The 57,303-nt window shown below is 42.9% G+C and carries 50 protein-coding genes (1 of these 50 cut by a window edge); 44 read left to right on the top strand and 6 right to left on the bottom strand.

Features of this window, described 5'->3' with window-relative positions; all coding sequences use genetic code 11:
• Window positions 1-338 precede the first annotated feature (338 nt).
• The 4 genes from BUB11_RS10680 to BUB11_RS10665 all read left to right on the top strand — a co-directional run bounded on the left by BUB11_RS10680 (window position 339) and on the right by BUB11_RS10665 (window position 5,484).
• Window positions 339-1,529, top strand: a complete 1,191-nt coding sequence (locus tag BUB11_RS10680) for a thiolase family protein (RefSeq protein ID WP_073029733.1) — start codon at window positions 339-341, stop codon at window positions 1,527-1,529.
• A gap of 101 nt (window positions 1,530-1,630) precedes the next feature.
• Window positions 1,631-2,599: an MBL fold metallo-hydrolase gene (locus BUB11_RS10675; protein ID WP_073029732.1), complete on the top strand. Its 969-nt coding sequence runs from the start codon at window positions 1,631-1,633 to the stop codon at window positions 2,597-2,599.
• A 561-nt stretch (window positions 2,600-3,160) separates the two neighbouring features.
• Window positions 3,161-4,462: an acetyl-CoA hydrolase/transferase family protein gene (locus BUB11_RS10670; protein WP_073029731.1), complete on the top strand. Its 1,302-nt coding sequence runs from the start codon at window positions 3,161-3,163 to the stop codon at window positions 4,460-4,462.
• A gap of 167 nt (window positions 4,463-4,629) precedes the next feature.
• Window positions 4,630-5,484, top strand: coding sequence for an amidohydrolase family protein (locus BUB11_RS10665; protein WP_073029730.1), 855 nt, complete (start codon window positions 4,630-4,632; stop codon window positions 5,482-5,484).
• 152 nt (window positions 5,485-5,636) lie between these two features.
• Here BUB11_RS10665 and BUB11_RS10660 read toward each other — a convergent pair whose 3' ends face one another.
• Complete coding sequence (locus BUB11_RS10660; protein ID WP_073029729.1) at window positions 5,637-6,446, bottom strand: methyl-accepting chemotaxis protein; 810 nt, start codon at window positions 6,444-6,446, stop codon at window positions 5,637-5,639.
• Window positions 6,447-6,664: 218 nt separating this feature from the next.
• On the opposite strand from BUB11_RS10660, the gene BUB11_RS10655 reads away from it, so the two are divergent.
• The 12 genes from BUB11_RS10655 (at window position 6,665) to BUB11_RS10595 (ending at window position 19,936) form a co-directional block, all read left to right on the top strand.
• The gene (locus BUB11_RS10655) at window positions 6,665-8,743 is read left to right on the top strand and encodes a sigma 54-interacting transcriptional regulator (protein WP_073029728.1); all 2,079 of its coding nucleotides are present in this window, start codon (window positions 6,665-6,667) and stop codon (window positions 8,741-8,743) included.
• A gap of 319 nt (window positions 8,744-9,062) precedes the next feature.
• Window positions 9,063-9,845 carry an enoyl-CoA hydratase/isomerase family protein gene (locus BUB11_RS10650; protein WP_073029727.1) on the top strand — a complete coding sequence of 261 codons (783 nt, stop codon included), beginning with the start codon at window positions 9,063-9,065 and terminating at the stop codon, window positions 9,843-9,845.
• Window positions 9,846-9,993: 148 nt separating this feature from the next.
• The gene (locus tag BUB11_RS10645; protein WP_073029726.1) at window positions 9,994-10,773 is read left to right on the top strand and encodes an enoyl-CoA hydratase/isomerase family protein; all 780 of its coding nucleotides are present in this window, start codon (window positions 9,994-9,996) and stop codon (window positions 10,771-10,773) included.
• 136 nt (window positions 10,774-10,909) lie between these two features.
• On the top strand, window positions 10,910-11,668 hold the full coding sequence (locus BUB11_RS10640; RefSeq protein WP_073029725.1) for an SDR family NAD(P)-dependent oxidoreductase: 759 nt from the start codon (window positions 10,910-10,912) through the stop codon (window positions 11,666-11,668).
• Between the two features lie 76 nt (window positions 11,669-11,744).
• A complete protein-coding gene (locus tag BUB11_RS10635) occupies window positions 11,745-12,572 on the top strand; it encodes an enoyl-CoA hydratase-related protein (RefSeq protein WP_073029724.1) in 828 nt (275 codons plus the stop codon).
• Window positions 12,573-12,708: 136 nt separating this feature from the next.
• A complete protein-coding gene (locus tag BUB11_RS10630; protein ID WP_242947513.1) occupies window positions 12,709-13,572 on the top strand; it encodes a 3-hydroxyacyl-CoA dehydrogenase family protein in 864 nt (287 codons plus the stop codon).
• On the top strand, window positions 13,559-14,986 hold the full coding sequence (locus BUB11_RS10625) for a 4-hydroxyphenylacetate 3-hydroxylase family protein (RefSeq protein WP_073029723.1): 1,428 nt from the start codon (window positions 13,559-13,561) through the stop codon (window positions 14,984-14,986). Before BUB11_RS10630 ends, BUB11_RS10625 begins: the two co-directional genes overlap by 14 nt.
• A gap of 564 nt (window positions 14,987-15,550) precedes the next feature.
• Window positions 15,551-16,588 (top strand): 3-deoxy-7-phosphoheptulonate synthase, encoded by a 1,038-nt coding sequence (gene aroF / locus BUB11_RS10615; protein WP_073029721.1) that lies wholly within the window; start codon window positions 15,551-15,553, stop codon window positions 16,586-16,588.
• Window positions 16,578-17,498 (top strand): prephenate dehydrogenase, encoded by a 921-nt coding sequence (locus tag BUB11_RS10610; protein WP_084110243.1) that lies wholly within the window; start codon window positions 16,578-16,580, stop codon window positions 17,496-17,498. The genes aroF and BUB11_RS10610 overlap by 11 nt, the downstream gene beginning before the upstream one ends.
• Before the next feature lie 46 nt (window positions 17,499-17,544).
• Window positions 17,545-18,831: a 3-phosphoshikimate 1-carboxyvinyltransferase gene (gene aroA / locus BUB11_RS10605; protein WP_073029720.1), complete on the top strand. Its 1,287-nt coding sequence runs from the start codon at window positions 17,545-17,547 to the stop codon at window positions 18,829-18,831.
• 4 nt (window positions 18,832-18,835) lie between these two features.
• The gene (locus BUB11_RS10600; protein ID WP_073029719.1) at window positions 18,836-19,585 is read left to right on the top strand and encodes an AzlC family ABC transporter permease; all 750 of its coding nucleotides are present in this window, start codon (window positions 18,836-18,838) and stop codon (window positions 19,583-19,585) included.
• Between the two features lie 30 nt (window positions 19,586-19,615).
• Complete coding sequence (locus tag BUB11_RS10595; RefSeq protein ID WP_073029718.1) at window positions 19,616-19,936, top strand: AzlD domain-containing protein; 321 nt, start codon at window positions 19,616-19,618, stop codon at window positions 19,934-19,936.
• Window positions 19,937-20,024: 88 nt separating this feature from the next.
• Here the strand turns inward: BUB11_RS10595 and cls are convergent, their stop codons facing one another.
• On the bottom strand, window positions 20,025-21,560 hold the full coding sequence (gene cls, locus BUB11_RS10590) for a cardiolipin synthase (protein ID WP_073029717.1): 1,536 nt from the start codon (window positions 21,558-21,560) through the stop codon (window positions 20,025-20,027).
• Between the two features lie 236 nt (window positions 21,561-21,796).
• Here cls and BUB11_RS10585 point away from each other — a divergent pair, with 236 nt between their 5' ends.
• The 3 genes from BUB11_RS10585 (at window position 21,797) to BUB11_RS10575 (ending at window position 25,417) form a co-directional block, all read left to right on the top strand.
• On the top strand, window positions 21,797-22,261 hold the full coding sequence (locus tag BUB11_RS10585) for a MarR family winged helix-turn-helix transcriptional regulator (protein ID WP_073029716.1): 465 nt from the start codon (window positions 21,797-21,799) through the stop codon (window positions 22,259-22,261).
• 7 nt (window positions 22,262-22,268) lie between these two features.
• The gene (gene ftsH / locus BUB11_RS10580; RefSeq protein ID WP_073029715.1) at window positions 22,269-24,083 is read left to right on the top strand and encodes an ATP-dependent zinc metalloprotease FtsH; all 1,815 of its coding nucleotides are present in this window, start codon (window positions 22,269-22,271) and stop codon (window positions 24,081-24,083) included.
• A 338-nt stretch (window positions 24,084-24,421) separates the two neighbouring features.
• Window positions 24,422-25,417 (top strand): zinc dependent phospholipase C family protein, encoded by a 996-nt coding sequence (locus BUB11_RS10575; protein ID WP_073029714.1) that lies wholly within the window; start codon window positions 24,422-24,424, stop codon window positions 25,415-25,417.
• Window positions 25,418-25,626: 209 nt separating this feature from the next.
• Here BUB11_RS10575 and BUB11_RS10570 read toward each other — a convergent pair whose 3' ends face one another.
• On the bottom strand, window positions 25,627-25,824 hold the full coding sequence (locus tag BUB11_RS10570; RefSeq protein ID WP_073029713.1) for a hypothetical protein: 198 nt from the start codon (window positions 25,822-25,824) through the stop codon (window positions 25,627-25,629).
• Window positions 25,825-25,910: 86 nt separating this feature from the next.
• Between BUB11_RS10570 and BUB11_RS10565 the strand changes: the two genes are divergently transcribed.
• Entirely contained in the window at window positions 25,911-26,573 is a 663-nt protein-coding gene (locus BUB11_RS10565) for an HAD hydrolase-like protein (protein WP_073029712.1), read from the top strand.
• Window positions 26,574-26,583: 10 nt separating this feature from the next.
• Here BUB11_RS10565 and BUB11_RS10560 read toward each other — a convergent pair whose 3' ends face one another.
• Window positions 26,584-26,868, bottom strand: a complete 285-nt coding sequence (locus tag BUB11_RS10560) for a hypothetical protein (protein WP_073029711.1) — start codon at window positions 26,866-26,868, stop codon at window positions 26,584-26,586.
• A gap of 81 nt (window positions 26,869-26,949) precedes the next feature.
• On the opposite strand from BUB11_RS10560, the gene BUB11_RS10555 reads away from it, so the two are divergent.
• The 20 genes from BUB11_RS10555 to BUB11_RS10460 all read left to right on the top strand — a co-directional run bounded on the left by BUB11_RS10555 (window position 26,950) and on the right by BUB11_RS10460 (window position 49,708).
• Window positions 26,950-27,675, top strand: coding sequence for a CPBP family intramembrane glutamic endopeptidase (locus BUB11_RS10555; RefSeq protein ID WP_073029710.1), 726 nt, complete (start codon window positions 26,950-26,952; stop codon window positions 27,673-27,675).
• A gap of 15 nt (window positions 27,676-27,690) precedes the next feature.
• Window positions 27,691-28,368 (top strand): (d)CMP kinase, encoded by a 678-nt coding sequence (cmk, locus tag BUB11_RS10550; RefSeq protein ID WP_073029709.1) that lies wholly within the window; start codon window positions 27,691-27,693, stop codon window positions 28,366-28,368.
• Between the two features lie 3 nt (window positions 28,369-28,371).
• Window positions 28,372-28,968: a lysophospholipid acyltransferase family protein gene (locus tag BUB11_RS10545; RefSeq protein WP_073029708.1), complete on the top strand. Its 597-nt coding sequence runs from the start codon at window positions 28,372-28,374 to the stop codon at window positions 28,966-28,968.
• An 89-nt stretch (window positions 28,969-29,057) separates the two neighbouring features.
• Complete coding sequence (locus tag BUB11_RS10540) at window positions 29,058-31,049, top strand: bifunctional 4-hydroxy-3-methylbut-2-enyl diphosphate reductase/30S ribosomal protein S1 (RefSeq protein ID WP_073029707.1); 1,992 nt, start codon at window positions 29,058-29,060, stop codon at window positions 31,047-31,049.
• Between the two features lie 266 nt (window positions 31,050-31,315).
• Entirely contained in the window at window positions 31,316-32,470 is a 1,155-nt protein-coding gene (ftsW, locus tag BUB11_RS10535; RefSeq protein ID WP_073029706.1) for a putative lipid II flippase FtsW, read from the top strand.
• Window positions 32,471-32,520: 50 nt separating this feature from the next.
• The gene (locus tag BUB11_RS10530) at window positions 32,521-33,150 is read left to right on the top strand and encodes a hypothetical protein (RefSeq protein WP_073029705.1); all 630 of its coding nucleotides are present in this window, start codon (window positions 32,521-32,523) and stop codon (window positions 33,148-33,150) included.
• 114 nt (window positions 33,151-33,264) lie between these two features.
• Complete coding sequence (locus BUB11_RS10525; RefSeq protein WP_073029704.1) at window positions 33,265-34,596, top strand: DUF512 domain-containing protein; 1,332 nt, start codon at window positions 33,265-33,267, stop codon at window positions 34,594-34,596.
• A complete protein-coding gene (gene der / locus BUB11_RS10520; RefSeq protein ID WP_073029703.1) occupies window positions 34,589-35,920 on the top strand; it encodes a ribosome biogenesis GTPase Der in 1,332 nt (443 codons plus the stop codon). Before BUB11_RS10525 ends, der begins: the two co-directional genes overlap by 8 nt.
• 3 nt (window positions 35,921-35,923) lie before the next feature.
• Window positions 35,924-36,511, top strand: a complete 588-nt coding sequence (gene plsY, locus BUB11_RS10515; RefSeq protein ID WP_073029702.1) for a glycerol-3-phosphate 1-O-acyltransferase PlsY — start codon at window positions 35,924-35,926, stop codon at window positions 36,509-36,511.
• A gap of 125 nt (window positions 36,512-36,636) precedes the next feature.
• Window positions 36,637-37,650, top strand: coding sequence for an NAD(P)H-dependent glycerol-3-phosphate dehydrogenase (locus tag BUB11_RS10510; protein WP_073029701.1), 1,014 nt, complete (start codon window positions 36,637-36,639; stop codon window positions 37,648-37,650).
• Between the two features lie 351 nt (window positions 37,651-38,001).
• Window positions 38,002-39,486 carry a stage IV sporulation protein A gene (gene spoIVA, locus BUB11_RS10505; protein ID WP_073029700.1) on the top strand — a complete coding sequence of 495 codons (1,485 nt, stop codon included), beginning with the start codon at window positions 38,002-38,004 and terminating at the stop codon, window positions 39,484-39,486.
• 644 nt (window positions 39,487-40,130) lie between these two features.
• Window positions 40,131-41,405 carry an ArsB/NhaD family transporter gene (locus BUB11_RS10500; protein ID WP_073029699.1) on the top strand — a complete coding sequence of 425 codons (1,275 nt, stop codon included), beginning with the start codon at window positions 40,131-40,133 and terminating at the stop codon, window positions 41,403-41,405.
• Between the two features lie 445 nt (window positions 41,406-41,850).
• A complete protein-coding gene (locus tag BUB11_RS10495; protein ID WP_084110242.1) occupies window positions 41,851-42,726 on the top strand; it encodes an enoyl-CoA hydratase/isomerase family protein in 876 nt (291 codons plus the stop codon).
• A 161-nt stretch (window positions 42,727-42,887) separates the two neighbouring features.
• Entirely contained in the window at window positions 42,888-44,969 is a 2,082-nt protein-coding gene (locus BUB11_RS10490; protein ID WP_242947518.1) for a sigma-54-dependent Fis family transcriptional regulator, read from the top strand.
• A 20-nt stretch (window positions 44,970-44,989) separates the two neighbouring features.
• Window positions 44,990-45,808 carry an EFR1 family ferrodoxin gene (locus tag BUB11_RS10485; RefSeq protein ID WP_073029697.1) on the top strand — a complete coding sequence of 273 codons (819 nt, stop codon included), beginning with the start codon at window positions 44,990-44,992 and terminating at the stop codon, window positions 45,806-45,808.
• A 42-nt stretch (window positions 45,809-45,850) separates the two neighbouring features.
• Window positions 45,851-46,246 carry a PaaI family thioesterase gene (locus BUB11_RS10480; RefSeq protein WP_073029696.1) on the top strand — a complete coding sequence of 132 codons (396 nt, stop codon included), beginning with the start codon at window positions 45,851-45,853 and terminating at the stop codon, window positions 46,244-46,246.
• Window positions 46,247-46,303: 57 nt separating this feature from the next.
• The gene (locus BUB11_RS10475) at window positions 46,304-47,311 is read left to right on the top strand and encodes a biotin--[acetyl-CoA-carboxylase] ligase (RefSeq protein ID WP_073029695.1); all 1,008 of its coding nucleotides are present in this window, start codon (window positions 46,304-46,306) and stop codon (window positions 47,309-47,311) included.
• A gap of 286 nt (window positions 47,312-47,597) precedes the next feature.
• Window positions 47,598-48,044, top strand: a complete 447-nt coding sequence (locus tag BUB11_RS10470; protein WP_242947517.1) for a biotin transporter BioY — start codon at window positions 47,598-47,600, stop codon at window positions 48,042-48,044.
• A gap of 7 nt (window positions 48,045-48,051) precedes the next feature.
• The gene (locus tag BUB11_RS10465; RefSeq protein ID WP_073029693.1) at window positions 48,052-48,936 is read left to right on the top strand and encodes an energy-coupling factor transporter ATPase; all 885 of its coding nucleotides are present in this window, start codon (window positions 48,052-48,054) and stop codon (window positions 48,934-48,936) included.
• The gene (locus BUB11_RS10460) at window positions 48,923-49,708 is read left to right on the top strand and encodes an energy-coupling factor transporter transmembrane component T family protein (protein ID WP_345788575.1); all 786 of its coding nucleotides are present in this window, start codon (window positions 48,923-48,925) and stop codon (window positions 49,706-49,708) included. The genes BUB11_RS10465 and BUB11_RS10460 overlap by 14 nt, the downstream gene beginning before the upstream one ends.
• Before the next feature lie 241 nt (window positions 49,709-49,949).
• Here the strand turns inward: BUB11_RS10460 and BUB11_RS10455 are convergent, their stop codons facing one another.
• Both BUB11_RS10455 and BUB11_RS10450 read right to left on the bottom strand, forming a co-directional pair.
• Complete coding sequence (locus BUB11_RS10455; RefSeq protein ID WP_073029691.1) at window positions 49,950-52,052, bottom strand: sigma-54-dependent Fis family transcriptional regulator; 2,103 nt, start codon at window positions 52,050-52,052, stop codon at window positions 49,950-49,952.
• Window positions 52,053-52,201: 149 nt separating this feature from the next.
• Window positions 52,202-53,002 carry a biotin--[acetyl-CoA-carboxylase] ligase gene (locus BUB11_RS10450; RefSeq protein WP_073029690.1) on the bottom strand — a complete coding sequence of 267 codons (801 nt, stop codon included), beginning with the start codon at window positions 53,000-53,002 and terminating at the stop codon, window positions 52,202-52,204.
• A gap of 493 nt (window positions 53,003-53,495) precedes the next feature.
• On the opposite strand from BUB11_RS10450, the gene BUB11_RS10445 reads away from it, so the two are divergent.
• The 4 genes from BUB11_RS10445 to BUB11_RS10430 all read left to right on the top strand — a co-directional run.
• A complete protein-coding gene (locus tag BUB11_RS10445; protein ID WP_073029689.1) occupies window positions 53,496-54,653 on the top strand; it encodes an acyl-CoA dehydrogenase family protein in 1,158 nt (385 codons plus the stop codon).
• Between the two features lie 169 nt (window positions 54,654-54,822).
• On the top strand, window positions 54,823-55,668 hold the full coding sequence (locus tag BUB11_RS10440) for a 3-hydroxybutyryl-CoA dehydrogenase (RefSeq protein ID WP_073029688.1): 846 nt from the start codon (window positions 54,823-54,825) through the stop codon (window positions 55,666-55,668).
• A gap of 98 nt (window positions 55,669-55,766) precedes the next feature.
• Window positions 55,767-56,549, top strand: a complete 783-nt coding sequence (locus tag BUB11_RS10435; protein ID WP_073029687.1) for a short-chain-enoyl-CoA hydratase — start codon at window positions 55,767-55,769, stop codon at window positions 56,547-56,549.
• 65 nt (window positions 56,550-56,614) lie between these two features.
• Window positions 56,615-57,303, top strand: the 5' portion of a protein-coding gene (locus tag BUB11_RS10430) for an acetyl-CoA C-acetyltransferase (RefSeq protein ID WP_073029686.1). The gene runs 490 nt beyond the window's last position; 689 of the gene's 1,179 nt are visible here — the first part of the coding sequence; its start codon is at window positions 56,615-56,617; its stop codon lies off the right edge, out of view.

Raw genomic sequence — 57,303 nt, 5'->3', positions numbered from 1 at the left:
CTTTGCCCGACAGAGGCATTGCAAGCAGCGTTTGTTTTAGCTAGAGCATTCACGTTTCCCTCATCTTTTTTGGAGTCCGCGCCAGCGAAATAGGCTACAGATTCTATGTTATTGAACGTGAATTAAACGACGGAATCAAATTGGCACAATAATTGCATTATTTAGTAAGTTGTGATTATTTTTAAAATAAAGGAGGACTAAAATGAAAAAGGGTTAGAGTGGGACAAAGGAATAATGAAAACTATTGTCAGAGGGAGCAAAGAAAAATCCCTTACTTATGCAATGAAAAAGTTAGTGAGCAGTTGATAATTATTTTTAAAAGAAAGAGGAGGACCAAAATGAAAGAAGTTGTAATCGTCAGTGCTGTGAGAACTCCAGTTGGTACTATTGGCGGGACACTCAAAGGGATAACTCCACAAGAACTGGGAGGCATGGCCGTAAAAGAAGCAGTTGCCCGGGCAGGAGTGAGCCCTGATTTAGTGGAAACAGTTATCATGGGTTGGTCACGACAAACAACTGAAGCAGCAAATATTGCACGCAATTGCTCGCTTTTGGCAGGAATACCGGAAGAAGCCTCTGCCTATACAGTGCATTGCCAATGTGCTGCCAGTTTAAAAGCTATCAGCAATGGAACCCAAGAAATACAGACCGGAAGAGCGGACGTGGTAGTAGCCGGGGGTACAGAGAGTCTGAGTCGTGCGCCCTTTTATCTAAAAAATGCTCGCTATGGGTATGGTGCAGGTGATGGAGTTTTAGTTGATTCTCTAACAGAAGCTGGACCTGGCGGACAACCCGCTTCGATCTACGGTGTTGTTTCAATGGGTGATACAGCCGAAAATGTGGCCGAACAATTTAATGTTTCGAGAGAAGATCAAGATCAATTTGCTTTTCAGAGTCAGCAAAGATGCCAAAAAGCTTTGCAATCTGGAGTTTTCAAAGATGAGATTGTACCAGTTGAAATTAAATCCCGTAAAGGCACGGTTATTTTTGATACAGATGAAGGTCCAAAGGATACTTCGCTGGAAAAAATCGCATCACTAAAACCAGTGTTTAAGAAAGGGGGATCCGTTACTGCCGGTAATTCCTGTGGTCGAAATGATGCTGCTTCGGCAATAGTTTTAATGTCTGCTGACAAAGCCAAGGAACAGGGTATTAAACCATTGGCTAGAATTGTAACGGATGTAACGACTGGAGTCTCTCCGCTGATTATGGGGATTGGTCCGGTACCGGCTGTGCGTAAGGCTTTAAAACAAGCTGGACTAACTTTAGACGATATTGACTTGATCGAATTAAATGAGGCTTTTGCTTCGCAATCCTTAGCCGTTATTCGGGAGCTTGGTTTAGATATGGAGAAAACAAATGTCAATGGTGGAGCAATTGCTTTGGGTCATCCGATTGGAGCAACTGGAGCCCGCTTAATGACGACTCTTCTTCATGAGCTGCGCAGACGAAAGGGTCGCTATGGTATGGTTACCCTTTGTATCGGCGGCGGACAAGGGATGGCTACTATTATTGAGGCTCTGTACTAAACTAGAACTAAGGATATTACTGGCTGAGAGAAGCATTACCGCGTTGCTCGCGGCAATGCTTCTCTGGTTTTTAATCAAAAGTATGATTGGGGAGCAATGGGATGCAGATCTATGAGTATAAAATACCAATGCCAGATATCGGATACAACGCAAATGCCTACTTGATAAAACAAGAAAATAAAAAATCAATTCTAGTGGATGCAGGTCCAAATTCACCACAGGCACTGGATGCCCTCGAAGCTACTCTTAAGAAAGCTGAAGTCGGCTGGGATAATATCGAGCATATCTTGGTAACACATGGGCACTATGATCATTTTGGCTTTGTAGCGCAAATTGCGGAGCGTTCAGGTGCCTTAGTTTGGGTTCATCCTGCTGATCGCAATAAATTAACCAGTGCACTAAAGAACCCATTTTTTATAGACCCGGAAGCGGCAATTCCGTTTTTGGAGGAGCTTGGGATTCAGAGGACTAAGATAGCGGGTCTGATAAATGAGGTGGTAACCTTGGAGGGCGGGACTAAGCCTTTGCCGGAGTCTTCTATCCGCTCTTTGGCCCAAGGATCTGTCTTGAATTTATCTGGTCTGACCATTAAGGTGATTCACACACCGGGGCATACACCTGGTAGTTGTTGTTTTCAACTTGTAGAAAATGGCGCAGTGTTCACTGGTGATACATTGCTTCCGGAAATTACTCCAAACCCCATTTTTGATCTTGAAGGGGAGGAGAGAGACTTAAGCTTGGTAAGATTGCAGGAGTCTATGACTAAGATTCGCCTGCTTAGGGCTTCTAAAGCTTATCCAGGTCATGGTAAACCAATCTTATCAATTGACTCAGCCATTGATCGCCAGTTTACCCATATGGCTAAACGCAGTGAACAAGTCCTTGGAATTCTTGGCATTTATGGCTTGAGTACATTTTCTGTAACTAATAAATTGTTTCCCAGCGACGGCGGGCGGTATCATACTTGGTTGGCACTTTCTGTGACGCTGGGGCATTTGGGTTGGCTAAGAGTTCGAAATTGTGTCCGAACTAGGCGTAATGCAGGGATAGTATATTGGGAAGCTCAGTGAGCGGCATATAAACCGAGTCATATTCGCATTATCATGATGCAGGTATGATTCGGTAAAACTCTGATTTATGCGGACTTTTAAGAGGACAATGATAAACCCACTGCAAATTCGCAATGGCGTTCATCATTGTCCTCTTAGATGCTGTAGACATTGAACCGTTGACGGTGGCTATTCGACGATTAGACAGTTAAGATTAACAAATCATAACTTAAGTGATTTAAGAGTAGTAAAATGGCACCGGAATTGCAAATATATTAAAATATTATAAATATACTGATAATTTTGGTCAAAGATCTCGACTTACTGTAGGTTGAAAGAGGTGAAAGATAGCTTAACCACAGATATAGGGATAGGATCAAGGGTGTTTTACATTAGCATTGATACTATGATAAATGCGTCAAATGCGAGGATTGAGGGTGTTTGGAATACTTCGGCAAAATCATTGAGAATTAAGCCGATGATTGAGATGAAGAGATTACTATGTCTTCATTATTGACAGGCAGATGTATTTCTAAAAATCTGAATTTTCATAACATTTTTAGAGGAGGAAATTTAGAAATTATGAATCGAATTCAAGAACTCTACAACCGCAAAAAACGAGATGCTTACGAAGCGATTAAACTAATCAAGGATGGAGATTGGATATGTTTACCTTTGGGAATTGGCGAACCACCGACAGTTTTAACCGCCTTATCAGAACAACGCCGCAACTATCATGATGTTAAAGTAATGCAAATGTTTGCTCAAAGGAAATATGGTTACTATGATCCCGAAACAGCGGAGAACGTTCGTCACGTAGCTCTGTTTGTTGGCGGTGCGTCTCGAAAAGGTGCTGAAGAAGGCTGGGCAGACGTTATTCCTAATAACTTTTACAGTGTTCCAAAGTTAATTAGGGATGATCATATTAAAGTTGATGTAGCAGCTTCTATGGTTTCCCCTATGGATAGTTTCGGTTACTTTTCTTTAGGTGTAGGAGCGGATTATTCCATGGCAGCAATTTCCAAGGCGAGGGAAGTGATTGTAGAAGTAAGTCCTGAGGTGCCTTACGTATATGGAAACAATAAAGTTCACATTTCTCAGGTTTCTGCAGTGGTAGAAAGTCAATTTCCATTATTTGAAATTCCAATTGCTCGTACAATAACCCCAGTCGAGAAGGCTATTGGAGAGTACGTAGCTGAATTTATTAAAGATGGTGATACCCTGCAAATTGGACTTGGGAGCATTCCTGATGTTGTAATCACGCAACTGCAAAACAGACATGACCTTGGCATTCACACAGAAGTGATGACGGATTGCATTCTAAATTTATTTAATGCTGGTGCAATCACAGGCCGCAAAAAAAACTATCTACCAGGTAAGATGATTTGTACTTTAGGACAAGGCACCCGAAAACTATTTGGCATGATGGATCATAATCCTATGGTCGAGATGCACCCTGTAGACTTCACCAATGATCCTTATCTTGCCGGAAAAAATAATAATCTAGTTAGTATTAATGGCTCGATTCAGGTGGATTTTCTGGGACAATGCAATTCGGAAACCATGGGAGTTAATCCTTTTAGCGGAACTGGAGGTCAGGCTGATTTTGCGCAAGCTTGCGCCCGATCCGAGGGAGGAAGATCTTTTATTACTCTTCCATCAACAGCTAGTAAAAATACGATTTCACGTATCGTTCCGACTTTGTCCACCGGTTCTGCAGTAACTACAACAAAGAATGATGTTATGTATGTTGTAACTGAGTATGGTGTAGCCAAACTTCGCGGGAAGAGCAGAAAACAACGGGCGCAGGAATTAATTGCTATAGCCCACCCGGATTTTCGGGCAGAATTGACGATGGAAGCGCGAAAGATGAATTTATTATAATTTCCACTTTCTCAAACACAACCCATGTCCATTCAGGGGGGTACTCGGTACCCCATTTTGTGTGCTTAAATACAGCGGACCTGAGTAGTTATAGTTATCTTAATTTACTTTTTTCTGTTAAGTGTCCAACTTAGGTACACCGGTTGGGGTGAAAGGAGATGGAACAAATGACCTTAGAATTCACTGACAGAAAACCCCGCAAACCTCGCATTGATTTTCATGTTCATATGGGGTTATACACCTATTCCCATCCGTGGGTGACTGAATGGATCAAGCAAGCTCATCCTGAAGGGTACGAAGACTATATTAACCGGTATAACGATCCAGGAGCTTTTGAAGACTTGTTATCGTCAGAAGGGGTTGATTATGCCTGCGTGCTGGCAGAATTAAGTTATATTACCACGGGGATCTGTACTAATGAGCAAGTAAGAGACTTTTGCCGGGGGAGATCGAAGTTAATACCATTTTGTGACATTAATCCTTGTATTTTTACGAACTTGGGAGATGAACTGCGCCACAAGGTGGAAGATGAGGGTTTCCGGGGATTGAAATTATATCCCACCTACCAACATTATTACCTCAACGACCAGAGAATGTACCCGCTCTATCAGGCCGCTCAAGATTTAGGCATTCCCGTCCTGATTCATACCGGTTCCTCAGTCTTTAAGGGCTCTCGTATGAAGTATGGAGATCCCCTGCACTTGGATGATGTAGCAGGAGATTTCCCGAATTTAAACTTGGTAATGGCCCACTCGGGTCGCGGGTTCTGGTACGATAAGGCTTTCTTTCTCTCTAAACTTCACTCAAATCTCTATATGGAGCTTGCGGGTCTTCCTCCTGGAAAATTACTGACTTATTTTCCTGAACTTGCTCGCAACACTGATAAAGTCATTTTTGGCAGCGATTGGCCGGGTATGAGAGGGATTAAGAGCAACATGGAAGCTATTAGCAAGTTAGCATTGCCCGCGGAGGGGGTAGAAAACATTCTTGGTGGCAATGCTGCTAAGTTGTTGCGACTGTAAGTTGGACTAAGATAATAGTTCACTTGGCGACAAGCGATAAATATGTTTCCGAAAAAACCTGTATTTGCCTATAACATTTTAAGGACATGTTATAGGCAAATACAGGTTTTAAGCATGTCATGTAACCATCGAATACCGTGTTACACAGTCTGCTATTCAAGAGCACCTAACTTAACCAGCCGCTCAGCCAACTTCGTAATCGCTGCCATAGCTGCTGATAATTCGGTAGCCGCATTTGCTTGGGAATCAGTAACTTCACTCAATTGACTGATGGATTCAATCAAGGTATTGACTGATGCTTGTACAACCTTAAGGTCACTTTCTATCTCTTGAGTTGATACTTTGGTGGTTTCAGAAAGTTTTCGCACCTCCTCGGCCACTACCGAAAAGCCTTTTCCTAATTCACCGGCCCTAGCAGCTTCAATCGAAGCATTTAAGCCAAGGATATTGGTTCTCATTGAAAGGTGATTGATTTTGTCCTTTACTTTATTGGTATGTTCAACCTCTCTAAGAACAAGACTGGTTTCCATTTCCATATCTTTTACAGTCGCCGCAAGTTCCTCAGAAGAAGCTGACAAATTTTCGGCAGTTGTACAGGTTTCTTCTATAGCTGCCAAGATCTCCTTCCCTGTATTAATTAAAATCTCATACTTATCAACAGAAATTAAAATGATGACGCAACCAACTACCACGCCGTTTTCATAAATAGGATGGCCTATTCCTATGTAAGGAATTCCCAGAACTTCTCGCGGTACGCGTCTAAGAATACGCTTACCGGTACGCATGGCTTCGTCTGAGACTCCTCCGTTTATATTGGAGCTCCCAACTTTTACGTTTAGCTTTAGCTTCGGTGAAGGATAAAAGGCCAATACCTTTTCTCTGTCACAAACTGAAACCGCTACATCACCATCATAAAGTTGAGGAAGCTCACCTGCGACTTCTAAAAATGATTCAAACTTCACATATTCAACTCCTTTTTCAGATCTTACTCATAAAATAGCTTTAATATTGAATATTCGTTGTGATTTGATCTATTCCTGTCTAAATATTAAAAATATTTAGTTTAATGCAAATTCCTTTGTATAGACTAAATCTTCTGATTACACACCTATCCATGTGTGATAAAATAAAGGTGAGGAAAATTCTAACAGCGAAAAATATCAATAAGGGGAGATGTTCCATGAAGGTTCGTGACATTATGCTCCCTAATAGGGATCAATTACGGCCCCAAGACAGCATACGTAAAGTGATGGAACTGCTTAAAACTTCTAAACTTCTTGGAGTGCCTGTCGTTGATGAAGTTGGACAACTCATTGGCTATTTTTCATTGTCGACTCTATTCAGTTGTTTATTGAATGATTTAAGTATTGATACTCCAATAGAAGCGTACTACATCCGGGAGGTTGCATATTTTCGGGAAGATAAATCCTTTAATAACTTGAAAGAACTGACCCACTGGTTGCATACAGTTCGAGTTGGACAAACTCCTGTTGTTAATATGGCCAACGAACCGATTGGTGCGATTACCCAAGCAGGTGCGGTTAACGAACTCTTAGATCAAACGGAGTATTTATATAATGAATTGTCCAGTGTTATAGAGAATGTCCCTGCGGGAATTATTGCAACGGATGATAAGGGGTTTATCACCTTAGCGAATCAATACGCCAAGAATATCTTACAATGGATCGGAGGGGGTAAATATATCGGCGAATTTCTTAGCGAGTTGAAAGATGATTTTGAACCTGTTGTTGAAGGGGCTTGGATTACACCTCATAAGATTGAATATCAAGCGCTAAAATTAATTGCTACTGCTGTCCCCATCTATCAAAATACAATAATAAAGGGGGCAACCTTTGTTTTACAAGACCTGACAGATGTTGAAGGAATTGCCCATGAATTAAAAATTGTCAAGGAACTCAAGACGACTCTAGAGACTGTTTTAGAGGTTGCTTATGAAGGTGTAGCGGTATTAGATGAACAAGGTCGGCTCAACATGGCGAATGCTAACTTCTGTAAAAGAGTTGGTAAGTCAAAGGAAAAGATCATTGGACAAAATATCAATAAATTTGTCCCTCTAACGGACAACCAGTCCCCTTTGCAAGTATTGGAAATCGATACTAAACCCTGTGTCATCTCTACTTTGCCCTTTACAAAAGAAAGCAAAATTAAGGGAACAGTGGTCAAGATATATGAAGATTTAGATCAATTAGCAGATGTAATGCAACAAGTGAATCGGATTAATATGCAACTAAACTATTACAAAGATGAGCTGTTAAAGGTAAATGGAACAAGTTATACAATCGGCAATATTATTTGCAGTAACGAGCGCACTGCTAAGCTAAAAACTCAGGCACTTCAAGTAGCACGGGGAAACTCGACTATTCTTATTACCGGTGAAAGCGGTACTGGGAAAGAACTGTTTGCTCATTCCATTCATAATGCCTCTGATCGACGTAAAGAACCTTTTATAAAGGTTAACTGTTCGGCCATTCCCGGTGACCTCGCGGAATCAGAATTGTTTGGGTATGAGGACGGAGCTTTTACCGGTGCGCGCAAACAGGGTAAACCAGGCAAATTCGAGTTAGCAAGTGGAGGTACGATTTTTCTTGATGAAATTGGAGATATGCCATATTTACTGCAAAGTAAGTTATTAAGAGTCATTCAAGAAAAGGAAGTTGAGCGAGTAGGTGATGTTAAGACTCGTAAAGTTGATGTTAGAATTATTGCCGCTACGAATAAGGATTTAAAACGTCTTGTCGCTGAAGGGAAGTTCAGGGAAGATTTGTTTTACAGGTTAAATGTGATTGATTTAAAGATACCCCCTTTGCGTGAGCGAAAAGAGGATATTCCAATTCTGGCAGATTATTTTATAAGTAAATATAACAAATCATTTAATAAACGAGTGGATGGGATCACTGAAGGAGCTTTAGAAGTTTTCGATCATTACAATTGGCCAGGTAACATCAGGGAGTTAGAAAATGTGATCGAAAGAATATTGAATTATGTGGAATATGGCTTAATAGATCTGCAAGATTTACCTGATGAAATCATTCAAACAGAGAAATTTAGCGGGATTGCAGGTCTGAGTTTAATAGGGCAGAGCCTGGCCAATATAGAACAAGTAGCAATTCAAACTGCCTTGACTGAGGCTAAAGGCAACAAGTCTAAGGCGGCGAGGTTGCTCGGTATAAGTAGGTCGAAATTGTATGAAAAGCTTTCACAAATGCCTGATATTTTAGTCGATCATAGAAGTTTATAGAATAATAGAATTTATTGTGTTGTACGAGAAACATACAAGTGTATGATTCTCGTACATTTTTATTGGCAGGATTAGCTTTAGCCTTAGCAAGAATTACTGACTTGCGAGGGCTAAGGCTATTATATTTTTTAAATATAGGGTTGGCACAAGTATTGCAATAATATTCAGATAAGTGTGTCGGTTCAGAATAAAAGCACAGATTAACTTATTTGTTGATAATGATCACAGATGAGACTCGGGATATCTTCATAAGGGGGTGAAGGAAGTACGCATACTCTGCCCTTAATTATTTTGAGTTAAAGTCAAGGAGGCTTAAATAGTGGATAGAGGGAATGAATTTGTTAAATGCCAGATAGAGGAAAATATTGCAGTGGTGACAATTGATCGACCACCCGTTAATGCTTTAAATCCGCAAGCTTTAATGGAGTTCCAATCAATTTTTGATAATCTGGCCAGGGAACCTAAGGTTCTGGTTGTGATAATTACCGGAGGCGGTAAAAAAGTATTTGTGGCAGGGGCAGATATTGACAGTTTAAGAGCTGAAACACCTGAAACGGGACTGGTAACGAATTTGCGTTTTCAAGACACCTTTACTAAGATTGCCAATTTCTATAGACCTGTGATTTGTGCGGTCAGTGGACTGGCTATTGGCGGCGGCTTTGAAATTGCAATGGCTTGTGACATTGTAATCGCGGACACGAGTGCAAGTTTCAGTTGCCCCGAAGTAAACTTAAGCCTTATAGCTGCAGGTGGGGGTACTCAAAGATTACCGCGGCAAATTCCAGTTGCTAAAGCTAAGGAGCTACTCTTTACAGGCCGGAAGATGAAGGCCGAGGAAGCTGAAAAGGTTGGTTTTGTCAATCAAGTAGTGCCTGTAGGTGAGGTTCTTAACACCGCAAAAGCTTTGGCTAAACAAATTGCAAGCAGAGGTCCGATAGCTGTAGCTATGACAAAAAGGTGTATAAATCAAGGGTTAGATTTACCTCTTAAAGAGGGTTTGCAATTAGAGGCGGTAGAGAGCGCTTCTAATTTCGGTACAGCCGACTTTATCGAAGGCGTAGATGCTTTCTTTGCCAAAAGGGCTCCGGAGTTTAAAGGTTAGTAAACTTGTTTCAGCAAAACGTGCAACCTTAACAAATACTATCGTGCTGAGGATCGGGTTTCGTCAATACCCTGTCCCATAAGGAACACGTCTTGGCGGAGGCAGAGTGTAAGAGTATTTGAATGAGGTGCAAAGGGGTGGATACAAATTGGGGACTTACCGTAATCTTATTTTGGAGAACAGAGAAGGCATTTTACTGGTGACTATTAATCGAGCGGAAGTAAGAAATGCTCTTAATTGGGAAACATGGGAGGACATTGGGCAGCTAGCCAAAGAGATAAACAATGATGAATCAGTTAAAGTAGTCATTATTACGGGAGCAGGAGACAAGGCTTTTGCGGCTGGGGCAGATCTTAGATGGCTTTTGGAACGGCCATCTATTGAAGCGCTAGAACCCGGAGTACAAGGAGTTTTGACAGAATTAGAAAATACAATAAAACCAATCATCGCTGCTGTTAATGGTTTTGCCTTGGGAGGAGGGTGTGAGCTTGCCATGGCTTGTGACCTTAGAGTTTCAAGTGAGCGAGGTAAGTTTGGACTTGTCGAACCGACCGTTGGAATTCTGCCAGGTGGTGGTGGAACCCAGCGTCTGCCACGTTTGGTCGGCAAAGGGAAGGCTAAAGAACTGATTTTTACCGGGGATATCATTGATGCTGTTGAAGCAGAACGAATTGGTCTGGTAAATAAAGTTGTCCCTCACGACCAGTTGCTTGTTGCATCATTTGAAATGGCAAAAAAAATTACCGCTAAAGCACCGCTTGCTATACGAATGGCTAAAAAGGTAATTGACATGGGAATGGCCACTGATTTCCCTACAGGGTTAGCCTTAGAAAAATTAAGTCAAGCTTTCTTGAACGGAACAAGTGATCGTACTGAGGGCATGACGGCTTTTCTAGAAAAACGGAAACCGAATTTTCAAGGAAAATAGGTTTGTTAAGATAGTAAAAATACTTACAGAAGCTCATCAGGGGATCTGGGGTTTAAGCTTAATTTAGTTCAACTGACCAAAGATTACAGGCAGTGCAACAACTAATTTAAGTTAAATAAAAAATCTAGGAGGAAGTATGATGAAATTTGCTGGCAGAGTAGGGATTGTTACCGGGTCTGGGCGAGGGATTGGCCGTGGAATTGCTTTAGGTCTGGCTGAGCAGGGCGGCACAGTGGTTGTAGTTGATGTTGACATCAAAAGCGCTGAAGCAGTAGTCAAAGAGATTGAAGCTATGGGCGGCAAGGCCATGGCGGCTAAAGTTGACATCACGAAAAGTGCAGAAGTCAATGACATGGTCGCTAAGGTGATCGAAAAGTATGGTAAGATCGACATTCTAGTTAATAATGTTGGCTGGAATAAGGTCAAACCATTTGTTACTGGGGATGAAGAGTTATGGGACAGAGTCATTGCAATTAACCTAAAAGGACCAATCATCTGCTGTCGAGCAGTTGTTGATAACATGATGCAAAATAACTATGGCAAAATCGTCAATGTGTCTTCCGATGCCGGACGGGTAGGTTCAACAGGTGAGTCTGTTTATTCTGCCGCGAAGGGCGGGGTAATTACCTTTACCAAAACTCTGGCACGGGAAATGGCTCGTTATAAAGTCAATGTTAACTGTGTATCCCCTGGCCCTAGTGACACACCATTTTTGGCAGAGGTTAGTGCCGAGAATCCTAAGTTAATGGAAGCAGTCAAAAGAGCCATTCCTTTGCGTCGCCTAGGTGAACCAAAAGATATAGCTAATGCGGTTCTGTTTTTTGCCTCGGATGATGCTGAATATATTACTGGGCAAACCCTTAGCGTCAGTGGCGGATTGACCATGCATTCTTAATAAGATATAAGCCATAAAATTCTATATTTCAAAATAAAATTCTGCAATAAACCAAAATTAAGGGAGGAAATTAACAATGAAAGCAAGTGTGAAGTATGTACCACTAGACAGAGAATTTTCAGAAATCTTGTATGAGAAAAGAGACGGGTCAGCTTGGATAACTATTAATCGTCCAGAAATCATGAATATATTAACTTATGACCTGGTACTTGAATTGACTGCCGCTTTTGAAGATGTGGAAAGAGATCAGACCATTGGAGTATGCGTCTTAACAGCTGCTGGCGAAAGAGTGTTTAACGCCGGTGGAGATATTGACATGATGAATGCTCTTGATCATGTAACCGGTCAGGTTTGGAACAATGCCTTAATGAAGATGTCCACGATAATGCGCAATATGAGAGTTCCGATCATTTTGGCCGCTAATGGTTATTGCATCGGTGGCGGTAACGAATTAAATATATTCTGCGATATGACGATTGCCGCTGAACATGCAAAATTTGGTCAAGCCGGACCGAAAGTAGGAGCTTGCCCAGTATGGGGAGCTACGCAGATGTTACCGCGGATCGTGGGTGAGAAAAAAGCACGAGAAATGATTATGATGTGCAATATCTATACCGCGCAAGAAGCTTTAGAAATGGGTTTGGTTAACAAAGTAGTTCCTTACGCAGATTTGTACACTGAAACTCAAAAATGGTGTGATACCATCCTCGATCGCAGCCCGCAATCGATTCGGATAGCCAAAGTTTCCTTGAATTTCGAATCAGATATGATGTATCCTTCCTTAATGGCCGGCTCAGTTTACCTAAGTTACATCTGGGGTTCAGATCAAGTCCATGAAGGATTTAACGCATTCAAAGAAAAAAGAAAACCAAATTGGCGCCAATTCAGAAAGAATGCCGAATAAAACAAAGAGAGTCAAACAATACCAGAAAGTATCCTGCCAAAATGTGCCCAGCAGGCACATTTTGGCAGCGATTGTTAACTCCCGTGATTTTAGAAAGAATGTGGGTAAAAATTAATTGATAGGGGAGGCGAAGATTTTGTCAAAAGAGATTAAAAATATTGCTGTTGTTGGCAGTGGGATAATGGGAACTGGAATTGTTTATGCGGGTTTGGTCGGTGGATATAATGTAACACTTTACGGGAGAAGACAGGAGGCGTTAGAACAGGGCAAGGCTTACGTTCAGAAAAACCTTCAAACTGGTGTGAAAATTGGTAAAGTAACCCAAGAGACCATGGATAGTTGTCTGGCGCGAATGAAAGTATCGAATGATTTAGAGACTGCCGTCAAGGATGCAGATCTTGTTATCGAAACTATAGCAGAAAATATTGACATGAAAGGAGAAATCCTTAAACAATTAAACATAATGTGTCCCGAAGGGACTATAATAGCGACCAATACCTCGTCTCTAAGTGTTACTGCAATTGGCTCCTTCGCAAAGAATGCTGAGTTGGTAATAGGAATGCACTTCTTTAATCCTGTTCCAAAAATGAAATTAGTTGAAATTGTTAAAGGTCTAAAAACAAGTGATGAGACGGTCCAGGCAATAATAACCGTTGCTGAGCAGATGGGTAAACAAACTGTGGTTGTCAATGATGCCGCTGGGTTTGCTACGAGCCGTTTAAACGTCTTATTGGGGAATGAAGCATTTTATATGTTGATGGAAGGGGTTGCTTCGGCAGAGGATATTGATAAGGCTGCCAAAATAGGTCTTAACCTGCCTATGGGGCCCTTAGAAATGAGTGACATGGTCGGACTGGATACTCGATATAAAGTCCTTGAGTATTTACATAAGACCTTGGGAGAACGCTTCAGACCTTGCCCATTAATGAAGAAGTATGTGGATGCCGGTTTACTTGGACGTAAAACAGGCGAAGGGGTTTTCAAATATGAGAACAAGTAAAGAGTATCGCGAAAAAATTCTTTCTATGCGTCCTAATGTGTATATGAATGGAAAATTAGTTGGTCGCGATCATCCGGATTTTGAGCCGGGGATTAGAACTCTGGCGTTAACCTATGATTTAGTGGACGATCCGGAATACGCCGATCTATTAACAGCCACGTCTCATTTGAGTGGAGAGAAAATCAACCGTTTTACACATATGCATCAATCGACTGATGATTTGCTTAAAAAACAGGAAATGACTCGGAAATTGTGCTTAGTATGTGGACGTTGTATCCAACGTTGCATGGGAATTGACGCTATGAACGGTCTTTCCTTGGTTACTAAGGACATTGACAATGCTAAAGGTACTAACTATCATGAGCGCTTTCTAAAGTATTTGCGTTTCTTCCAGGATAATGACTTGGTAGGAAATGCTGCGCAATCGGATGTTAAGGGTGACCGGAATTTAAGACCGCATCAACAAGCTGATCCAGATCTATACTTGCACATTGTAGAGAGACGTGAGGACGGAATTGTGGTACGGGGGGCTAAAGCCCATAATTCTATTGCAGCCTATGCTGATGAACTAATAGTTATCCCTACAAGAGCGTTAACCAAAGAAGAAGGGGATTGGGCAGTCGCCTTTGCGATTCAAGCTGACGCACCTGGAATCAAGTTGATCAGCCTTCCCCATAATCATCGGAAACGCAAGCATCTTAAAGCTCCGATTGAAGACTATGGAACCATGCATGCTCTTACGGTTTTCGACAATGTCTTTGTTCCATGGGACCGAGTGTTCATGAACGGGGAGACAGAATTTGCCGGACAATTAGCTTCCCAGTTTGCCACCTATCATCGGCATAGTTATACTGGTTGTAAACCAGCCTTGTCAGATATTTTCCTCGGAGCAACGGCTCTGATGGCGGAGTATAACGGCATAGGCAAAGCCTCGCATGTTCGGGATAAACTGGCAGAATTGATTACCGTAGGCGAGTTAGTCTATGGCGCTGGAATTGCCGCCTCGGTTAAGGGATTTAAAAGTGCATCCGGTACGTTTGCCCCTGATGTTGTTTTCACGAATGTCGGACGTTATCATGCTGGAGTCAATATATATCATGAGTTCGAGACTCTGGCAGATATCGCTGGGGGACTGGCAGCCACGTTGCCCTATGAAGAAGATTTTTACAGCCCGGATACAAAAGACGATTTGGAAAAGTACATTATGCGCAAATCTGATGTCTGTGCTGAGAATCAGCACAGGGCGTATCGTTTAGTTGAAAATCTGATTGCGTCCTCGACAGGGGCGGCAACAGGAATCAGCGGTATTCATGGCGGCGGTTCTCCGGTCATGGAGAAGATTGCTATCATGAGTAAATACGACATACAGGCACGTAAAAATGTTGTTAAATACTTGGCGGGGATCAAGGATTAGGGACAAGGGCAAGGGACTAAACGGCAGGTGGAGCTAAATAGCTCCACCTGCCATTTAGTCCCTTATCTATTTTCGATGACGAACCTGTACTTCGTTACCCCTTGAGGGCGAAACGATTATTACTTAATTCACTCGAGAAATAAGCACCTCTCAACTTGTAAAGTGTGAGTCTTCCCATTGGATGAATTGGCCGTCGATTTTTGTGCTATTAGGGGTTGTGATGAGGGGCCTTTGTGTGGTAAGATAGCTTTAATCTTGATTTCAGGATGGTTGGGAAGCTTTGTTTGGCAAAGCTTGTGTAGAATGGCGGTCTGGGGTTTCCGGCGAGGGCTTCGCGTGAAGGGCTCGTCGAAGATGATGAAGATAGGTAGGATAGTAGGATGGGCGCGAGTTAGAATTAAGGCACCTTCTATTCAGGGTGCTTTTTTGTATATCTAAAATGACTCGTGGGGCTTGAGGTTATGACAGTCAAGATTTGACTTAGCTCAAAGAGCTAGCTCAATGCATAATAATGTAAAGCAAGAAAAAAATGGTAATGTAGGATGGTAGAAAGGGGTCGGAGAAATGATTGTTGTTATGAAAATGGGTTCGACGGCAGAACAAATTGAAGAGGTTTCCACACGCTTAACGGAAGAGGGATTCAAAATTCATCTTTCCCAAGGAGTGGAAAGAACAATTATGGGGGCAATTGGGGATCGCACGCGACTTGAAGCCCTTGATTTAGAAGCATTGCCTTGGGTAGAAAAAGTTGTGCCTATTCTAGCTCCGTATAAACTGGTTAGCAGGGAGTTTCACCCTGCAGATAGTATTATTCGCATTGGCGACCAGGAAATTGGCGGCAACAGGGTCCACGTCATGGCTGGGCCTTGTGCAGTTGAAAGCAGAGCTCAGATTTTGGAAACAGCACATGCCGTGCGCGAAGCAGGTGCGACCTTCTTACGTGGTGGGGCTTTCAAACCGCGCACTTCCCCTTATTCCTTTCAAGGGCTAGAAGAAGAAGGATTGCGCTATTTGGCAGAAGCTCGAGAGCAAACCGGCCTATTGGTGATTACCGAGGTTATTGATGCCAGAGATGTTGCTTTGGTGGCTGAATATGCTGATGTACTCCAAATTGGTGCTCGGAACATGCAGAACTTTATCCTCCTCAAAGAAGCAGCCAAGTGTGGGAAACCTGTTCTTCTTAAAAGAGGGCCATCTGCAACACTGGAAGAATGGATGATGGCGGCAGAATATATTATGGATGGCGGAAATTATCAAGTCATGTTCTGTGAGCGGGGGATTCGAACCTTTGAAAGTTATACCAGAAATACGCTTGATTTGAGTATGGTTCCTGCTTTGCATGCTCTGTCGCATTTACCGGTCATTATTGACCCCAGTCATGGGACTGGAAAATGGCATTTGGTCCATCCTATGGCTAAAGCTGCGCTTGCTGCAGGAGCAGATGGCTTGATTGTTGAAGTTCATCCTCATCCGGAAAAGGCCGTTTCAGACGGAAAACAATCCTTAACACCTGAAAGGTTTCAAGTTATGATGGCTGATTTAGCAAGGCTTACTTCTGCCTTAGATCGAGAGTTGGGGGAAGTGAGTAAGTGTGTTAAATGAAGCTTTAATATCCACGGACAATGAGGTGGATTTAACACCGGGTTGGCAAGGCCTTCGGTTACCGAGGGCTTGCATCCTCGGTTTAGGACTGATTGGCGGGTCTTGGGCAGGAGCCTTGCATCGGGCCGGCTGGGATGTTTTTGCAGTTGATTCAAATAAGGCCAGTATCGATGAAGCTGTGGGGCGAGGGTGGCTCCAAACAGGGTGGACATCTATGCCGAAATTCTTAGACGTCGATTTAATCGTTTTAGCACTTCCTCTGCAAGAGTTGGCAATGGGTCTTGATCAATTAGTGGGAAAGATTACCAAGGGGACGATCGTGACAGATGTAGGAAGTGTAAAGGGAGAAATTTGCCACAAATCGATGATTGATTCTAGAATGGATTTTCGCGACTTCCATTTTGTAGGCGGTCATCCTATGACAGGTTCAGAACAATCCGGTTTTGGTGCTGCTAATTCTGACCTTTTTCGAGGGTATCCCTACGTCTTAACTCCAGCAGAGGATTGTCCACATCAAGTGGTTCAAAAACTCGTGGAAACTGTACAGGGGTTTGGAGCTAAGGTCATTTTTCGAGATCCTGTCCACCATGATGCAGAAGTAGCAATGGTTAGTCATATCCCTCATTTATTGGCGGTAGCCTTAACTTTGGCAACGCAGGATGCGTCCAAAGAAGGAGGAGCAGCCTTGGCGTTAGCTGGTCGGAGTTTCAGGGAGTTAACGCGTATTGCAGATAGTTCTCCTGAAATGTGGAAGGAAATCATGGTGCGAAATGCTGAGGCAATCTTAGGGGGGCTTGATCTGTGGGAACAAAAAATCAAGGAATTAAAGGAGTGCCTTCTGGAGAGGGATGGAGAGATGATAGCTGATGCATTTCGAAAGGCACATAAGGTAAGGGCAGAGATAAATTGATTTAAGTCTGTGTTAGTAATATAACTACTTTAGGGGGTCAATTTCTATGCGAGGCGTATTTATTAAACCTGTCACGAATTTGAAAGGTGAAATTAGAGTTCCTGGCGATAAGTCAATTTCTCATAGGGCGGCACTTTTTGGCGGAATGGCCTATGGAGAAACACATATATCCAATTTTCTTTTGGGCCAGGACTGTTTGAGTACGCTTCGGTGTTTAAAACAACTTGGAGTCCCATGGGAAAGACAGGAGAAAGAAGTTTGGATTCGCAGTGAGGGCATGGATGCATGGCAAGAGCCAATAGACGTTCTTGATGCCGGTAACTCGGGGACGACTTTGAGACTAATGCTTGGAGCGCTGGCTGGCAGTCCTTTTACCGTCACAATGAACGGAGATGAGTCCCTTCGGTCACGGCCCATGCGTCGAGTTACAGACCCTCTTAAGCAGATGGGTGCTCGGATTATGGGACGAAGGGAAGGTAACTTGGCTCCTCTGACTATGATGGGTGGTCAGTTACAAGGGCAAAGCTTTAGAACTCCCGTTGCTTCTGCCCAAATCAAATCCGCTATCCTTCTAGCTGGATTGAGAGCAAGCGGAGAAACAAGCGTAGAGGAACCTGCACTCTCTAGAGATCACACTGAACGTATGCTTAGAGGATTCGGAGTTGATGTTCAGAGTAATCAGACCATAGTAAGGGTCCATGGGGGCGGGCGTTTAACCGGCCAAGCTGTTTCTGTGCCGGGAGATATTTCATCGGCAGCCTTCTTCCTTGTCTTAGGGAGTTTAGTTGGGCAAGGTGAGATCATCCTGCCGGATGTCGGTATAAATCCTACTCGTACAGGAATCTTAGATGTATTAAAGGGTATGGGTGCGGATATTGAATTGTTCAATGTCGAAGAAGTTTGTGGTGAGCCTAGAGCTACCATACGCGTTCGCCCTGCGAAACTAAAAGGGATCGAAATTGCTGGGGACATGATACCGCGGCTGATAGATGAAATCCCTATCCTGGCCGTAGCCGCTTGCTTGGCTGAAGGGGAAACTGTTATTCGGGATGCTGCAGAACTAAGAGTTAAAGAAACTGATCGAATAAGTACCGTCGTTGGCGGATTAAACGCCTTGGGCGCTAAGGTTGAGGAATTGCCGGATGGCTTGAGGATCCAAGGTCAGACTTCATTGTACGGTGGACAAGCGAATAGTCTTGGAGATCATCGCTTAGCGATGGCGTGGGCTATAGCCGGTATGCTATCGAAGGAAGGGGTTAGTGTAGAGGACATGGCTGCCGCTGATGTATCTTTCCCTGACTTTTTGGCAGTGATTAAGAAAGTAGCTGGATGATTTAATGTCTAAAAAAGAAAGTGAATCTAATCATAACATTGAAAAGGGATTTCTTTACGGGTTAAGCCAATCTCTGACGATTGCCATTGGATATGCCCCAGTAGCCATAACGTTTGGTATTTTGGCGACGCAGTTCGGCTTAACCTTTTGGGAAGCCGGACTGATGTCTTTCTTTGTCTACGCAGGTGCTTCACAGTTTATTGCCATTGAAATGATCCATCAAGGGGCTACCCCTTTGATGATTGGTGTTACTACCCTGATTGTAAATATTCGTCATTTTCTGATGAGCTTATCGGTTGTTCCTTTTTTTCCAGAAAGGACGCTCCTGTGGTCTTTGGGTTTAGCCCAAGGACTCACAGACGAATCATTCGTGCTCAATACAAAGGTTTTGAAGGATGTAGAAGGGGAAGAAAACCGTCGACGAGTCATGTTGGGGATTAACTCAGGGGCTTTCGTCACTTGGGTAAGTCTAACAATTTTAGGTGGTCTGATTGGGAAGTGGTTGCCTGTTCAGTTCTCTGGTTTTCAATTCGCACTCTTAGCTTTATTTATTATATTGACGACGATGTCGCTGTCTCGTAAAAACTATGTGACATATCTTATCGCAGCAGTCCTGGCGGTTGTTTTGAAGTTGCTCATTCCTGGAAAAATCTATTTGATTATAAGTGTGATCCTTGCGGCAGGGATCGGGGCATGGTGGCGCGGGAGGAAAGGCTCTCACCGGGTCGGATTAAACAGCCAAAAGAGCAGCTAAGCTGCTCTAACTAGAGAAGGGAAGGTAGTCATGTCATTCCAACTGCTGGGAACTATTTTATTAATGACTATAGTCACTTATGGTTCGCGTGTTTTGCCATTTCTTTTGTTTAAAGGGGAGAATGTTAAGGGCTTTGCGCGAGATTTCATAGAGCTTGTTCCGATTGCCTTACTTGCTGCTTTAGTTGTTCCGGAGTTGGTGACACCCAGCGGAACAATCGTCATAATGAAAAATCCTTTTCTTTGGGCAGGGATTTTGACATTTCTTTTTTCCAGATTCGTTCCAAATCTTTTTTTAGGAATTCTCTTTGGGATGACCGTGTTCTGGGGATTGGATAAATTACTATTGTAAACTAAAAGTCATTCTCTAAGCAATTGGGGAAAATTCTATCTAAAGTTATAACCGTGCTGTTGTTTTGCAGCACGGTTATAACTTTTTTCTACATTAGCGGTGCGAAAACACGAAGAATAGAGCTGCTCAGCCGTTTATACCATTTAACAGCCAGACAGTCCTCCACTGTGACGGATTGGCATTGTTCCAAGGTCTTAAGAAAGTCCGCTGTAACTTCTAAAACACTTTGTGTCTGATAGAGCCAGACACCGCACTCAAAATGCAGGTATAAACTGCGGTAGTCCAAATTTATTGTACCAACAACTGCTAACTTGTCGTCTACCGCAAGAGTTTTAGCATGCAGAAAGCCGGGGGTGTACTCGTAGATTTTTACGCCGCTTTCCACAAGGGCATCATAGTTTGAACGGGTCACAGCATGGACATACCATTTGTCCGTGATATGTGGAGTAATGATTCGGACGTCCACATTCCGCTTAGCAGCGGAGCAGAGGGTGGTCATCATCATATTGTCGAGAATGAGGTAGGGTGAATTGATGTATACGTATCGCTCAGCTGTGCTGATAAGATTCAGATAAACGGTTTCTCCTAATGATTCATCATCTAAGGGGCTGTCGCCAAAAGGCTGAACATATCCGTCAGAGACAAAAACTTTTTCGGGACTGGCGACAGGTCTATATTGCTCATAGTCCTCATCTGTTTTTTTCTGTTGACTCCAAAGAGATAGAAACATGACAGCAAAACTCCAAACAGCTTCCCCCTGAATGATGATAGCAGAGTCTTTCCAGTGCCCGTGTTTCACATAAGAATTAATATACTCGTCTGCGAGATTGATGCCGCCAGTAAAGGCGGTATAGCCGTCGATGACTGCAATCTTGCGATGGTCACGGTTGTTCATGCGCGCCGACAGAATCGGGATAAAGGGATTAAACACACAGCATTTGATTCCCATTTTTTCAAGTTGTTTATCATAACGATAAGGCAACGTGAAAAGACACCCGACATCATCGTATATCACTCGAACATCGACGCCCTGACTGGCTTTTTCTACGAGAATATCCAATATGGAATTCCACATGAGGCCCTCTTCAATAATGAAGTATTCTAAAAAGATATATCGCTCAGCTTTTTTCAGTTCCTTTAATAAACGGTCATACATTCTTTCGCCTGGTGTAAGATACTCCGAAATTGTGTTTTGATAGACAGGACAAAAGGAATAGTTTTCAATATAGCGTGACTGATTTGCTGCACTCAAATCGCGTGTTTGAATATCCTTAATAACAGCCTCATTTTGGCCTAGCAGTTCAGTCATCTTTTCTTGAATCACACGCATTTTCCGTTTAGCTCGCTTGCTCAATTTATTTTTTCCAAACATCAGGTAAAACAATCCGCCGAAAATCGGGAATAGCATAATAGGAACAATCCAGGCAATTTTATAGGCGGGATTGGTCTTGCCGCTTAATATCCTCAGTACGGCTACTACACTAAGCAATGTACAAAAGGCATAAAAATAAACAAAGTAGCTGCTAAATCTTAAAATGAACATCACTAAAGCAAATATTTGGATCACGATAGGCAAACCAACTAAAAAGATCCTATTGAATAGAAGCTTTAATAACTTCTTCATACCCTTCACACCTCAAATTTCTAAAAACATGCTCTCGACTTAGGATACCGCTCTCTAACTCAGAGATCAACAGGGTTTTTTGATACATTTACTGAATTGAGGCATCAGGGCGTGTGTTGTTGTAAGAAAACATAATCCAAGAGCACATAGACCCAGCTTTAACTATTGACTAAATAAAGTATACCCTATATTATATATACTGTAAATATATTGTAGTGTATAAGTGGAGGCCGAAGATGAAAGGCATGGTATTTGAAAATGAAATATGGGACTTTTTACGAACTATCTCAGAGTGTATGGCAAACGCTTTCCGGCCAATTGTTGAGGAATATGGATTAACAATAATGCAGACTCGCATTCTTGTTGAAATCAAGGAAGGAGGCCCTCACACGATAGGGAGCTTGGGCGCCATCGTTGGAATCACAGGAGGGAATGCTTCTTCCATGTTCAAGAAGCTTGAAAAGGCTGGCTTTTTAAGACGCATTCGAAATCCTGAGGATGAGCGGTATGTTCAATTGGCGCTTACTGAAGTTGGAGAAGAGACAATTAAAAAGATTGAGGATGTTCTTGAGCAAAAATACGGAGCTTTTCTAAAAAACAAGGACAAGGAAGAATTTCAAACTATCTTCGAATGTATGGGCAAAGTAAGTTCTTTTCTAATGGAAATGAGTAAATTTATACCAGATAAAACAATGGAGTGAGAATATAATGGATGAAAAAAACCCCCCCAAAAAACCCTTGATTTATTACTCTTTAGTTGCAATGGTTATTCTTTTGTTACTGAATGCCTTGGTTTTCCCCGAGCTGATGAAGCAAAAGGTCACCCAAGTGGACTATGGCAACTTTTTAACACAAGTAGAAAAAGGATCTGTGCTTGAAGTGGAAATTCAGGATAATCAGATTGGTTTTATTGCTAAAAATGAGTCGGGTGAGGAAATCGTATATGCCACAGGAGCGATGAATGATCCGGATCTGGTCAATAGACTTCATAATGCCGGTGTGAAATTTTCTCAGGTTATTCCCAAAGAAAATTCCCCGTTGCTAAATTTTCTTTTAACATGGATTTTGCCCTTAATTTTGTTTGTTGGGATTGGGCAATTGTTGGCAAGGCAGATGCAAAAACGGATGGGCGGCATGAATGCTATGACTTTCGGTAAAAGCAACGCCAAGATCTATGTTCAGGCACAGACGGGAAAAACCTTTGCCGACGTGGCGGGACAGAATGAATCGAAAGAAGCGCTTGCTGAGATTGTCGATTTTCTTCACAATCCAAAAAGGTATGCTGAAATTGGTGCGAATCTGCCCAAGGGAGCTTTGCTTGTGGGCCCTCCCGGGACGGGCAAAACTTTACTGGCAAAAGCAGTAGCCGGAGAAGCGAAGGTTCCCTTTTTCTCGATTTCAGGTTCAGAGTTTGTAGAAATGTTTGTGGGTATGGGTGCCGCAAAAGTGCGAGATCTATTTAAGCAAGCCAACGAAAAAGCCCCCTGTATTATTTTCATAGACGAAATTGACACGATTGGTAAAAAACGGGGGAACGGCGGGTTCGGAGGAAACGATGAACGTGAACAGACCCTGAACCAGTTGCTTACTGAGATGGACGGTTTTGATGGTAAAAAAGGTGTCGTGATACTTGCCGCCACTAATCGCCCCGAAACTTTAGACAATGCCTTGCTTCGTCCAGGCAGATTTGACCGTCGAATCCCAGTGGAACTTCCTGATCTGGCAGGTCGGGAGGCAATTTTAAAGGTTCATGCTCAGACGATTAAGATGGATGAGACGATTGATTATAAGGCTATTGCACGAGCAACCTCAGGTGCTTCGGGCGCTGATCTGGCTAATATCATCAATGAAGGGGCACTGCGCGCAGTTAAATACGGCAGAACCCGTGTCGAACAAGAGGACTTAGAAGAATCTGTTGAAGTTGTTATTGCGGGTTACGAACGCAAGGGCGCTGTTATCTCCCATAAGGAAAAAGAGATTATTGCTTATCACGAAATAGGACATGCTCTAGTAGCAGCGAAACAAACTGATTCTGCACCGGTGCATAAGATTACTATCATTCCAAGAACGTCGGGTGCACTTGGCTACACCATGCAGGTGGAGGAAGGCGAGAGGGTACTGATGAACAAGGAAGAGGCTTTTAACAAGATTGCCACCTTTACAGGAGGCCGAGCAGCGGAAGAACTGATATTCGGTACCTTTACAACCGGGGCTTCCAACGACATTGAACAGGCCACTAAGATAGCGCGGTCAATGGTTACACGGTTCGGTATGAGTAAAAACTTTGATATGATGGCTTTAGAAACAGTGAATAACCCATATCTAGGCGGCGATACTTCCCTTTCTTGTTCTTCTCAAACGGCGGCCAAAATCGATGAGGAGGTTCTTGCTATCATTAAAAGTGCCCATGAAAAGGCAATCTCAATTCTAAAAGAGAATACTGATAAGTTGCATGAACTCGCTCGCTTTTTATTGAATAAGGAAACCATTTCGGGTGATGAATTCATGGCGATACTGTCCTGATTTCGACGATAATGAACTCGTTTAGCTAAAGCTGAACATCGAGACTTCGGTGGGTGACTCTACGAAGCAAAATAAGGAACACCCACTATAGAAGTGAATGTCTTCTTTGAATTTGATAAAATGAAATATTAAACCCACGGAAGAAACAAAAACTTCTGTGGGTTTTTAGCACTCGTAGGGGTAGTTGAATGAAGATTACCAATGTTTCTTTGGAAGAAATACCTTTTTACATGTTACAATTGATTGAGGTTTTAAAGCTTTATACGTGGAGAGCGGAATAAATATAAGTGTAACTGCAAAGATTGGTAATTATTAATCTGATAAGTGGAGGGATAGTTGTGCCAAAGGAATTTACACACTGGCATATCGCCCGTGAAGCTTTGCAAAGAGGGGCTCCGATAGAGGTAGGAGAGATCATTGCGAGTAATCCTGCACTTTATTATATTGGTGCCATAGCCCATGATATTCCCTTTTATGATTTGTCCGAGCCGTCTGAAGTGAGCATTGAACGTATTGCAAACCAGTTGCATGGCGCAGCTGGGGAGAATACTTTGGCCCCGCTTTGTGAAATCATGGAGAGGGCACTTAGCCAAACTAATAAACAAGGCTCTTTTGCCTTTCTGCTGGGCATGTTGACACATTATGTTGCGGATAGTATGTTCCATCCCATGGTTTACTATATGAGTGGAAACTATTTTGCGGATGATTTAGAGGAACGGAGTAAGGCCGTCTTTAGGCATCGTCTGTTGGAAACAGCTATCGATCTTTGGTTACAGACGATTGAGCCAATGGAGTATCCAGTAGATCTAAATCATTTGTGGCGTGAAGCGGGCGAACCCGGACGACAAGCCCTTAAGCTCCTTGCAACACACTATACTTATCAGGGGGATAAGGGCATACTAATTCATTTTATGAAGGCATGGCGAAATCATCGCTTTCTGCAAACTGCTTTTAGTTGGTCAATCCCTTGGCGGGCGTTAACTATTTATCGTCATTATGGGCATCCAAAGGCAGAAAAACTAGAAGCTTTGTTCTACTCACAGCCTTTGGACTTATCATTCTTTGGAGAATCCTTAAGTTGGTTGCATCCCGTTAGTGGAGAGTCAAATGAGATGAGCTTAAAACAGCTCTATGATTTGAGTGTTAATAAGGTGATAATTTTATTTGAACAGTTAGCCAAGCACCCTATAGAAAAATGGCATCTCCACCTGCGTGAGCTTCCGCCATTATCCTTAGACAGCGGACTCCCATACGTACCAGTAGCGCAGATGAAATTTTTCCGGACTGAGCCCATTGAACATCATTTACGGTCTGATATTAGAACGCCTAATTAATGATTTTTTTCTTGTTTATACATTAAATAATATCGAGTTGAAATCCTCTGAGTATAACTTGCAGTAGAAGAGTTATTGACCGAATACCGTTTATTGGTATGATATAAGTAGAAAACTCCGAGATCAATCTCGGAGTTTCCGTTAGCTTGATGTAGTGAGGTGTTATACTGGATTTAAATTTCAAATGGAATAAAGGAATACAAATTTAGTTATTGAGGATAGGTATTGGTGGGCGTGGGATTGTCCATCATATCCATCTCATCGTCGTCATCCTCATAGCATCCACACCCTCGAGATACAATCGTGAGACCATACCTTTCAGATTTTCGTCCGAGCAAAAAGGCGACAATAAGACTGAGCAAAAAAAACATCCCATGGGTATGATAGTGTTTTTGATGAAAAAACATTTTAAATCCCTCCTTTTGATTAGAATTGCCGCATTGGGTTAGATTCATCCGAGGAAATATTGGGAAATAGAGTTGGAGGGTTGTACATGCGTTACGATATTTTGTTGTGGGATTTAGATGGAACTTTGACAGATTCTAAAGAAGGAATTACTCGCTCAGTTCAATATGCTCTAAGTCGGTTAGATTATCCTATCCCTGAAGCGGATGACCTCGATTGGATCATTGGACCACCATTAAAAGAGAGCTTTAAGACTTTGCTTCAAACCACGGATGAAGCTTTATTGAACCAAGCGATCATAATTTATCGGGAGCGTTTTCGAGAAATAGGGCTCTATGAAAATATAGTTTATCCGGGAATTCCTGAATTATTGTTAGAATTAAAGGAAAAGGGTTGCAAGCATTTGTTGGCGACATCGAAGCCCAGGGTCTTTGCAGAGAAAATTCTTCAACATTTTTTACTCGAAGAGTATTTTGATGTTATTATGGGAAGTGAGTTAAATGGTCAATTTGCAGAGAAGGAAACAGTCATTGAAGAAGTTTTAAAAAGGGTACCTGGGAGTTCATTGTCTAAAACTGTGATGATAGGAGATCGGAAATATGATGTTCTTGGAGCCAGGGCTAACCAAATAGATGTTATCGCTGTAGGTTATGGGTATGGGACGGTTGATGAACTTCAAGATGCAAATCCTGATTTTATTGTTCCAAGTGTCGAGGGCTTAGGTGAGTTACTACTCAATGATCTTGTATAAATTTGACGATTTACATATCCTTCCCGCCATCCGTGGACTCCAGGGACACTTGGCCGTCCATGGCCTGCGGATACCGGACTGCGGCGTCTAGATAGACATATTTTTCGTCTCTTTCTTGTCGTACCATTCCTACGATACCATTGTCTTTCCCTTTTTCTAGGTATTGGTGAACCACAAACTGATAAGCACGCTCATCCCAGGGATCTAAAAAATCAGTTACTGTATTGAAATAGGATTCTATGGGAATTTTAAGATGATGGTGATATATTTGTAAGGTTATATCCGATGATTTCATAAAAGTTCCTCCTTTTAGTTTAGTCTGGGAAAAAAACGGGAGAAATATGTGTCTACTTTAATGGAAGAAGGAGAGTGAGTAATGGAAAAAACTGATCTGAATTTAGAAAACATTGAGCTTCCGCCTAGGGGCCGAAGATTGAATTGGGTAGATCTGGCTTTGGTTTTAGGCGGGGTCGTGGGCATATATATAATCTTGGCTTTTGGAACGTTCTGGTTACTGGAGCAATGGCCCCATGAACGTGTTTTAATGTATCTGAATGCTTTTATGACTCAAGTGTCATTTGCCCTTTTGATCTGGACACTAAAAAAAGCTCGTCATTGGACCTGGGCAGATTTTGGTTGGCAGGGTGTGCCAGTAAGAATGATCATCTCGAGGGTCTTAGGATTATACGCACTGACTTGGGTCGTAAATATATGTTATGCTATAGCTCTTTTTAACTATGGCTTTACTCCTCCGGAAACAGATGTTTACTCCAAGCTGTTAGGACAGGTTTCCTGGTATACCTTGATTCTTAATTTGCTCTTAGCAGGTGTCTTAGCTCCCGTTGTGGAAGAAACACTATTTAGGGGAGTTATCTTTGGAAGCTTACAAGCGTACTTTGGAAAGTGGACGGCAGCAGTAATTAGTGCTGCGATTTTTTCCGCTCTTCACTTCCAGGCCTATGGATTTCTTCCACGCTTTGTTTTAGGCATGATTCTTGTATATCTTTATGATAAATACAAATCTCTCTATCCTTCGATGGGACTGCACGCGTTGAATAACATAGTTGCTACCCTAATCGCGGCTAGTGTATTGATTGAATAAAAAGGAGCAGACGGGATGAAGAGAAGGCAACAACAGGCATTACAAATTGCGATTGATGGCCCTGCCGGCGCGGGGAAAAGTACTATTGCCAAGATCGCAGCTAAACAATTGGGACTTTTTTATGTAGATACCGGGGCGATGTATCGAGTAATTGCTTATAAAGTCCTTAAAAACAGAGCCCCAATAGACGATGAATCTATGGTAAGCCAAATTGCTAAAAGTACAGTGGTTGTTTTTGATCATTCGGATAAAAGGATTGTTTGGTGTGACGGAGAGGATGTTACTCAGGAAATTCGTTGCCCCGAAGTATCACGTGCTGTTTCTGTCGTGGCAGCCTATCCTGGGGTCAGAGAACGTTTAGTGGAACTTCAACGCATGGAAGCTGAACGCGGTGGCGTAGTTATGGATGGTCGTGATATTGGTACTTATGTTTTGCCAGAAGCGGATATTAAATTTTTTTTAACAGCAACTCCTGAAGAGAGGGCAAGGCGTCGGTGGATGGAACTCCAGAAGGCGGGAAAAGATGTGACGTACCAAGAGGTTGCCATAGATATGGCTGAACGTGACCGCCTTGATACAGAGCGAGAAGTTTCTCCGCTAAAGCCTGCCAAGGATGCGATCATCCTTGATACGACGGGGTTAAGCATAGAAGAGTTAGTTTCAAAGATTCTAGCGTTGGTGCAGGGGGGTTGAGCAATGACGTTATATAGTTTTGCCAAGAGGATGTTTCGACTGCAATTTCGGTTAATGGGCTGGAAAGTTCAAGGTGCGGACAATATGCCGAATGAAGGACCCGTTATTTTGGCAATCAACCATGTCAGTATGTGGGATCCTGTTGTTGCTGCCTGCAGTATTCCTCGTCAGGCCTCCTTTATGGCCAAAGAGGAATTATTTTCCATACCTATTTTAGGGACTATTTTCTCTAAGCTGGGTGCGTTTCCTGTAAAAAGAGGGCAAGGGGATATGAATGCTATTCGCCAATCTTTGACAATCTTAAAAGGAGGAGGCGTGTTAGGACTTTTTCCGGAAGGAACACGATCAAAGACTGGAGAGATTCAGAAGGGTATGCCGGGAATGGTCCTCCTAATGGAAAAAAGCCAAGCATCTGTTGTTCCTGTAAAGGTGAGCGGAACTCGCCACATGTTTACAAAAGGCTGGGGAAAAATTACTGTTGTTATCGGGAAACCGTTGACTGCTCAGATGTTAAAGGCTCCGGAAGGAGTGGAAAACCGACGAGAATGGATTGCCGAGAGAATAATGCAGGCGATGATCGAATTGCCTGAGGCAAAGTAGATGGTACGGATTAAAACTGCCTCACTTAGCAGGATTTTTGGTGCGTAATAGAGAATTAGTTCTTTACAATTTTTAGGGAGGTTCTTGGTTTGAAAGTCAAACGCGCAACAAAGGCTGGATTTTGCTTTGGCGTAAAGCGCGCCCTTGAAATGGCTGAACGGACAGCGGAAACGTCGCATGCTGTATCACTTGGACCGCTCATTCACAACCAACAGGTTGTGAAACGCTTATCAGAACGCGGTATTCAAGTTGTTGAGGATTTGGACGAGCTGACAAGCCAACAAGCCTTGATTATAAGGTCCCATGGTGTGGCACCGAGTGTTTATCAAGGGGCTGAATGCAAGGGGGTCCAAGTGGTTGATGCTACGTGTCCCTTTGTTCAGAAAGCCCAACGATTGGCTGCTGAGTCTGCTCAGATGGGGCAACAAGTTATTGTCATGGGAGATAAACTTCATCCTGAGGTACAGGGAATCCTTGGCTGGGCCGGAGAAGAGGCCATACCTATTCAGACGGTTGAGGAAGCTAAAGAGCTTCCGTTTTACCCTCATCTGGCAGTTTTAGCTCAAACAACTCAACTGGCAGAGAATTTTGCAGGAATTGTCGCTGAACTTAGAAATCATACTGACGATTTGATCGTCCATAATACAATCTGTAATGCCACGGCAGAACGTCAAAAAGTTGCCCGAGAATTAGCCGAAGCGGTTGATGTTATGGTGGTCGTCGGTGGACGAAATAGTGCTAATACCCGAAAACTGGCGAGCATCTGTGCAGAACGCACAAAAACATACCTGATTGAAACCGCGGATGAATTAGAAAATGTTTGGTTTGAGGATGCTAATAATGCGGGCTTGACTGCAGGGGCTTCTACCCCAGATTGGATAATCGAGGAGGTTTTCAAGAAAATGTCAGAAATGAATGAGCAAGAAATGGAAATGTCGAGTTGGATAGATAATTGTCCAGAGCTCCATCCCGGCACGAGGGTTACCGGTACCGTGGTGAAAATTACAAGAGAAGAAGTTTTTGTTGATATTGGATGGAAATGTGAGGGAGTCATTCCACTTGGTGAGCTGTCAGTGGCAAGGAAAACCCGCCCTGAGGAAGCGGTGGCGATTGGAGATCAAATCAGCGCAGTGGTTATTCGTGTGGAAAATGAGGAAGGTCATACAGTCCTGTCTAAACGAAAAGCGGATGAAGAAGGGGCTAAGGATCACTTAGAGAAAATTGCAGAAAGCAAAGAAGAGATTCAGGCAGAAGTCGTTGAGGTCGTAAAGGGTGGTTTAGTAGTAGATGTAGGGTTGCGCGGTTTTGTTCCCGCATCCCAAATTCAACTGGGATATGTCGAAGACCTCAATCAATTCATGGGTCAGACTCTTCGCTTACGTATGATTGATTATGATCCATCAAAGCGTAAAGTGGTTCTTTCACAAAAGGTAATTCTAGAAGAAGAGCGAGCGGTTAAGCGCACACAGTTGCTCGAATCCCTTAAAGAGGGGGACGTAGTGAGCGGAACGGTCAAACGGATGGCTGACTTCGGTGTGTTCGTTGATATCGGTGGGATTGATGGACTGCTTCATATTTCTGACTTAGCCTATACTCGAATTAAGCATCCTTCGGACATGCTTAAGATTGGGGATGAAGTGGAAGTCCAAGTGTTGAAGCTTGAACAACAAACCGGGAAAGTGTCCTTAGGGCTAAAACAACTTAAAGAAAGTCCTTGGCTTCAGGCGGCTAAAAACTATCCGGTCGGATCTACAGTTAATGGCAAAGTTGTGCGTATTACTCCCTTCGGAGCATTTGTGGGGCTTGGAGATGGCGTGGATGGGTTAGTTCATATTTCTCAATTAGCTGATCATCATGTTAATAAAGTAGAAGATGTGGTTAAAGTTGGGGATATGGTGTCTGCTAAGGTTATGGACTGTAAGCCGGAGGAAAAGCGAATCAGTTTGAGTATTCGCGAGGGGATCACAGACGCTGCTAAGGAAAATGATCAACAAGCTTTAGATTTACAATCCGAAATCAAACCATTTACGATTGGTGATGCCCTAGGAAAAGAACTTCAAACAGAAAACCATGATTCTTAATTAATTAGCACTTGCTGTTACGGCAATCTCTATAAACGGCTTCAACCCATCCCTTGGTGATGCTCTATCCTCGACATTCTTGTTCGAGTCTTGGCTATGCTCCTATCAACCTCTTTGTTTGAAATGGCCACTGCATCGGTGCATTTAAAAATGACTTCCTGTTTCTAGACACAGGAAGTCATTTTACTGGCATATCTGGAGGAACGTGTCTTTGTTGATATAAGATTGTGCCGACCTGGATTAAGTTTAGAAGGAAGGAGATTCAGATGGCTAAACGACAACGGAAGTTGCCTATCGATTTTCCGATATTGTATCTTACACTGGCGATTTTAGCCTTTGGCTTAATTATGGTATTAAGTGCCGGGGCGGTGCGCGGTTTCAATGCAACTCAGAACTCATATCACTATTTTTCTCAGCAAATGAAGTGGACGCTCGTTGGTTCTGTTTTTGCCTTTATAGCTATAAAGATCCCCTATGGGTTTCTGCGGCGCTTCGCTGGGATTGGGGTCTTGGTTAGTATGGTTTTGCTCATTGCAATTCTTTTTACGGATGCAGGCATAGAAGCTGGCGGTTCAGCCCGTTGGATCTCAATTGCGGGAATTACAATCCAACCTTCAGAAATTGCAAAACTGGCTATGGTTCTTTTTTATGCACATATACTTGATCGCTATCCGATCCAACGAGGGAGTGATTGGCGTGTTCCATTGGGCATCCTCATACCCACCACTGTCCTTATCTTGGGTCTCGTTTATAAACAGCCGGATTTAGGGACAACCATGGTTATTGCTCTAACTTGCGCAGTGATGCTCTTACAGACGGAACTGCCGACAGGCTGGTTCGTTGCGGCGGTGCCGACCTTGGGACTACCGCTCTTATATTTTATCTATAATACGAAGTATCAATGGGAACGGATTTTGGTTTGGTTAGACCCTTGGAAAGATGCGATGAATAAAGGATATCAAATTACAAATGCCGAGATCGCCTTTGGCTCAGGGGGCTTGTTTGGAGTTGGGTTAGGACGAAGTTTGCAAAAGTATGGTTTTTTACCCGAAAATCATACAGACACCATCTTTGCTATCGTTGGTGAAGAATTAGGGTTAATAGGTACGATGTTCTTATTATTTCTCTTTGTTGCCTTATATGCTCGGGCTTATCATGTTATAAGTGAATGCCCTGATCGTTTTGGCAGGTTATTAGGCTATGGAATAACATCCTCTTTGGCGATCCAGACGACCATCAACTTGGCAGTTGTTACCGGCGTGTTGCCGGTAACCGGGATTACGTTGCCTCTGATTTCTTATGGCGGGGCCTCTCTCGTGATAACTTTAGTAAAACTTGGTCTAATCTTAAATCTCTCTAGATACCGAAAAACTGTTACCAAGGGGTCACTTGAAAAGAACCTCTCTAATATTTCTGTGTAAACCCTCTCTAAACGGGAATAATATGAAAAGGAACGTTTAGGAGGGGTAATATGCTTTTTCCTTATGGAGAATGGGTAATTCTGTTCTTAACACTTTTAACTTGGGCAGAGAAAAAAGCCTCTCGACGATTTTTTCTCTTGTTGACGATTGCCTGGCTTATAGGAAAATGGGTTGAGATATCCCTTGCTGTCACCATGCCTTGGCACTGGCATTTTGCACGTCTTGCGGTTATGTTGGTATTTTGGGTTTGGTCAATGCGACAAGCTGAACGCTGGCTTTTGCCGCTGTTTTTTACCAGTTTAATCGTTGGCGTAGAGACTCTGTTTTTCGTCAATGAACCAGGAGTATTTCCCTATGGAGAGTGGATGTTTGCGATTGCGCTGGTTTTAGTAGCGTGGTTGAGTGCTAAGTCCTTTTGGGGAACAGCCGCTGCTTTAACTGGAAGTGCGCTTTTGAACCAAGCCTTTGTTCGTTTTACCTACGACGGTATTATAAGGTATATTGGCTTGCCTAATGAATTTACTTGGAATTTTGGAGTGGGACTATTTACTGCTTGGGCAGCCTTAGCTCTAGGGTGGCAGTATTATGCCGAGAGGGAGTTGCGTAGAACGGAAGCTGATCTAATACCGTCAAAAAGCTCAGGAACCTATGAACCCTCGGAGGAAAGTAAGTTTCGATAGCAGAAGTCTCAGATGTTCAGCTATAGCTGAACGTGTTCACTTGTAGTATACTTGTAAACGATTAAGGCTGAGATGATAGGCTCTTGATCTGGAATGTCAGGAGGATGAAATGTTTTGCCTAAAGGGCTTGTAGTCGCAGCGGTCCATTCAGGGAGTATCGCTGAAGAAATGGAAATTGTGGTCGGAGATCGTGTTCTGGCCGTAAACGAAGAAGAGCTTAATGATATTATTGACTTTCAATTTGGCATCTCGGAAGAGGAATTCATGTTGCTTATTGAAAAGGAAGATGGTGAACTTTGGGAGCTTGATATTGAGAAGGGGCCAGGGGAGTTCTTAGGATTAGAGGTCGAGACAGTAAGTGCCGAGGGTCTAAAAAAATGTGTTAATAATTGTTCCTTTTGTTTCGTAGCTCAAATGCCTAAAGGAATGCGCCCTTCTCTTTATGATAAAGATGATGATTATCGCTTATCCCTCACTCAAGGAAGTTTTATAACCTTGTCGAATTTAAGTGAGGAAGACTTATCCAGAATTACATCTTTACATTTGACTCCGATGTATGTTTCAGTTCATGCTTGGAACCCAGAAGTGCGAACTAAACTCATGAAAAATCCCCATGCGGGAAAACTGCCTGAGCAATTTAAACGCTTTGCAGAGGCTGGAATCGCAGTACATACTCAGATTGTCTTGATTCCTGAACACAACGATGGGGACGTGTTGAAAGAAACCATTGAACGGTTAGCCGAGCTTTATCCGTCGGTGCAATCAATTGCAGTTGTACCCGTGGGATTGACTCGCTATCGTGAAAAGCTTACCTCGTTGCGAGGCTTTTCAGCTGATGAAGCACGTCAAATTCTGGATCAAGCCGAGAAGTGGCAGAAGGACTTCTTTACCCAGACAGGTCGGCACCTCGTGTACTTTTCAGATGAATTTTATGTGCTGGCCGGGAGAGAATTTCCAGAGTCAGCAGTATACGATGACTTTCCACAATTAGAAAACGGCGTAGGTATGGCTCGAAAATTTATCACAGAAATTGAAGCCGGGTGGGACTTGCTTCCGCATGAGGTCTCAAAACGCTGTGTACACCTTATAACCGGAACAGCAGCCCATGACCTTTTTGAATTTTGGAATAAACGTTTGATGGATCGAATCAGCGGCTTAACACTGACGATGCATGTGATACAAAATGATTTTTTTGGCTTATCGGTGACTGCTGCAGGACTCCTGACCGCCCGGGATATCGCCCGGCAATTAGGAGATCTGCAAGGGGAAGAGTTTCTTATTCCGCGTACAATGCTCAAAGCGGATGAAGATATCTTTCTTGATGATATGAGTGTGGAATGGTTAGAACAGAAGGTTAATGGCAAGGCAAGGATTGTTGAGAACGATGGACTTGCATTTTTAGAACATGTGATTGGATATTCATTGGAGGTGGAACGCTTTGAGTAAACCTGTTGTAGCTATAGTGGGTCGTCCAAATGTAGGGAAATCTACATTGTTCAACCGCATTACGGGCGGACTGGTAGCTATTGTTGAAAATATGCCGGGAGTAACAAGAGACCGCCTTTATCGCGATGCGGAATGGCTGGGGCGAAAGTTTGCTTTAATTGATACGGGGGGCATCGAATTTAAAGATGAGGGGACACCGATTTCTTCACAGATGAGAAGGCAGGCAGAAATTGCCATGGAGGAAGCGGATGTCGTGATATTCGTTGTAGATTCCCAAATTTCTCCTACGCCGGATGATGATTTAATTGCCCGGACGTTACGCCGCTCGGGTAAACCAATCTTGCTTGCCGCGAATAAAGTGGAAGATTTTGCTAAGGCAGAAGGTCAGTTATATGACTTCTTAAGTTTAGGGTTGGGTGAAGCAATTCCGATTTCTGCGGTTCATGGCATGAATACGGGCGACCTGCTTGACTTAGTGATTTCAAACTTTCCCGAGGATGATGAGGAAGAATACGATCCGGACGTCATTCGCATTTCTGTTATAGGGCGTCCAAATGTCGGAAAATCCTCTTTGGTCAACATGATGCTGGGAAAAGAGCGCGTCATTGTCAGTAATGTTCCGGGAACCACTCGGGATGCGATAGACACTCCTTTTGAACACGAAGGCAAACATTATATACTTATTGATACGGCTGGAATGCGACGTAAATCACGCATAGACGAACTAACAGAGCAATATAGTGTAGTACGTTCCCTGCGCGCAGTTGATCGCTCAGATGCAATCCTAATGCTTATCGATGCCATAGATGGGGTTACTGAGCAAGATAAAAAGATTGCCGGCTATGCAGATGAGGCGGGTAAAGCCATTATTCTGGTCGTCAACAAATGGGACCTCGTTGAAAAGGATGAAAAGACGATCAACAAATTTGAAAAGACGATACGCGAAGAATTAGGGTTTATGCAATATGCGCCAACCATGTTTATCTCTGCTAAAACCGGACAACGGGTTAATAAAATTCTGGAGCTTGTGGATTTCGTGGTCGAGCAAAATTCTACTCGTGTGACTACTGCGACTTTGAACACCTTACTGAGAGAATGGATTCATTCTAATCCCCCTCCGTCAGATAAGGGACGACGCTTAAAGGTGAGGTACCTGACTCAAGTGGGAGTTAAGCCGCCGACCTTTGTTTTCTTTGTTAATGATCCGGAACTTATGCACTTTTCCTATAAACGATATTTGGAGAATCAGATGCGAAAGCACTTTGGATTTGAGGGTACTCCGATCCGAATTGTAATTCGACAAAAAGATGAAGAGAAGGAGTAGGTCATGTCACGTTACCTTATTTTTATCTTGGCGTATTGCTTGGGTGCCATTCCTTTTGCCTATTTAGCGGGCTTGTTTAAAGGGATTGACGTACGTCAGCATGGTAGCGGAAATATCGGCACAACAAATGCCTTTCGCCTTTTAGGAGTGAAACTGGGAATCATGGTGCTCTTAGGGGATTTCATGAAAGGGGCATTGTCTGCCTACCTCGGTCTATGGGCTTTTGGGCCCTGGGGAGGTATTATCGGCGGGTTATTAGCAATGGCAAGTCATAGCTGGAATCCCTTTTTTGGTTTTCGGCCCAGTGGGAAAGGCGTGGCAGCCGGGTTCGGAATCATTACCATTTTGATGTGGAAAGTCACATTAATAGCAATCTCCGTGTTTATACTGGTAGTATGGTTGACACGTTATGTTTCTATGGGTTCGGTTACGGGTGCTCTCACGGTTCTTATCATGGTCTTTGTTTTTCCGGAACCGTTTGAATATCGGGTTTTTGCGGTGGTCGCTGTCTTGGCAGTACTAGTTCTTCATCGGGCTAATATTCAACGTGTTCTGAATGGAACAGAACATCGATTTGGGACTAAAAAATAAGCGGAGACCGAGGCCCGAATAAGTCCCGATAGATCGAAGAGCAAAAGACTGAAATTGAGGTTGAACGAACCACGAACCACGAACTTCTAATATCGAATATCAAATATCGATACGGGGGGAAGTAAATGCCTAAGATTGCAGTTTATGGGGCTGGGAGTTGGGGAAGTGCTTTAGCAGTTCTTTTGGCGAAGGCTGGTCATCAGGTTGCGCTTGTTGGCCGGCATGCAGATGAAATGGAAAACATGAGAAATCAACACGAAAATAAGCGTTATTTACCAGGTGTTGTCCTGCCTCAAGGACTTTTTCCTACAACAGATCTCTCTTTTTTAAACGCCGATCTGGTTGTTTTGAGTGTTCCATCTCATAGTGTTCGAGAGGCTGCTTGTTTGATAAATCCATATTTGAGGAGAGGCTGTATTGTTGTCAATACAGCTAAAGGGATGGAAGAAGGAACACATCTTCGCCTCTCCGAAGTGTTGGTTGAGGAGTTGCCTAACAATCCGGTGGCTGTTTTGTCTGGTCCCAGCCATGCTGAAGAGGTCGGCAGGGATATGCCGACGACTGTTGTAGTTGCCTCTGATGTAGAGACTGCGAAAACTGTTCAAGACATGATGATGACTCCCAAGTTTAGAGTCTATACCAATCCGGATGTTATCGGAGTTGAACTCGGTGGGGCTTTAAAAAATGTTATTGCATTGTGCACGGGTATTGCTGAGGGGTTAGGGTTTGGAGACAATACAAAAGCGGCTCTGATGACCAGAGGATTAGCAGAAATTGCCCGTTTAGGCGTAGCCTTGGGAGGGAATCCGCTGACCTTTGCCGGATTATCAGGTGTTGGTGACCTCATTGTGACTTGTACCAGTCTTCATAGCCGTAATCGTCGAGCCGGAGTCGCTCTCGGTCAGGGCAAGCCTTTAGAAACTGTGCTGAAAGAGGTTGGAATGGTCGTTGAAGGAGTAAGAGCGACTCGTATAGCCCACTTTCTTGGGATTGAGAAAAATATCCCTATGCCTATTACGGAGCAGGCCTATAAAGTTTTATTTGAAAATGCCGATCCGAAAATTGCCGTTGCAGACTTGATGTTGCGCGGTAAACGTCACGAACTTGAAGAAGTTGTCGAGATGAGCTGGTTAAGATAATATACATATTTTAGTGATTAGGAACATAGACGTAGAAGAGGTTGTTTAAATGCCTTTTCTGCGTTTTTTGTTGTACTAGTCAGAAAGTATAAACTGACTGTTACCAGTCAGAAATGATAACTTTCTGGAAGCATAAGTGCAACTAAGGCTGTTGCCTGCGCCTGAAAGGCTTAGCACCAGCCAAGTTTTCTATATTTGTCATATTTGCCCCAAACAGCCAATATACTTATACTGCTTAATGTGCTAGTCCAGTTATTGGAATCCACGTGTTACTGGGAGGTGGAAGGGGAGATAAGGTGGAGGCCCTTCCCCAAATTTTGGGACAGCACTCAAAAGGGAGGGAAATTAACAATGGAAAAACTAGACATTTTCAGGGATATCGCAGAACGAACAGGAGGCGATATCTACCTCGGTGTCGTTGGGCCAGTCCGTACGGGAAAGTCCACCTTTATCAAACGATTCATGGACCTCCTGGTCTTGCCCAACATCCAAGATGCATTTGAGCGGGAGCGGGCTAAGGATGAGCTTCCTCAAAGCGGTACTGGAAGAACGATCACAACGACGGAGCCTAAGTTTATTCCATCAGAATCGGTGGAAATCGTTGTACGAGACTCGATTCACATGAATGTGCGATTGGTTGACTGTGTCGGATACAGTGTAGAAGGTGCTTTGGGGTATGATGCAGAAGACGGCGAAGAGCCGCGCATGATGAAAACATCATGGAGCGACGAGCCTATGTCTTTCCAAGATGCAGCTGAAATGGGAACACGTAAAGTAATTTCAGATCATGCTACGATCGGAGTTGTAATAACTACCGATGGATCAATCACTGATATCCCCAGGGAAGCATACCTAGACGCTGAAGAACGGGTAATTACTGAGCTTCGCCAACTAGGAAAACCGTTTGTGGTAGTACTGAATACGACACGTCCTTATGCAGAAAATACACTGGAATTAAGCCGTTCCTTAGAGGAAAGATATGCAATACCTGTTATTCCTGTGAATTGCCTTGAGATGGCCCAAGAAGATATAACGCAGATTTTGGAAGAAGTGCTTTATGAATTCCCTGTAGCTGAAGTAAACATTGACCTTCCAAAATGGGTTGAGGAGCTTGACCCCTCTCATGCAGTTAGAGCTGCTTTTGAGGATACTGTCCGCAAAGCAATTGACGGAGTAAGACGTCTGAGAGATATTGACCAGGCCTTAGACGCCCTGTCTGATTGCCAATACGCCCAAGATGTTCTCCTCAAAGAGATGAACTTAGGCACTGGTATTGCCAATGTAGAAATCACTGCTGTTGACGGGCTCTTTAAAACTGTCCTGCAAGATCTTACAGGGATTGAAATTGAAGGCGATCATTCCTTACTGCGTTTAGTTTTAGACTATAGTAAAGGTAAGAAGGAATGGGATAAACTGTCACAGGCTATCGAGGAGGTTCGAATTAACGGATATGGTGTAGTTACACCACAACTTGAAGAAATGTTCCTTGATGAGCCCGAACTAGTGAAGCAAGGCGGACATTATGGAATCAAACTCAAAGCGAGCGCTCCATCGTTGCATATTATAAGAGCAGATGTTACAACCGAAATTACGCCTTTGATTGGTACAGAAAAGCAAGCAGAAGAGCTCGTGAAGTACATGCTGGATGAGTTTGAGAGTGATCCCAAGAAAGTCTGGGAATCGAATATTTTTGGCAAATCACTGCATGACTTAGTCCGTGAAGGCATCCAAAATAAACTTTATCGGATGCCGGAAAACGCTCAGAACAAGCTCCAAGACACCTTGCAACGGATTGTTAATGATGGCAGCGGAGGCCTGATCTGCATAATCATTTAGGTTATTGAATCAAAAAGCATTAAGGATATAAAAAGGACGTTGGAACGCAACTTATGCGTATCCAGCGTTCTTTAGCTTTTTTATTAAGAGGGAAGTGAAAAAATATTCAGCAGATATGCATAGAGATATTGTAATTTTTTCGGAAAGTGCTATATTGTAATTTGAGATCAAAATCGGAATGCATATATGCAGAGGAAATAGAAGTATTGGAAGAAGTGATTTAGTGGTCTAATTGAGAGACGATGACAATATCCAAGGTTAACTAGAATATAATGAATCACATTATGCATTATTGATTATATATGCAATCGTGCATTGGCGATCGATAATTATCAAAGTTTTCAGTGCTATTGGGAGTGAATTCATTCACAGGGCAAACTAAGAAAAGTTTACTGCATCTGAGTGGCAGTTTTTCTCAAGTGAACTCGTTCAGCTAAAGCTGAACATCTAGACTTCGGTGACGTAAGTCTCCAATACGATAGTCTCCGCTGGAGATTATGCCACCGAAGTAGAATAAGGAACACCCACTTGAAGAAGTGGGAGTCTCGGAATTGATAAATAATATCCCTTTTAATTGAGTAGGCTATCTGGTAAGTCGATACATGGATGTAGGGACAAATGATTATTGTAAGGAGGATGAAATAATGCAGGCGTATATTGCAATTGTTGTATTTATGATTGTTTATGCTTTGATTCTTTCTGAGAAAGTCCATCGAACAATTGCCGCTTTGCTCGGGGGCATGCTGCTGATTCTCTTGGGGGTATTGGCTCAAGAAAAAGCAATTGAGCATATTGACTGGAATACTTTGGGACTGTTGGTTGGAATGATGATTGTGGTAGGTATTACACGTCGAACAGGAGTTTTTGAGTATCTGGGCTTGAAGGCGGTTCGATTAGCTAAGGGGGAACCAATTAGAATTTTAATAGCTTTGGCCAGCGTCACGGCCATACTTTCTGCGTTTCTTGATAATGTTACAACGGTTTTATTGATTGTTCCGATAGTTTTTAGCATTAATGATAAGCTCAATCTTAAGATAATGCCTTTTTTAGTAGCCATGATATTTGCTAGTAACATTGGCGGAACGGCTACTTTAATCGGGGACCCCCCGAATATAATGATTGGAAGTCAAACGCATTTGGGATTTGTTGATTTTATAACCAACTTAACACCTGTTGTTATAGTCATTCATGTCGCAACCATGGCGGTTTTTTATTTTATATACCGGAATGAAATGAAAGTATCGAATGAACTTAAAGCAGATCTTATGAAGATCGATCCTCTTTCGGCGATAAAAGATTCTGCCCTCTTGAAAAAATGTCTGTTCGTCCTGGGTCTTATTTTAATCGGCTTTTTCACGCATCAAGCCTTAGATTTAGAATCGGCGACGATTGCTTTATCAGGTGGTGTCCTCTTAATGTTTATTACTAAAGAAGAGCCAGAAGAAATTTTATTAACCGTTGAATGGCCCACAATCTTCTTCTTCATTGGGCTTTTTATTGTGGTAGGCGGTCTGATTGAGACGGGTATAATAGACAGTATGGCCCATTGGGCAATCACGGCCACAGCTGGAAATTTCACACTGACAGGTATGCTGATTTTATGGTTTTCGGCTATTGCCTCTGCCTTTGTGGATAATATCCCTTTTGTAGCGACTATGATACCTCTTATTCATCAAATGGGCGACTTAGGGGGAATTTCGCAAACTGGTTTGGAACCTCTCTGGTGGGCGTTATCTTTGGGAGCCTGTTTAGGCGGAAACGGAACTCTTATTGGTGCTTCTGCGAATGTTATTGTTGCGGGCATGGCTGAGAAAAATGGAATCCACATCCCTTTTATTGGCTTTATGAAATTCGCGTTTCCCTTGATGTTGCTTTCGATTTTCATCGCTATGATTTATCTTCTGATTTTTTATTTTTAAAATCTTTTAGTAAGGAAGAAAATGCGTTTCGGTTTGTAAAGTCGGATGCATTTGAATTTTGAGTGAATTAGGTGTAATCAAAGTTAAAAGATTGGAACGCAAGAACTGTGTGATCTTGCGTTCTTTTTTGATCAAATACAGGGAAAAGATTATAGCTAGTTCGAGAAAATCATCCTGCATTTGCGCATATTAATTATTGTAAATTTCAGATAAATAGTATATTCTAACAATGGGGAGATTTCTAGTATGCAGATATGATAAGCGGGTAAATGTTTAGGTGCATACATTAGTCAAGGAATAGCATGATTATATCAAGAGTAATAAGTGACTAAACCCTGAAACGATATTTATTATGCAAAAGTAATAATTAATGCAATTAAGCATAGTAAGCATAAGGGCTGTATTCTGAGTAGGAGTAAAAATAATATTTTGGAGTTGAGAAGTGATGGCAAGACGGGAATGTTTGAAGTTCGTAAAAACCCCTAATAAGGATAACGATAGTCATTTGCTCTATCAGAAAGACGGCTTTTTGGCAAGGATTATCCTAAACAGACCAGAGAAGTATAATGCCTTTTCCTTGCCAATGATTCGAAAATGGGCGGAAGCATTACAAGACGCTCAAGATGATCAAACCATAAGGGTTATCGTGGTGACAGCCAAGGGTAAGGCCTTTTCAGCTGGTGGTGACATTGAAGCCATGGCAAACGGAAAAGGATTTGTTGGATGTGATGATCAGGGCGAGACATGGGGGAATAAAGCCATTGACCGGAAACGAGCTTTAACAAACCACGTGCATAAAGTTGCTCTAACATTAGAAATGATGGATAAGCCTGTAATTTGCGGTATTAATGGAATTGCTATAGGGGCAGGCCTTGATATGGCGTTGATGTGCGATATTAGGGTAGCTGCAGAAGATGCTCAACTTTCAGCAGGTTATGTTAAAGCAGGAATTGTGCCAGGGGATGGTGGCGCCTTCTATCTGCCTCGTTTGGTAGGAGTTGCAAAGGCCTTAGAAATCTTATGGACGGGGGATTATATTTCAGCTTCTGAGGCTAAAGAAATAGGAATGATCAACAAAGTTGTCCCTGCTCAGGAATTAGAGCAGGCCACCTTAGAATTGGCAAGGAAAATTGCTGAATCTCCTCCAGTATGCGTTCAAATGATTAAGCGGGCAGTTTATTCCGCGCAACGAACAAACGATTTACGGACGGCTTTAGATCTTATTTCATCACAAATGGCAATTGTTTCCGAAATGTCCGACCATAAAGAAGGATTGAAGGCCCTTATCGAGAAGCGTAAACCGATCTTTACCGGCCAGTGAACTCGGTAAAGCTAAGCTGAACATCGAGACTTCGGTGGTGATACTCCCCACTGGAGAATATCGTCACCGAAGCAGAAAAGGAACACCTACTTACTACTTACAAGAAGTGGGAGTCTTCTTTGAATTGATAAATAAGGGCGGAGGGGAATGGTTTGTTACGTGTGGGCCAAGTAATGTCACGACTTTCCATATGTCTTTATAAATATCATACTATTGGGGACGCGATGACAATAATGATGGAAAAAGAAGTTGCCGGCTTGCCTTTTCTTAATGAACAAGGTTATCTTTTAGGTATGGTCACTAAAAACCAGATTCTAGAAAAGGGCATAGAAAACTATGTCGCCGAAAATAAGGCCGCTGATTATCTTACGAATCGCTTTCTCCCCCTAAACGAAGAAACGTCGTTAGAAGATGTTTGGAATTTACCTTTTGATATATACCCGGTTTTAAACAACCTGGAAGAGATTATTGGCGTAGTTTCTAAGTATTCGTTATTACAAGCATATTTTCAAGAGGTTCGATCACGAAGTCAAGAACTTGAGGCGGTCTTTAACTCGGCGCACAATGGTATTTTATCGATTAATAAACAAGGAATTATTACCTCCCTCAATCCGGCTGCAGAAAAACCAACTCGCACAACTAAAGAGGAAGCAGTCGGACGTTTTTTAAACGATGTTATTATCCCTACGGGTCTCTTGGAGGTTGTACGTAACGGAATACCTGAATATGGGGCTAAATTCCAAGTGGGGCGCAGACTGTATATCTCCAATCGGACACCGATTCTTAAAGATGGAGAAGTAGTAGGGGCGGTAGGGGTTTTCCAAGATGTTTCTGAAATAGAAAAGGTTTTACAGGAATTGCAAAGTGTAAAGCAGCTAAATGAAGAACTGCAGACAATCATTTCGTCCTCTTACGATGGGTTAATTATTTGTGATGGACAGGGTGATATTCTTCGTTGCAATCCTGCGGTGGGGAGAATTCTGGAAGCTTCATGGGAAGAGTTAGTGGGGAGGCCCTTTAAAGAGCTTGTGGATAAAGGCATTTTTCAGAAAAACATCATACATCTAGTTAAGAAGCAAGGTGGTTTTGTCAGTATCTTGGAAAGACCTTTTGCTAAACATTCCCTAGTTATCACAGGCAACCCAGTCTTTAGTGAAGAAGGGGAAATTGTAAAGATCGTAATTAACATAAGAGATATGAGCGAGTTGGAGTTTTTACGGGAAGCACTTGAAGAGAGTAAACAACTATCTGAAAAATATCAGTCACAGATCGCTCAGATGAGGAATCATCAGGAAGCTGGGGCTGAATTAAGGTCCTGTTCCGTTATCATGAACAATGTCCTGGATCTGGCGTTTAGGGTAAGTCAAGTTGATTCGCCTGTGGTATTAGTCGGAGAACAAGGGGTAGGAAAGGAGGAAATTGCCAAATCAATACATATCCAAAGTAAACGAAGCAAAGGGCCTTTTTACAAAATTAATTGCAGTTCATTGCCAGAAAATCTTTTAGAGATTGAGCTGTTTGGTCAAGAGATCTCTAATAGCAGAAATATTGCAAAACCGGGAGTATTAGAGTTAGCTAATCATGGGAGCGTTTACCTAGAGGATATCGATAAGATGCCCTTAAATATACAAGGTCGTCTAGTGAGAGTTCTTCGTGACAAAACATTGCAGGAAACGGATGAAAAGGCTGCCATTTCCATAGATACTAGAATTCTGGCCGGTACAAACAGACCTTTAAAGGAGCTAGTTGAAAAAGAGCGCTTCCACTCAGACCTCTTCTATACGCTTAATATTGTACCAATTAAAGTTCCAGCACTGCGAGAACGGAAAGAGGACCTAATTCCCCTCGTTCTTTTTAACTTGGAGAAGAATAATAAGCGCCATGGGTTTGAGAAGATCTTTTCTCCGGAAGCTGTTCAGTTATTGTTGGATTATCCTTGGCTTGGTAATATACGGGAGATGGCCAACTTGATAGAGAGGCTGGTAGTCACTTCAAAAGAAAAGGTTATTTCTGGCAGAGAAGTCGACGGCGTACTTTATGAAATGGAACAGACCCCTCTGAAGACAATCACTGTGACCGGGGTGGTTCCTCTTAAGGAAGCCATCGACGATTTAGAACAACAGCTTGTTACCTTAGCTATGAAACTTCACGGAACTACCGTTAAAGCTGCTGAGGCGTTAGGGGTCAATCAATCCACGGTTGTACGGAAGTTACAGAAATCGAAACACAACACGGGGGGGTAAATAAAGGAGGAGGCAGTATTATGAAAAAGAAAACTAATGCGATGTATTTTAGTGCCACAGATACTACTAAAAAAATAGTATCCAGAATTGCAGAGAAAATCTCAGAGAACCTTGACAAGCCAAGTGCGGTAAATGTTATTGATTTTACTCTGCCTGATGTCAGAAAAGAACCAGTGTCTTTTACAAAAGAAGATATCGTTGTTGTAGGAGTTCCGGTATACGCTGGAAGAGTTCCCAATGTATTATTAAAATATTTAAACTCAGTTAAAGGTAATGATGCCTTAGCTATTCCTGTAGTTGTTTACGGAAACAGAAATTATGACGATGCATTAATAGAACTTAGAGATATTCTCGAACTTAACGGTTTTAAGATTGTTGCTGGCGGTGCTTTTATAGGTGAACACTCATTTTCTAAAATGCTTGCCAAAGACAGACCCGATGAAAAAGACATGGACATAGCAAGTGATTTTGCTATTCGAATATATAAAAAAATTACCACTCAAGATAATTTCCAAATTCTTAATGTAAAAGGAAATACCCCTTATAGAAAATATTATATGCCTAAAAATAAAGATGACAGCCCAGTTGATATTAGAAAGGTTACTCCAAAGACAAATAGCAATTGTACTGATTGTAAGCTTTGCGCAGATGTCTGTCCTATGGGTTCCATTGATCGTGAAGATGTCAGTAAATTAAATGGAATTTGCATTAAATGCGGTGCTTGTATAAAAAAATGTCCGTCTCAAGCAAAGTTTTACGATGATGCAGATTATTTAAGACATAAATATGAATTGGAAATTGATTTTGCAGCTCGAAGTGAACCTGAATTATTCGTTTAACTATGGTATACTTTTTAAATAATTATAAGGAGATGATACATAGTGGTTCGAGTCGCCGATCTGGAATCAGGGAACTTTTGGAAACATATTGGCATGACAACCGTTGTTGGAGTTGATGGAATAACTCGAATACAATTAACAGTTAATGAGAACCTGAAACAGTTTTATGGAAATCTTCATGGAGGGGTTATTGCTGCTTTGATTGATTCAGCTATTGCCGTGGCGGTCAATCAACAATTAGACCCGGGAGAAGGTGCTTCTACTGTGGAAATTAAAATAAATTATTTGCGTTCAATCAGTGAAGGAACACTTTGGGCTGAAGGAAAGGTTATTCAAAAAGGCAGAAAGATTGTGGTTGCCCAAGGTGAGATTAAGAATGAAGCTGGTCAAATACTGGCCGTAGGTACCGCGACATTTATGGTCAGGCAAATGGCTTGATAATGAAGGCTTGGCGCTAGCCAAGTTTTCTTTATAAACAAAGGGAGTGTTAAGTGAATGACTCTGCGCGAGGCTGTGTTGCAGGCATTAAAAGAGAAAAAAGGGGAATGGCTTTCAGGAGGAGCTTTGAGTGAAAGCCTGAATGTATCTCGGACGACAGTTTGGAATCAGATCAAGGCCTTGCTAGCTGAGGGTTATGAAGTGGATTCATCCCCGAAAAAGGGATACCGGCTTTGTTCTCCCCCGGATATCCTGTCCCCTGTAGAAGTGGGTCCCGGGCTTACCTGTAAAGTATTTGGTCAAACGGACTATTTATATTACCAAGAACTTGATTCGACCAATAACAGAGCCCGAGTCCTGGCATCTGAGGGATACCCGGAGGGTACTGTAGTAGTGGCGGATATGCAGACAGCCGGACGGGGACGCCGCGGTCGGAGTTGGTACTCGCCAAGCAACCAGGGAATATATATGTCGGTAATTCTGCGACCGGTCTTGCCTTTAAAGGAAATCTCGAGAATTTCCCTCTTAACTGCTGTGGCTGTGGCAGAAACTTTCGAAGAGGAGTTAAACTTGCCAGCCCGCATTAAGTGGCCTAATGACATATTGATAAATGACAAAAAAGTAGCTGGTATACTGTCCGAAGCAGTCACCGACATGGATGGCATTGAATATATCGTGGTCGGTATTGGCATGAATATAAACAACCAGCTTCAGGAATTTCCTGGTGACTTTCGAACTGCCGCCACCTCTGCCCGGGCCGAAGATGCACGCCCAGTTTCCCGGGTCAAGGTGTTGCAGGGCTTGCTGGCACGGCTGGAAAGCCATTATTTAGACTTGCTGGCCGGCAGTTTTGAGGGAACCCTTAAAAAAGGCAAAAGCCTGTCAGTGGCAATCGGACAAGTGCTAAGACTGGATACAATCAACGGCTTTCTGGTGGGTAAGGCCATCGATATCGATGAAAATGGATTTCTCTTGCTCCGAGACCAGTCTGGTATTGTCCATACCATAATTTCTGGGGAAATAACAATCTTGCCTCTCCATCCCGCTGAGGTATTGTCAACCTAAAAACAAACTTTTGGTTGACAATATAATTGGAAGATATTATAATAAATTATTAGATTCACAGTTGCTCAGATACTAAGGACTTGGAAAGAGTTGCAGGGGACTTGTGACAGGGAAAGTTTCCTGTCGCAAGTCCCCTGTCGGTTTCTGGTACTAGCAGCGGAATGCCGCAAAAACTCAAATAGAGGGAGATAAACAGATGGTTAAAAGTAATAATTCCCTACGGCGTATGGTTTACGCTTCCATGTTCGGAGCCTTGACTGCTGCCGGCTCCTTAATAACCATCCCCATGCAGCCGGTGCCCATTACCCTACAGACTCTTTTTACGGGCTTGGCCGGAGTCCTTTTGGGCGGATATGCGGGTGCATTGAGCCAGTTTGTCTACGTACTTTTAGGTGTAATCGGCCTGCCCGTCTTTTCGGGGGGAAAAGCTGGTCTTGGGACGCTGATGGGTCCTACGGGTGGCTACCTGATTGGCTTTATTTTAGCCGCTTACGTTATCGGTAAAATGGTAGAAGCCAAGAAAGAGCCGGGTTTGGCATGGCTAGGTTTGTCCCTGGTCGTAGGCAATCTGGTGATTTATACGCTGGGAGTAGCACAGCTATCCCTAGTAGCTCACTTATCAATACCAAAAGCACTGCTTGCAGGCGTAGTTCCCTTCTTGGTTGGTGACGTGCTCAAGCTGGTCGCGACGGCTTTAATCGGCCTAAAATTACGCAATCAAGTTAAAATCTAGGGGGGCCATGAAAAATATGATCAGGGTTCATAACCTGACTTATGCTTATGAAAAGGGTGACTCACCGGTTCTCAAAGACCTTAATCTACATATAGCTGAAGGCGAGTATATTGCTCTTATCGGCCCCAACGGTTGTGGCAAAACCACCCTCATTCGGCATTTAAATGCCTTACTGATTCCTTCTGCCGGCGAAGTCCAGGTCGATGAGTTAAGTACGCGCAACTCAAAAAGTCTTCTGGAAATTCGGCGCCGGGTAGGGATGGCTTTTCAGAATGCTGATAATCAGATTGTAGGCATGAGTGTAGAAGAAGATGTTGCTTTCGGTCCTGGCAATCTTGGCTTAACGCCAGTTGAGGTGCGCCGGCGAGTGGATGAGGCCCTAACCAGAGTAAGTCTGATCGGGCTGCGAACCCGACCTCCCCATACACTTTCCGGAGGCCAGAAACAACTTTTGGCTTTGGCTGGTCTACTGGCTATGGAACCGAAAATTATTGTACTTGACGAGCCTACCGCTTCGCTGGATCCGGAAAGTAAAAAGAAGGTACTAACCTTACTGCGGAAATTGAACTCCCAGGGGCTGGGTATCATACATGTGACCCACAGCATGGACGAGGCCGCCTTAGCGGACCGGGTGCTGGTGATGGATCAGGGCGAATTGATTGCTGATGGAAGTCCAAGAGACATATTGAGCAGAGTGGAGTGGCTTAAGACGCTGGGCCTGGCCCCACCCCAGATCACCGAGTTGATGTGGCGACTGCAGCAGGGGGGAGAAGATGTAAGTACCACCATTTTTACGGTTGAAGATGCGGTTAAAGAAATAACTGCCCTGCTGGAAAGACTAAGGAGTTCAAGCGATTTCTGTTTTCCTAGAAAGGCGGATGGACATGTATAGGCTTGGGCAATACGTTTATTTAGAATCCCCTGTTCACAGACTGGACCCTCGAGTCAAACTTATAGCAGTGATAGCTCTTAGCATAATAATTCTACACGTGAATCTTATGGGTCTCACAACAGCCAGTGCCATTGCCTTAGCCATCTCGCTGCTTGCTCGTCTATCCTTGGGATCAGTGCTGAAAACTTTGCGCCCGGTACTGCCTTTCTTTTGCTGTCTTTTCTTGCTTTATATATTTTTTACTCCGGGGCGCCCGTTGCCACCGTTTCCTATCGGTCCGATGCAAATCACTTACGAGGGTTTAAACCTTGGGATTTTACAGGTTTGGAAGTTCTTGCTGCTGGTGGCTGCGGCCTCCATTTTGACTATGACTGCCACGCAATCTGAGATTACTATGGGGCTGGAGCGACTCCTGCGGCCCATAAGAGTTGCTGGAATTTCTTCTCATGATGTTGCTATGTTATTATCTTTAGCCTTAAGGTTTATGCCCGCGTTGCTAGACGAAATGAATTGTGTCAGCCAAGCTCAATTGGCTCGAGGCGCGAATTTCAATCCACGACATTTAAGCGGGAAAATTAGAGCGATTCGATATCTGGCAGTCCCTTTAGCGATTAATATTTTTCGTCGTTGTGATGAACTGGTTGACGCCATGGAAGCACGGGGATATCAGCAAGGCCACCGTACCTACCTGCGCGAGCTGGTCTTATCCAGAAGCGATTATTGTTTAATAGGGGCAATCATTATATTATCGATAGCGGTTGTAGCCGGGTAAAATAACAAGAACGTCCCATTTTCAATAGGGACGTTCTTTTATTGTCTAAACGAAAACCACCTGCTATGCAGGTGGTTCCAAAAAGCTTTAGATATGAGTAGAAAAAACTACCTACCATTGTTAAAATAGTGCCAGTTTCGTCAGCCGCACTATAACAAAGGCGGTAGATATCCATTGAGTGCAATTAAGGAATATGCCAGCGACTGCGGCTTGAGGCCAGACAAGTTTTTTTGCGTTTTGGTTAAGATAGATTATACTTGCCCAGTTTTTCATAAAATGCCGATCGGCTCATTTTAAGGAGACGGGCAGCCGCACTCTTGTTGCCCTTTGCTTTTTTCAAAGCCACCAAAAGCATTTCTTTATCAACATCGCTCAATACCGCTCGATAGGAGGAGGGTTCATATGCCTTCTGGCCAAATTGAAAGATCTGGGCAGAGAGGTGTTCTATTCCTATTTCACCCTCCAAAACGTAATTGGCAGCTCGCTCGATGGTATTTTCAAGTTCCCTGATATTGCCGGGCCAAGAGTGAATCAGTAAAGCATCTTTGGCAGCTTGGGTTATGCCGACGACATTAGATCCTAGAATTTCGTTATATTTCTGAATAAAAACCTGAGTTAAAGGCCATATATCTTCGGAACGTTCCCGAAGCGGAGGGAGGTTGAACTGAATGACATTTAGACGATAAAAGAGATCTTCTCGAAAAGCTCCTTTAATTATCGCCTCCCGCAAATCCTTATTTGTGGCGGCAATAATACGAACATCCACTTTTTGAGTCCTGATTCCACCCACTCGCATAAATTCTTTATCCTGCAAAACCTGTAATATCTTAACCTGTATAGAAAGAGGCATATCTCCAATTTCATCAAGGAAAACAGTTCCCTCATGGGCTTGGGTGAAATACCCGGTCTTACCTTTTCGGGAAGCGCCTGTAAAAGAACCCGGGGCGTAGCCAAAGAGTTCGGATTCTAAGAGAGATTCCGGAATGGCGGCACAATTAACTTTAACAAACGGTTGATTTGCTCGGGGACTTGCGGAATGAATGGCATGGGCAAACATGTCTTTACCTACGCCGCTTTCCCCGGTCAAAAGAACCGTTGAACTGCTGCGAGCAATCCGATGGGCATCCTTTTTCATCTTAATAAAGGCCGGATTTTTTGAAACCAGATTATCAAAGCTATTTCCACGCTTTTCGAGTTCATCGCGATAATATTGGACTTGTTGCCTTAATGACAGCCATTTCCGGGCTATTTCTTCAGTGAGTCTATTATCATCAAGATAGACAGTACTGACCACCCCTACGGTCTGAGTCTCATCGTAGATAACCTTGTTAATAGGTATATGAGAAACAATGCAATTTCTGCCGTTAATGCTGCATACTTCTACTTCGGTAATGCCTGTTTTGCTGACCTCGGCGGGAACTCCGCTTGGTAAAAGCTTTTTGATCGGCATTCCAGTCATTGCTTCAGATGTATTTGCAATAAGTCGGCATCCACTTTCATTAACATATTTCACATAACCAGAAATATCTGAAACAAAAACTCCATCAGAGGAAGCATTAAGGACTCCGTCAAGATTCGTCTGCAAGTCTTTAACGATTTCCAGTTCTCGGGCCATTTGTTCCATATCCGATATATCTACAAAAGCAATTTTTGTGCCAATCTGAATATTATCTGCCATAATTGGCATTTGACTAACAATAACGGGGAGATCCTGTATTATCTGCTTTACTCCCCGGCTGCGATTACTAAATAGCTTAAGATCAGGGAGCACATATTCCAGGTGCAAACCCTTGATCGAGGAAGAGATCAGTCCGAACATCTTTTCGGCGACAGGATTGGTCCGCAAAATTTTCCCATTATTATCAATAACGATGATACCTTCATAATTTGCGTTGAATATAGATTCAAGCAGAACGTTTGACGTCATGATCAACTTCTGACTTCCCCGAAGATATTCTGCCGTTCCAATCATTCCAACTGGCGCACCTTGATGATCAACAACAACCACGTAATCAACCAGGCTTTGGCTGGAGCGCACTACCATGGATACTTCATCATAGCATAGGTCACATGATACAGAAATTGGTTCATTAACTATGTAAGGGGTACAAGGATCATCTAAGCTAGAACCATCCAGCAGTGCCTTATATAACCTCTTTTTGGGAAAAACCCCAATCAGCTTATCGTTATTATCAACGACTGGAAGAGTATCCAGCCTGGAATCCTGGTAATATTGGATTACAGTTCGCAGAGAATCATTTGGATGAATAACAATAAACTGTTTGTTCATCATCTGCTTAACGGTTAGCCATGAAGTGTAATTTAAGTTTTCAGGAACCACCATTATGCTATTCTCCTCCCGTTGTTTAACAATACTTAAGCATATGCCAGTCTTTTTTCTGAATAATTAAATTATACTATAAAATTAAGCATTATAAAATGCATTTTCTGCATTATTCCAGCCAAGGTTGTATTTATCTAAATAGAAGACTATTAAAATCTTTTTCTTATACTAACATCTTCAGCGAGGAACTCCTGCAGTGATCCATCAGCCAATCGCACGATTAGTCCTCCTTTTTCACTTATATCTACGGCCAGCCCATGAAGGCAAGAGTCGCCTTTGTTAACGATAACGTTTTCTCCTAATGTAACGTTGTTCTTAATCCACTTGTCGCGGAGATAGGGATGTCCAGCTTTTACAAAGCCCTGGATATGTTCATCCCAGCTAATAATAAACTGTCTAAGTAGCTTGACGCGGGAGACGTTTTCACCCAGTTCTAAGCTTAGTGAAGTGCTGGTTTTCTGACAATCCGAGGGGAGATGATGGATTCCTAAGTTAACATTTATACCTAAGCCGATGATTATATACTCGAAGTTAGATTTGGAAAAACTGCTCTCCGCAAGTATGCCGCAGACTTTTTTATCGTTTATGAAGATGTCGTTAGGCCATTTGATTCCAGCCGCGCAGCCAGTAACTATTTTTATGGTTTCGGCAACAACCACTGCGGTTAAAAGGGTAAGCTGAGGCACAAATTGCACGCTGATTTGAGGTCTTAAGATCATGGACAACAAAAGCCCCTTACCGGGTGGGCAATGCCACTGGCGTTGCATCCTGCCACGGCCGGCGGATTGGGACCTGCTCATCACTATGATGCCCTCGGCAGCTCCGGATACAGCCATTTGTCTTGCGACACTGTTGGTTGAAGTTAGCTCTCGAAATAAATATATTTCCTTGCCTAGCAGGCTAATGTGCTTATGAGGTAAGCAAGCCTCTTCAAAAGACCTGTGTTCCATAAAAAATCTAAATCCCCCTTCATAGATCAAGAATAATTGAAATTAAAATATCACTTTAATGTGCTTGCCGTCAAATAGTTAAGTTTGTAACAACGATGCAAATGTGTTCGTAAAACCGGAAACTGTCCGCCTAACCATACAATTTAAAGAACAGGTTTTGGGTGTGTTGAAGTTAACAATAAGATTAAATATTAAAATTTTGCGGACGGACAGGGGGATTCCCCCCACAGCTATACAAGTAAATCATAGTTGGCATAATTATTGCAATATTCATACAAAGATAGGAACTGCAATTGTATTGCCTCATCATTGGAAAGCAGTGGCGCAGGTAACTTTATGAAATGTTTTAAAACCTTAGACTTTCGGCAAAAGCACATTAACAAATAGGCGGAGGTGAGATAGGAGCTAAATATTCTTGTGATTTAAATTCCTGCGTTACGTCTGAAAGCAAATTCTAAAGTGTAATAATAAATTACAACGGGGAGTGGAAATTATGGATTTTGGATTAACTGAAGATCAGCAAATGATACAAGATATGGCTCGAAATTTTGCTCAAAAGGAACTGGCTCCTTTTATCGAAGAGGATGAAGAAAACCACTATTACCGCAGAGAAATTCTGAGTAAATTGGGCGATTTGGGGATGTTGGGTTGGAGTATACCTGAGGAGTACGGCGGAAATGGCATGGGTTGGATGGAAGGCGTTCTGGCTCTGTATGAAATAGCCAAGGTTCATACCTCTTGGAGACTGGCAATCAGCGGCAATTGCTGGGGTCCGGCTATGACGATAAATCAGTATGGTACAGAAGAGCAAAAGCAAAAGTATATTCCGGGGCTGGTAGATGGTTCATTTGTAGGGAGTTTTGCTATAACCGAAGCCAATACTGGTTCCGATGTGGCTAGTATGAAGACCTTTGCCGAAGACAAAGGAGACCATTGGTTAGTGAATGGTTCAAAAATGTGGATTTCCGGAGGACATACTTCTGATGTCGGGCTTCTCTATGCCGTTACTGAAAAGGGCGCGGGTGTTAAAGGATTATCATGTTTTATCGTTGATTACAATAAAACTCCTGGCATTACCAGAATTCCAATTCTCTCGAAGGTGGGAATGTGGCCTGCACCAACCTCTGAACTGGTGTTTGAAAACGCTGTGATTCCGAAGGAAAACCTTTTAGGTCCGCTAAATAAAGGCTTTTTAATATGCATGTGGATGTTGAACAACACTCGCATGGGTTGCGCCACTGGTTCAGCAGCGCTTGCAGCAGCTTGCTTGGAAGGTGCAGTTCAATATGCTAATGAGCGTACTCAGTTTGGTCAACCCATTGGAAAGTTTCAAATGATCCAAGCACAACTTGCGGAAATGAAACTAGAAGATGAAGCAGCTAAATACCTCGTTTATCATGCTGCCTGGTTAAAGGATAATAATTTGCCCAGCCAGCAAGCAACTTCCATGGCTAAGCTGTACGGTTGTATTGCAGCCGTTCATGGTGCTAACATGGCCATGAAAATTTATGGCTCCTATGGTTATTCAACTGAATATCCTTGTGGCAGATGGCTCCGCGACGCTAAGCAGTTTGAAACGCTGGAAGGGACTTCCAACATTCATATGCAGATTATCGCGGGCATCGAACTAGGTTACCAACCCAATCGGTAAGTCCGCTAATAGAAACCACAGCTAGCGAAGATCGATTTCAAGCCCTTGCAGAGCAAGGGCTTGAGGCATTAAACTATAATCTGTAGTCCTGAATGAGTTAGCAATTATTGAAAGCCAAAGATGAGTACTTGGATCAGGACTTGGAACAAATGAAAGTGGAGGGGCAAGTATGAAAACAATCATGGTTATAGGGGCTGGACAAATGGGGGGCGGAATCGCTCAAGTTGCTGCCCAAGCAGGCTACTCTGTTATTTTAAATGACATTAAGGATGAATTTGTTGAACGGGGTCTCGGCATCATCCAGAAAAACCTTAGTCGCAGTGTTGAAAAAGGAAAACTTACTGCTGCAGATAAAGAGGTTATGATTGGTCTTATTACTAAATCAACCTCTCTGCAAGATGCGGTAGCTGCTGACTTAGTTATCGAAGCCGCTGTGGAAAATATGGCCATTAAAGCCCAAGTGTTTTCTCAGCTTGACGTCATTTGCCCTGAACACACGATACTTTCGACCAATACATCCTCATTACCCATCACAGAGATAGCAGCCTTTACCAAACGTCCGGATCGAGTGATTGGAATGCACTTTATGAACCCGGTTCCGGTTATGAAGCTCGTCGAAGTTATTCGTGGCTTGGCCACCAGCGACGAAGTTTATAAAACGATAGAAACCTTAAGTGAGAAAATGGGCAAAACACCAGTGGAAGTCAACGATGCCCCCGGATTTGTTGCCAACCGGGTCCTAATCCCCATGCTCAATGAAGCTGTCTGTACACTTAATGAGGGCATAGCTTCGGTGGAAGCAATTGACAATGTTATGAAGTTAGGGATGAATCACCCCATGGGTCCATTAGCGTTAGCAGATCTAATTGGACTGGATACCGTCTTATCCATTATGGAAGTTCTGCATGAAGGGCTAGGGGATAAATATCGCCCCTGCCCGTTACTTCGTAAGTACGTCAAAGCCGGCTGGCTTGGACGGAAATCCGGTCGAGGTTTTTATAACTACCAGGCTTAGTTATAAGTTCAATATCTTGTTTTAATGTTTAGTGGAAGATCTCCCTGGATCAAATGATATTAAGTTAGTGAAACTTAGTATAACGAGGAGGACAAACCATGGAGTATAATAATCTTATCTTAAAACAAAACGGTGCTGTCGCCATTTTAACTATTAACCGGCCTAAAGCCTTAAATGCCTTGAATGCAGACACACTAATGGAACTCTCTTTTGTGCTTGATGGGCTAGAGAAGAATTCCAGTGTCAAAGTGGTGATACTCACAGGCAGTGGAGAGAAGGCCTTTGTTGCGGGGGCAGACATAGCTCAGATGAAAGAGCTTAACGCTTTAGAAGGCCGACGGTTCGCTCAATTAGGGCAAACAACTTTTCGTAAGCTTGAACTTCTGTCTCAACCAGTAATCGCCGCAGTTAATGGATTCGCCTTGGGAGGTGGATGCGAGTTAGCCATGGCCTGTGATATCCGTTTAGCGAGTGAAACCGCAAAATTTGGTCAACCAGAAGTAACTCTGGGAATCACGGCCGGATTTGCAGGCACTCAGCGTTTACCTCGCCTTGTCGGTTCCGGACGGGCTAGCGAATTGCTATTTACAGGGGACATCATTGACGCCCAAGAAGCTTATCGCATCGGCTTGGTAAATCATGTCTATCCATTAGAAACCCTTATAGAAGAAGCCCTAAAGCTTGCCAACCGTATTGCTGGGCGTGCTCCCGCAGCAGTACAGCTAAGTAAAAGCGCCATCCAGCGTGGAAAGAACATAGATATTGACAGCGGACAAGCCTACGAAGCAGAGGTTTTCGGCCTCACCTTCAGCACAATCGATCAAAAAGAGGGTTGCTCAGCCTTTTTAGAGCGGCGTAAACCAGATTTTAAAGGGTGTTAATAACCTTTTCTAGGTAATTGAGAATGTCTAACTCGAGTCGAACATTATGAAGGAGTTGATTATAAATGAGAGAAGTTGTTATCGTAAGTGCTGTTCGGACACCTGTGGGTTCTTTTTTAGGCGCCTTAGGGCAGATCTCGGCAGCTGATTTAGGTGCAATTGCTATTAGGGAAGCGATGAAAAGAGCCGGTATTACAGCTGATCAGGTTGATGAGGTTATTATGGGTAACGTGTTGCAAGGCGGGCTAGGACAAAATCCCGCTCGCCAAGCGTCTATTAAAGCTGGAATTCCACAGGAGGTTCCTTCATGGACACTTAATAAAGTATGCGGATCCGGAATTAAATCTGTTGTTTGTGCTGCCCAGGCCATTATCTCCGAGGACGCTGATATTGTTATTGCAGGCGGGATGGAGAGCATGTCCTTAGCGCCTTATGCGCTTCCCAAAGCACGTACAGGGTATCGGATGGGTAATAGCAGCTTTATTGATACTATGATTATTGATGGATTAACTGATGCCATGAACAATATTCATATGGGCTTAACGGCTGAAAACATAGCAGAACAGTTTAGTATTTCTCGAGATGAACAAGATCACTATGCGGTCTCCAGTCAAAATCGTGCCGAGGAGGCTATTAAAGCCGGGAAATTTGAAGAGGAAATTGTATCCGTGTCCATTCCGCAACGCAAAGGAGATCCCCTCGTTATCTCCCAGGACGAATTTCCACGTTTTGGTGCAACCTATGAAGCTCTTGC

It is taken from the genome of Desulfosporosinus lacus DSM 15449 (assembly GCF_900129935.1).
GTDB lineage: Bacteria > Bacillota > Desulfitobacteriia > Desulfitobacteriales > Desulfitobacteriaceae > Desulfosporosinus > Desulfosporosinus lacus.
The sequence above is the reverse complement of the archived record's forward strand: the minus strand, read 5'-3'. Positions and strand labels throughout refer to the sequence as shown.

Bases quoted from the DNA above. Each gene is read 5' to 3' on its own strand.
- BUB11_RS10445 (WP_073029689.1), top strand. From the start codon at position 53,496: ATGGATTTTGGATTAACTGAAGATCAGCAAATGATACAAGATATGGCT.
- BUB11_RS10600 (WP_073029719.1), top strand. From the start codon at position 18,836: ATGTCTAAAAAAGAAAGTGAATCTAATCATAACATTGAAAAGGGATTT.
- BUB11_RS10440 (WP_073029688.1), top strand. From the start codon at position 54,823: ATGAAAACAATCATGGTTATAGGGGCTGGACAAATGGGGGGCGGAATC.
- BUB11_RS10570 (WP_073029713.1), bottom strand. From the start codon at position 25,824: ATGTTTTTTCATCAAAAACACTATCATACCCATGGGATGTTTTTTTTG.
- aroF (WP_073029721.1), top strand. From the start codon at position 15,551: ATGATTGTTGTTATGAAAATGGGTTCGACGGCAGAACAAATTGAAGAG.
- plsY (WP_073029702.1), top strand. From the start codon at position 35,924: ATGTCACGTTACCTTATTTTTATCTTGGCGTATTGCTTGGGTGCCATT.
- BUB11_RS10485 (WP_073029697.1), top strand. From the start codon at position 44,990: ATGAAAAAGAAAACTAATGCGATGTATTTTAGTGCCACAGATACTACT.
- BUB11_RS10470 (WP_242947517.1), top strand. From the start codon at position 47,598: ATGCAGCCGGTGCCCATTACCCTACAGACTCTTTTTACGGGCTTGGCC.
- BUB11_RS10675 (WP_073029732.1), top strand. From the start codon at position 1,631: ATGCAGATCTATGAGTATAAAATACCAATGCCAGATATCGGATACAAC.
- BUB11_RS10635 (WP_073029724.1), top strand. From the start codon at position 11,745: ATGAAAGCAAGTGTGAAGTATGTACCACTAGACAGAGAATTTTCAGAA.
- BUB11_RS10545 (WP_073029708.1), top strand. From the start codon at position 28,372: ATGACGTTATATAGTTTTGCCAAGAGGATGTTTCGACTGCAATTTCGG.
- BUB11_RS10565 (WP_073029712.1), top strand. From the start codon at position 25,911: ATGCGTTACGATATTTTGTTGTGGGATTTAGATGGAACTTTGACAGAT.
- BUB11_RS10450 (WP_073029690.1), bottom strand. From the start codon at position 53,002: ATGGAACACAGGTCTTTTGAAGAGGCTTGCTTACCTCATAAGCACATT.
- BUB11_RS10500 (WP_073029699.1), top strand. From the start codon at position 40,131: ATGCAGGCGTATATTGCAATTGTTGTATTTATGATTGTTTATGCTTTG.
- BUB11_RS10460 (WP_345788575.1), top strand. From the start codon at position 48,923: ATGGACATGTATAGGCTTGGGCAATACGTTTATTTAGAATCCCCTGTT.
- BUB11_RS10595 (WP_073029718.1), top strand. From the start codon at position 19,616: ATGTCATTCCAACTGCTGGGAACTATTTTATTAATGACTATAGTCACT.
- cmk (WP_073029709.1), top strand. From the start codon at position 27,691: ATGAAGAGAAGGCAACAACAGGCATTACAAATTGCGATTGATGGCCCT.
- BUB11_RS10680 (WP_073029733.1), top strand. From the start codon at position 339: ATGAAAGAAGTTGTAATCGTCAGTGCTGTGAGAACTCCAGTTGGTACT.
- cls (WP_073029717.1), bottom strand. From the start codon at position 21,560: ATGAAGAAGTTATTAAAGCTTCTATTCAATAGGATCTTTTTAGTTGGT.
- BUB11_RS10555 (WP_073029710.1), top strand. From the start codon at position 26,950: ATGGAAAAAACTGATCTGAATTTAGAAAACATTGAGCTTCCGCCTAGG.
- BUB11_RS10435 (WP_073029687.1), top strand. From the start codon at position 55,767: ATGGAGTATAATAATCTTATCTTAAAACAAAACGGTGCTGTCGCCATT.
- BUB11_RS10560 (WP_073029711.1), bottom strand. From the start codon at position 26,868: ATGAAATCATCGGATATAACCTTACAAATATATCACCATCATCTTAAA.
- BUB11_RS10640 (WP_073029725.1), top strand. From the start codon at position 10,910: ATGATGAAATTTGCTGGCAGAGTAGGGATTGTTACCGGGTCTGGGCGA.
- BUB11_RS10495 (WP_084110242.1), top strand. From the start codon at position 41,851: ATGGCAAGACGGGAATGTTTGAAGTTCGTAAAAACCCCTAATAAGGAT.
- BUB11_RS10510 (WP_073029701.1), top strand. From the start codon at position 36,637: ATGCCTAAGATTGCAGTTTATGGGGCTGGGAGTTGGGGAAGTGCTTTA.
- aroA (WP_073029720.1), top strand. From the start codon at position 17,545: ATGCGAGGCGTATTTATTAAACCTGTCACGAATTTGAAAGGTGAAATT.
- BUB11_RS10665 (WP_073029730.1), top strand. From the start codon at position 4,630: ATGACCTTAGAATTCACTGACAGAAAACCCCGCAAACCTCGCATTGAT.
- BUB11_RS10530 (WP_073029705.1), top strand. From the start codon at position 32,521: ATGCTTTTTCCTTATGGAGAATGGGTAATTCTGTTCTTAACACTTTTA.
- BUB11_RS10585 (WP_073029716.1), top strand. From the start codon at position 21,797: ATGAAAGGCATGGTATTTGAAAATGAAATATGGGACTTTTTACGAACT.
- BUB11_RS10455 (WP_073029691.1), bottom strand. From the start codon at position 52,052: ATGGTGGTTCCTGAAAACTTAAATTACACTTCATGGCTAACCGTTAAG.
- spoIVA (WP_073029700.1), top strand. From the start codon at position 38,002: ATGGAAAAACTAGACATTTTCAGGGATATCGCAGAACGAACAGGAGGC.
- BUB11_RS10465 (WP_073029693.1), top strand. From the start codon at position 48,052: ATGAAAAATATGATCAGGGTTCATAACCTGACTTATGCTTATGAAAAG.
- BUB11_RS10475 (WP_073029695.1), top strand. From the start codon at position 46,304: ATGACTCTGCGCGAGGCTGTGTTGCAGGCATTAAAAGAGAAAAAAGGG.
- BUB11_RS10655 (WP_073029728.1), top strand. From the start codon at position 6,665: ATGAAGGTTCGTGACATTATGCTCCCTAATAGGGATCAATTACGGCCC.
- BUB11_RS10670 (WP_073029731.1), top strand. From the start codon at position 3,161: ATGAATCGAATTCAAGAACTCTACAACCGCAAAAAACGAGATGCTTAC.
- ftsW (WP_073029706.1), top strand. From the start codon at position 31,316: ATGGCTAAACGACAACGGAAGTTGCCTATCGATTTTCCGATATTGTAT.
- ftsH (WP_073029715.1), top strand. From the start codon at position 22,269: ATGGATGAAAAAAACCCCCCCAAAAAACCCTTGATTTATTACTCTTTA.
- BUB11_RS10625 (WP_073029723.1), top strand. From the start codon at position 13,559: ATGAGAACAAGTAAAGAGTATCGCGAAAAAATTCTTTCTATGCGTCCT.